Source organism: Brucella intermedia LMG 3301, from assembly GCF_000182645.1.
Taxonomy (GTDB): Bacteria; Pseudomonadota; Alphaproteobacteria; order Rhizobiales; family Rhizobiaceae; genus Brucella; species Brucella intermedia.
Genome location: NZ_ACQA01000002.1, coordinates 1350344 through 1404364, shown reverse-complemented (window position 1 = coordinate 1404364; position 54021 = coordinate 1350344). Strand labels below are relative to the sequence as shown.

Genomic DNA, 54021 nt, shown 5'->3' with positions numbered 1-54021 from the left:
CAGCGCCGGCAGACGACACGTGCCGATCTGCGCCTGTCGCTTCAAAACGTGCAGACCCTGCTCGCCTCGGAAGCTGCCCGCCGGGGCGTCAAGGTCGAGCTTGGGATGCCGGAGACACCGGTGATGGCAGCGGTCGATCCGGTGGAAATGGAACAGGTCATGTTCAATCTCCTCCGCAATGCGATCGAATCCTTTCATGAGGACGATCAGGACCGGCGCGTCAACGCGTCCCTGAAAGCCGATGGAGCGGTGGCGGTTCTGGAAATTGCGGATAATGGTCCCGGCGTCGCGCCGGACCTGTTGCCCCGCCTTTTTACCCCGTTTACCACAAGCCGTCCTGAAGGGACCGGCCTCGGCCTGGCCCTCAGTCAGCGGCTGGTGGAACGTTTTGCCGGAGAGATTTCCTATATCCCACGGGAGCGCGGCGCGCTGTTTCGCGTTGTGCTGCCAATCGCCGAAGAGACAGGAAGTTAAGAGAATGGTTCAGCCGGTCTATCTTGTCGATGACGATGAAGCAGTGCGAAAGTCGCTCAGCCTGCTTTTGTCGACCATAGACATGGAGGTCAGGAGTTTTGCCGATCCGTCTGCATTTCTGGCACAGCTGCCCCGGTTGAAGCCGGGCTGCATGATCTTCGACATTCGCATGCCGGTCATGACCGGCCTGAAACTCCAGGAACTTCTGGCCGGACAGGAAATCGACTGGCCGGTGATCATCATTTCGGGCCATGGCGACATCGAAGCCTGCCGCCGTGCCTTTCGAAACGGCGCGGTGGACTATCTTTCCAAGCCCGTCGATGAGCAGGATCTCATCGATGCAATCCAGAAGGCGCAGCAACTGCTGGATCAGCGGCTCGGCAGCAAGGCGCTGCGGGCCGAAACACTGGCGCTGCTGGACACGCTGACGGCGCGCGAGCGTGAAGTGCTTGGCCGTATCGCGCAGGGGTTCACGACCCGGCAGATTGCCGATGGGCTTGAACTGTCGCCGCGCACGATCGACAGCCATCGCGCGGCCATCGGGGCGAAACTGGGCACGACCTCGCAGGCGGAAATGACGCGCTTGTGGCTGGAAGGGCAGTCCACTCCGTAGAACTACCGAGAAGTTTGTAAGAGCTACGGATTTCGCCGCTCGCCGACGAAAACTAAATGTTCCTCATCACAACCGAGGAACGACCATGATCCGTAAACTTGCAATTGTCGCCCTGTCGATGTCTCCCGCTACCGCTTTCGCCCAGACCCTCCCCACCACGCCTTACCTGCCGCTCGATCTGGCAACCAAGGCCGCACAGGCTGCGCTGGATGCCTGCGTCGCCAAGGGCAGCAATGTGAGCGTCGCGGTCGTGGCGCGCGACGGGGCAACCAAGGTTCTGCTCAAGGCCGATCTTTCCGGCCCGCATACCGGCAACAGTGCCGAAGGAAAGGCATTTACGGCAGCCGCTCTGGGCCGCGACTCGGGCGAGCTTGCGGAGTTCATCGCTTCGAAGCCAGCCAATAACGGCATGCGCGACATGGATTCGCGCTTTGTTATCCAGGCGGGCGGCCTGCCGATCAAGATCGGCGACGCGCTGGTCGGCGGCATCGGGGTCGGCGGCGCACCGTCCGGCGCGATTGACGCGGAATGCGCCCTTGCCGGTCTTCAGGCTATCGAAGCCAAGTAAAATGACAGGCAGGACCGGACCTTGTCCGGCCCTGCCTTTATGTGCCCAACGGCACCTCCCCGACGCCCGCGCCCTGATCGCCGCAATCCCTGCAAAAGCCGTGCCGTTCAAGGAATATGGCTTGCATCGGGGCGCGGGGGCTGATTTTCTGCTCGCCAAAGCCGACGCATCGACGGCTTCGTGGCCGGCGGAACACCGCATCTGCGGATTTTCTGACACGCTTGTATCGCAGACGAAAATCGGCACCGTGACCTGCGGTGGGCGGTCCATCCCGCGCGAACCGGCCCGAAACGTCGCATGCTCGGGATAATGCGGAGGGGACAGAATGGCCGCGAGCCCGGCAAAGCGACTGATAACATTCGGTATGGTTATTCTGCGTGAAGCGGTCGGCGTCTACTGGACGCTGATCAAGATCATGCTGCCGGTGATGGTGCTGACACAACTGGCTATCGAAATGGGGTTGATCAAGGCCATCTCGCCCGCCTTCGCCCCGGTCATGCAGTTCGTGGGCCTGCCGCCGGAGGCAGGTTTCGTCTGGGCGATGAACCTTCTTGTCGGCATCTGGAGCGGGGCCGTGGTGATGTTCGCCGTCCTGCCGGTCGACACACTGACCACAGCACAGGTGACAATCCTCGGTTCGCTTTTCCTCTTTGCCCATGCTCTTCCCATCGAACAGCGTATTGTGCAGAAGGCGGGTCCGCGCCTGATCGTCTCGACGCTGATCCGGGTTGGCGGTGGGCTTTTCTTCGCCTGGGGAATTAACCTGATTTCCAGCCGCACCGGATGGCTCGCGGAACCGGCTGCCCCGAACTGGGTGCCGGGCCATTACGATGCGAGCTGGACCAGTTTCGTGGCGGATACGGCCTCCACGCTGGTCTGGATATTCATTGTCCTGCTCGGTCTGGTCGCGGTGCTGAGAACAATGGATGCCCTCGATGTAACGCGCTTCCTCAACCTGCTTCTTTCGCCATTGCTGCGCCTGCTCGGCATAGCGAAGGCCGCCGCTCCGCTAACGGTGGTCGGGCTGGTGTTGGGACTTTCCTATGGCGGGGGCCTCATCATTCGTGAAGCGCAGCGCGGCCATATCCAGCCTCGCGACGTCTTTCTGGCGTCGAGCTTCATGGGGCTCTGCCACAGCCTGATCGAAGATACGCTGATAGTCGTGGCTCTCGGTGCGGATATCTACGTGGTCCTGTTTGGCCGCCTGATTTTCTCGGTTCTGCTGGTTGCAGTCCTCGCAAGGCTTCTGCGCGGAACGGGCGATGCCTTCTTCTTCCGCTTTCTTTACCGGGACAGGATGCATGGCAAATCGCGGCTGCAATACGGGACGGCGGCAGAGGGCCCACTGGATTCGTAGGCGGAGATTTCGGAAGCTTCCAATGTGACAGCGCGCTTCAGTTCGCATTAAAAAATCCCCCACGCGAGGGCGTAGGGGTAAGGGATGCACAGTGATGGGTGGAAGCAACTGAGGGGAAGCGCTTCCATGAAAACCAATAATCAAAATAGTATTCTGAGGCTGAACGGAGTCCTAATCTGTTCGTGCTATCAATATGGATAGAAAGCACCTTTCTCACCTGCAAATCAATCGCAACAATTTGAGGGGGAAAAGTTGGGACCTTTAATCCGGAGCTGGAAGCAGGCGGGCAAAAGGAACCCCGGTGCTGTTGCTGCGCTGGGGTTGTGCGCAGCAAGGGACACTCTACCACCGGCTTTGCACGCAGGAAGTGTAAGGAAAGGCTGGAAGGTGGGAAATCCCATGGTTGCGGGAGGGCATTCTGGGTCGCATCTGGCTCGGAACAGGCGGGAATTTCCGTGACCTGAGCGCATCTGAAAAGTGTGACACGCTTTTCGGAACGAGTTGCGGGGAAAACCCCGGACAATCGATATTTGGAGGGGGCGTCAATGTTCCATGGCGGGTCTCAGGAACAATGCCTCGGCTATTGTCGAAAGATCCTTGTGGCGAGCGCTCAGCACGAAACCGGCGAAGCGCTGGCTGTCCAGTCTGGGATTTTCGGGCAGGGCGAATATGAAGGGGATGGCACCGCGTTCCAGCTGGTCGATGAGCGGGAGCACCGCGTCCGGTTCCAGCGCGACATCCATGACAACGGCGTCCACAACGCCGCCTTCCAGATAATTCAGCGCCTGGATGGCAGTGCTGACCGGACCAAGCACGATGGCTCCGGCATTTGTCAGCCTGGCTGCCGCTTCTTCCGATAGCAGGAACCCGTCTTCAAAAACCAGAATGCGTTTTCCCGAGAACAGACGCATAATATCATCATTAGACTTATTCATTACAAACAGTTGGCCATGTCTGGGACCAAATGACAAGATGCCTCGTGCTGAATTCACATCACGGGCCAAAACACGATAGCGCGGGACAATACGCCTGAAAAACACTATCTAGGCTCCCTCCATGATATCGTGCAGTTTGTGTCGCGCGCGGTGCAGGCGGCTTTTCACCGTGCCGATGGAGCAATCGCAAAGCTCTGCGGTGCGCTCATAGCTTTTGCCTTCCAACACCACCATCGCCAGTACCCGACGATATTTATGAGGCAGGGTCGCCATCGCGGTCTGCACATCATGCGCTTCAAGGGTCAGTTCCTGCGAGGCTTCCACCGAGACTATCGGAGAGACGCACTCGACGGCGCCTGGTGCTTCGCGTTTCTGAATCCGAATCCGGGTGCAGAACGTGTTGCGCATGATCGTAAAAAGCCACGATTTCAGCGGCGAATAAGGCGTGTACTTTTCCCGGTTGGCCAGGGCTTTCATCAGGGTTTCCTGAACGAGATCTTCCGCGTCTTCCTTCTGGCTGTAGAATGTGCGGGAAAAAGCGCGAAGCGCCGGTATCATCTCAACGAGATGTTCCGGCTCCAGCATGTAGTCGGGATCGGGGGTGAACGACATCGCAGTGGCCTTTCCGAACCAACGTCCGGTTAGAGGATGGGGCGGCACAAGGCCGCCCCTTTAATTTACGAATTCTTATGGCTCTGCTGGCCTGCCTTCACATGCTGTTCGTGGCTTCCGCCACGCGAAGATGACTGCTGCTTGTCGCCGCCGCCTCCGCTGCTTGCTTGCTTGCCATCGTTCTTGTGGCTCTGCTGGCCGGCTTTCACGTGTTGTTCGTGTGTGCCACCTTGCGTGTGATTCTGTGCCATTCTCTTTCCTTTCAGTGGTTCCAGACCAATGATTTTGGGAGTGGAGTTTGTCGCGCGTGACATAAGCCTAACCTTGAGGCCCGGAGGATGTTCCAAGAAAAAGCCTGTAACAAACTTCACGTTTCGGACGCGCGCCCGAACTCTGCAACCTGGCCAAGTTCCTTCAGGAACATCGCCCGTTCGCGGTCGTAACCGCTCCTGCCGCGCAGCCGCAGCAGATAGGAGGGGTGGATGGTCACAAAGACGTGGCGGTTTTCGTGCTGCAGGCAACGGCCGCGCACGGCGGCTATCTTCACAGGCTTATCAAAAACGGCGCGGGCGGCCACGGCTCCCAGCGCAACGATGATATGCGGCGACACTTGTTCGATTTCCTGCTCAAGCCACCAGCGGCAGGCTTCTATGTGGCTGGTCGACGGGCGCTGGTGGAGGCGTCTCTTGCCGCGCTGGATGTGGCGAAAATGTTTAACGGCGTTGGTGATGTAGCACCGTTCGCGCTTGATGCCGACTTCGGCGAGACAGGCGTCGAAGACCTGGCCCGCAGGACCGATCAGCGGGCGCCCTTCGATATCCTCCTTGTCGCCGGGTTGCTCGGCGACAAAGAAAATTCCGGCCCCGACAGGGCCTTCCCCGAAAACGGTCTGTGTCGCATCCTTGTAGAGCTCGCAACGCCGACAAGTCTGCGCTTCCGCGCAGACTTGCTCAAGGGTAGGCTGGCGATGTGAAATTGCCGGGGCGGGGCTTGTCATTGCCGCTCCGTGGCGGAAGGCGGCGGCTGCGATTCCGTGGATGTAGGCGGTGTGCTGTTGTCATCCATGAAACCGCGCCCCGGACGCATTTGTCCGTAAAGTTCCACCGCACCCCAGACAATCATCGCCAGTATCAGGCTGGAAACGAGGATTGTGAGGATACGCCCTCCATTCAAACCTTGACGGGCCTTGCGCGGATCCACCTCTTTCATCGGCCGATCCACCTAGCCCCAGCGCTGACGTTCGCGTTCGATCTCGTCTGCCGTGTAGGGCGCAGCCGACGCATTGAAGCTCTCCCATCCTTCCTCGAGATAAGCGTCGCGGCGCTGGCCGATATTGACACGTCCCCAGTCTTCCAGAATGGCTTCGACCTTCTCGCGCTCGCTTTCGTCGCAGCGGACCGCGACCAAAGCGCTGCCCCGGCGAATGGCTTCGCTATAGGCCTGCGCCTCTTCCTCGGGTATGCCCGTATCAACGAGGGCGCCCACGATACCGCCTGCGACGCCGCCGGCTGTCGCGCCGCCAACAAGCCCGACCAGCGTAGCGGTGAGCCAGCCACCTGCCACGACCGGGCCGACGCCGGGAATGGAAAGAAGGCCAAGCCCGGTCAGCAGTCCGGCACCGCCGCCTGCGACCGCGCCGAGACCGGCCCCGGTTTCGACGCCCGTCACGGTGCTCCCGTCCCCTTCCGCGGCATCGCCTGCATATCGACCATCGGTATTATTCGAAATCAGGCTGATATTGTCCGAAGAGATCCCCGCTTCCTCAAGGGAACGAACGGCGTCCATTGCTTCGTCATAATTGTCGAACAGACCTGTGATATAAGCCATTTTCATCTCCTTTAATTCGGTTGCCGGTTACAGCCGGATCACTGCGTGGTGATGTTTCCCTGGAAATCGAAAAGAACCTTCACGGGCTGCCCGTTACGCGCAGCATCGGCGCGCCAGACGCCATCCTCGCCAAGCTGAAGGTGCATGATGTTGGTATAGCCTTCTTCGGTCAGGCGTTCCTTCACCTGATCTTCGGTAAAGCTGTTCTGCCCCGGCACGGGCGCCTTGGGGTTTTTCTCTCCGGGTGTCGTCACAGCAGGTGTTTGCGGGTCACTGGAGGGGGCGGCGGTTTGGGCAAAAGCTGCCGGTGTGACCAGCAGGAAAACCGCGCTTGCGCAATATCGAATAGACTGTTTCATCGTAGGCTCCCTTGTTTCTGGGGACTGTCCCAACCAACGAGCCGATCGAATGTTCCCTTGGAATTTCAACGGGCACCGAGAACCATTTCCCTGATCCAGCGGGTCAGGAGCTGGTTGTAGGTCTTTTGATGGCGCTCTTCCGTGAGGGCATGGTCTGCGCCGTCCAGCATGCGAACGGTCAGCGAACGGGCATTGATGAAGGCGGTTTGATAGCTCGCCACTGTCGGATGCGGAACGATGACGTCATGCTCGGACTCGACCAGAAGCACATCGCCGCGAAATTCCCGTGCCTGCCGCAAGGCGCGGTTGTCGTCATAACTGACCAGTGCCGAGCGATAGGATTGCAGGTCCCTGCGATCGAGCCTTGCCTTGGGAACCTGCCAGAGCTCGTCACGATAAAGGGCAGGTGCTCTGAGCGCCAGCCAGCGAACGGGGCGCAATTCTGTCAGCAATGTCGCGAGATATCCGCCATAGCTGCTGCCTATGACGACAATGGAGTCGTCCTCGACCATCTTGAGGCTGGCCAGGCTGTCATAGGCGGCGATTGCGTCGTCGAGGTTTTCGCCGCGCGTCACGGTCTTGTTGCCGGAGAGCAAATCCCCGTGGCCGCGCATATCGAAGGTGAGGCAAACGCAGCCGAGCGAGGATATTGCATTCGCCCTTTCGATGTCGCGTTCCTGGCTGCCGGCCCAGCCATGAAGAAAAAGGACGCCGGGAATGGTAGTGTCTGGAGAGATTACTGTCGCGGCCAGTTCATACTGGTCGACACGGACGGCGGTATCGTTACGGATCATGATAGATTTTCTCGATTCTCGCATATTTATGCAGGGGCTGACCGAGATCGTCCTCACCGGAATAGACGATGAAATCATCGTCCCGGAACGTCGGCGCTTCGTCGCGGCTCTCGTGCAGAACGGCCTGCACGGCGGTCACGGTTTCATCCTGCATCAGTTTTTCCATTGCCAGCAGTTCAGCGGGGGAAGCGCCTCCCACGCGCCACGACTGTTCAAGCACTCCACAGCGCACGCCATTTTCGGTTATCGGCCCGACAAGCACGTCATAATTCCTGCGTGACGCGACCAGTCCAAGATGCTCGCGGGCCGCTTCATCGTAGCGCCGGGCATTCTCCACGACCTTGCGTGCAGTTGGCGATTGCAGAAGCTGAAGAAGCGCATCCCAGTCGCCGCGCACCACGCGCAACCGGCTGCCGGCATAAAATTCCTTACCGGCCTTGTCGCGGGAACTGTACTGACGGCCCAGATAGGTTCCGACATGGTTTCCAAGCTGGATCTGCCCGACGGAATAGGTCGTGGAATTGTCCACATCCTCTTCGAGAACCAGTCCGTTTGCGATATCGACCTCTGAAACCTCGGCGAGAAAACTGTCGAGCGAGCGGACGGTGTCGATGACGCTCTGGTCCTCGCCGCCGGACGCATAGGGATTCTTGAACCGAATTTTGTGCTTTTTCAGCAAGGCACTCGCCGCTTCCAGAGCGTGGCGGTGCGAGAACACCGAGAAGCCCGGCAGAACGCAATCCTGCAAACATGCCGCGAACTGTCCCGTCCATCCCTCGGGCAGGTCGTCGTGGTCGTGCCAATGTGGATGGGTAACGAGCTTTGTCGCCATGAAACCGCGATGAACGATGCCGCCATAGAAGCGATCCACGGTCATGTCGGGGTTCCCCTCCTGCCGGGCGAGGGCGTAGGTCGGGATAAAAAACGTTTCGCCATCTTCGTCGAAGTCTTGCCCAGTGGGAAGTAGTTGCCGGCCTGTGAGGGCCGAGAGACGCGTAGCCAGCGCTTCCGCGCTGGCTACGGTGTGGTGGCTGTCCGACGCCCGGCAGACGACGCGAATTTTCCCGCATGGGGTCTTCCCGCAAAAGGGCGCTTTCCATGTCGTCACCTCGCTGTCGATCCCGGGCTAGCGGTTGCGCACAGGCTGCGATCAGGCCGCTTCCGCACGGAGATTGGCGGAGGTTTCGGCAAGCTTGGTCAGGTCCTTGTCGGTCTGGCCTTCTTCCTGCAGGGTTTGATCGAGGATATTCGCCACGTCCTTGTATCCAAGGGTTTCGGCCCAGCGCTTCAACGTGCCGTAGCGGGTGATTTCATAGTGTTCCACGGCTTGGGCAGCGGAGATCAAACCCGCGTCGAGCGCAGGGCTGTTCGAAAATTCCTCCATGATCTCCTCGCCCTCGGCGATGATGCCTTCAATGGCGTCACAGGTCTTGCCCTGCGCACGCTTGCCGAGAATCTCGAAGCACTGCTGCAGACGTTCCACATGTCCTTCGGTCTGTTCCCGGTGTTTTTCGAACGCGCTCTTCAGCTTCTCATCATTGGCCGCGCGGGACATCTTCGGAAGCGTTTTCAGAATCTTGCGCTCCGCGTAATAAATGTCCTTGAGGGTATCGTAGAAAAGATCTTCGAGATTGCGTAGCTTGGTGCTGGCCATTTCAGGCTCCTCCTATGGTTCCGAAACTGTCATTGTCGTGCGGCTGAAAATCCCGACGACGGCACACCTAACTCCCCAGCGATCGTTTTGTTTCGCCCGTTGGACAAAAATCAAAACGTCAGGGCTGCGTGGGAGAGCGGGCCGGTTGGGTTGGGCTCTCCGGCGAGACGTCCCCCTTGTCGGAAGTGATGAACAGGCTGCCCAACCCCAGCAGCGCCACGGCGAACATCACGACGGCAAGCCATTTCAAAGTGGTCATCGTTACGTCCCGTCAGGATTTCGACTTGTGCTCGGGCTTGCCCTTCTGCTTGGTGGAGGCCATCTTCTCGAGCTCTTTTTCGCTCATGGATTTGGCCATTTCCTTGGACGCTCCACGCAGTTCGCTTTTTGCCTTGTCTCCGCGCTTCGCCGCCAAAGCCGCACCGGCAGCCTGTTGCTGCGCTTTGGATTTTGCAGGCATCTTCACCTCCTGTGATGGTCAGTTCTGTTCGGTTCCACGGCTTTCCCGCCGCAGTTCACGCGCGCTGGGGTTGGCCAGATCATTCGGACGCTTGCCGTTGGGGCTGTCGAAATCGAAATCCGTTTGCGGGTCGTCCGACTGCGGCTGGCGCGGGTTGCCCGGCGCGTTCGACTGCTCATGCGTCGGCCGCGCCTGATGATCGCGTGGTTCGTGCTCGGACGGTTCGCCCGCCCCGACGCGATCCTTGTCGAAGTAAGGAAATCGGATGCTTGCGGCATCGTAGAACATGACGGTTCCTCCAGTTGGGTGCCATGGAGTGCCCATGGGTGTCATGACGGCTGAACGTGCCTCCGAACCGGCTTGCGAGCAGTTTGTTCCATCGAGGCACCGAAACCGGTCGATGTCGCGGACAGGTAAAAGGAACATGGGCAGCCTTCGGCAGTTATCGAAACCCGCAAGAGAGGAGTTTTGATATGGCCCAGACAAGGAAATGGTCAGGCGAAGTAACAGAACACAGCGACGCCCTCGATCTGGAGCCGCATGTGTTCGAACAGGACGATCCGAAGAAAATTGCAGCTTCCCTGAAGCGCTCAGCCGACAAGAGCCATAAGCGCAAGGCGGAGCCGTTCCGCTCGGCAATGTCCATGCTGACTTTCTACATCAATCGCGCGGGCAAGAATCTACCGGAAAAACGCAGGCATGTGCTGGAAGCAGCCAAGGGCGAACTGCGCAAGGCCTACGGCAAGCCGGACCACGCTTGACACCCGCTGAAGGGAGAAATCGCATGAAAATTCATATCGAAGAAAGGGGAGCGGCATTGAGGTTCGTCCTGTCCGCAGACCCTGAGCTGCCTTCCGACCCACCGGAAATACCCGAAAAGGAGCCGGAAGGCATTCCCGTCGAGCCGCCTGAAACCATTCCGCAACCAGACAAGGGACCGTTCAGCCCCGACGAACCGGAACAGATACCGCCGCTTCCGATGCCCGAACATCCTTCGCGCGGTCCGGCAAGTCCGGACCAGCCGACAATGCAGCAAGAAGCATCGGGGTGAATGGAGCGACGGTCGTCATCCGTCGTCGTCATTCCGTCCCGCATGCTTCGGCTCACTCAGCGCATCGGAAAGGTTCTTGCGGTCGGGATCGGACAGGTTGTGTCCGGCGGCGTCGCGCTTTTTTGCCGGGTCATCAACGGCGGGTTCATAGCCGCGAGGCCTGTTTTCCGGCGGGCCTTCCCATTTCGGCTTCTGGTCCGTGGTGCCGGCTTTCGGGTCGTGTTTCATTGCAGCCTCCATTTGTTGAAACTCATCCCCAACCGAGCAAACGCCTGATTGTTTCGTTGAACGACGCGAACGCTGCGTGAAGGCAAGCGGCACAATTGCCGAGATAAAGTTCCGGAACAATTGGCCCGCCTCATGGTTGGAACCCAGAGGTCCACAGCGATGAAGACAGTTTCAGAAGACAAAAGCATTGGCGCCCGCACGCGAGGCGCGATCCAACGGGGCGAGACCGGCGACAAGGTTCCCGGTTTCGATCCTGCGGCAGCTCCTATGGAAACGGACGCCGAGGCAGGCGGCAGTTCCCAGCCTGCTGGCAAGCCCCAGCCGCAGCCCGCGAAGGCTGATGACAGCAACGCTTCCAGCCATGCATCCGGCCTGCGGGCGTGGTCGTCCGAAGGAAACCCGCAAACCGCAAGAGGAAAAGCCCCACTGAGGGAAGGCCCTGTCTATCTCGTCTGGTGGTTCATCATCGCGATGGTCGTCATCGGTTATTTCATAATCTCATGGGTGTGGCGATGAATATGCAATCGAAACCTGAGCAAGACAAAAGAGCCGAGCCTTCGCGAACGCTCGGATACTTTCCGCGCTTCGCCCTGGTCATATTGGCGGTTCTGCTGCTTCTGTTCCTTGGATGGAGCCTGACCGGCGGCGGATCGGTATCGCAGCAGCAGGGCATAGAGACGCCCCCCGCGACGGATTCCAGCGACCAGCCGGACAAGAATCCGCCGGTCGAAAACCAGCGGCCGCAGACGGGCACGGGAGGCGACCAGCCGACCAATCCGCCAGAAGGGCAGAAATGAAGGGCGGAAACGGAGATCAAAAAAGAGGTCGTCATGAACAAGCAACCAACCACCCCGCTTACGGATGATGAAGACGTAAAGTTTCTTGCCGAGAATTCCGATGTTTCACCGCTTCAGGCGCGCCAGCTGATCGAACGTTTCGGCAGGGACAGGGAAAAGCTGCTTGAAGAAGCGAAGAAGTTTAAAGCGGAAGGATAGAACAATGGCTGAGATCACACGCGATCACGACAAGATCCGCCGGTGGCGGGTGTCTCTGCGTGGCGGTCCTGATATCGCTTGTGGGCAAGTCGCGACGCCAGTTCGGCAATGTAGTTCAGGTCCCTCAGGCCGTTCTGGTAAAGCATTATGATGGCGGTAGAAAGATCTGTCGCAGCATATTCCCTGTCGCTTTCCTCAAGAATAATCGCGGCATGGGAAAAGCAACTGCGCATGAAGGTCACTTCTTCCGGCTTATAGATACGGCTCGCTTCGTTGAAGAGCGGCATACGATCCTCCTTCGGGACACATCAACAATACGCTTCTTAATTATTTAAGATAGGCACGATTGATCACTTCATATTTCGGTGCTGCCTGGGCTCACGGCAGGCGGCCGCTTCCTTGTTCGGGATGGCGCTCAAGGTTTTGGCGGTTGAGGCAATCGAAAACCCGCTGCGCCTCCTCTTCGTTCAAGGCGATCTGCAACCGCCCCTCGAACGTGATGGGGTTGCCCTTGAAGGCATCGATCACCGACCAGGTGCCATCGCCATTCTTTTGAAGTTTGTACCCGTTTTCTACCATGGTCGTCTCCCGTCGCGGCCTGTCTCCGGCAAACTCGATGGGCCCGAATTCAACGGGTACCCATGGTCGATCTGCTCGAGGCCGCCCGGCTCCAGATGAAGCCGAGCCACCATTGATGCAAATGCCGGAGAAAAGAAGTTAACGAAGCAATGGTTCGAATGGTTCCGTCGGACGCTGGTCAGCATGCATGCCGCCAGATGCAGCGCGCGATATCCCAAGTTTCGGCGACAGGGGGTGGGCGTCAATCCGGTAAGCGAACTGACGCCCACGGGAGTGTTTACAGATGATCGCGCGGAATGGTCTGGTTCCATTCGCGGGTCGTGACAATTTCGCCGTTTTCCTTTGCCGTCAGAACTCCGGAAATATAGAAGTTTTCGGCATCCGAATGCATTTTCGTGGTGCTGTCGATGTCGATCAGCCACCCTTCGCGGCCCATCTGATAGGCCTGTGTCAGCACGTAGGATGCGGACAGCGGGTCGTTATCATTGATGCGCAGTTCACGCTTGAGGCTGTGGCTCAACTGAGTGCCGATATCGTCAAAGCGCAGAATTCCCTCACCGAAAAGACCGCCGATGCCCTCCGTCACATAAAGCGTTTCGCCGGTGACGTGATCCTGCTCGGTCCAGCGGCGCACGCTGCCCGGATCAAGCTGGGTGATCGGCGTCGCAGGTCCATGAGCGGGTTTCTGGAAGGAAATCTTTGCATCGTCGGCGGAAGCCGGACGTAGCGGCAGATCGAGGACCGACGCTGCGGTATCGAGTGTCAGTGTCACACGTTTTGGCGATGGCCAGACCATCGGCCAATAGCCGGTGGCAACCGAAAGACGGATGCGATGTCCCTTCTTGAAGCTGTAGCCGCTGTCGTTGAGCTTGATCGCGATTTCATAGGTCTTGCCCGGCACCAGCATTTCCGGCTTGTCGTGGCCATTGATGTGATTGAGGTTGAAGACCTGATAGCTGACACGGGTGATACGGCCATCGGGTAGAATATCGCTCAAACGCAGCGAAACCTGCGCAACCGGCTGATCAACAGTAAACTTCAGACGCGCAACCGGTGCACCAAGAATTTCGAGATCTTCGATAAGAACAGCAGTGTCGAAGTTGAGCGAGCCGCCATCGTCGAGGCGCTGGTCGGTCGGGTGCTCACCAGGACAGCCCGTAGCCATCCATTCGCCACCTGCCTTGCCATGACTGTTCGGTGAAGAGATCGAAAGCACACCGTGCACGGCATCGGCCTCGCCGAGCGTGAAGTCTGCGCCAAGAGCAAAAGGCTTGAGGGCGATTTCGGACGATGGCCAGTTCTTTTCGCCAACCCAGCGACCATTGGTGAAGTCGCGCGAGCCGGTCGGTTCGATGGTGTCGCAGATATAGGCACGGAGCTTCGGCTCATCCATGATGCCGGTCTCTTCGCCCTTGAGCCACTGGTCCCACCAGCGCACTGCTTCCTGCAGGAAGCCGATAGCGGGCCCTGGCAAGCCGTCCTGCGGGTAGACATGACCCCAAGGGCCGATAATGCCACGCGCTGGAACCTGAAGGTTTTCGAGCAGGCGCGGAACGGCATTGGTGTAGCTGTCGGCCCATGCGCCGATGGCCAGAACCGGGCACTGGATCGCAGACCAGTCTTCGCAGACAGAGCCATGCTTCCAATATTCGTCGTAATGCTGGTGTTCGAGCCAAAGGGCAGGGAAGAACGGGAGGCGTTCCAGACGTTCGATCCAGGCATCGCGCCAGCCAGCGCCCACAATCGCCGGATCGAGCGGACGCGACTGATAGGCGAGCATGATCGTGCCCCACCACAGATTATCGTTGAGCAGCAGGCCACCCATGTAATGAATGTCGTCGCGGAAACGGTCATCGGTCGAATAGGCGGTAATGATCGCCTTCAGTGCCGGTGGACGGCAGGCGGCGACCTGAAGGCCGTTGAAGCCGCCCCAGCTTTTTCCCATCATGCCGACATTGCCGCTGCACCAGGGCTGGGCCGCAATCCAGGCAATGACTTCCAGCGCATCATCTTGTTCCTGCTGGATATATTCGTCCGCCATATGACCATCGGATTCGCCCGTACCGCGCATATCGACGCGGATTGCGGCATAGCCGTTCTGCGCGAAATAGCCGTGCATCGGCTCATCGCGGCCACGCGTACCGTCACGCTTGCGATACGGAATATATTCGAGCACGGCAGGAACGGGATTTTCCTCGGCGCCTTCAGGCAGCCACAGGCGCGCGCCAAGACGGGTGCCATCCTTGAGGGTGATCCACAGATGCTCGGTGACGTTTACGGTCATGATGGGTTCCACTTGTTCAATGAGAGTTTCGATGCGGCATTGGCGCCGCATCGACAGGTCGACTGGTGCTAGACGGCGGCGCGAGCCTTGAGGATGTCGTCCAGCCAGTCACGGCGCAGCTCCGGAACGGATGTGATGAGCTGCTCCGTATAGGGCTCGTAAGGCGGTTCGAAGATTGCCTTCGTGGTGCCGGTTTCGACCACCTTGCCCTTCTGCATCACCATGGTGCGGTCGGCGAGCCGACGGACGACGCCAAGGTCGTGGGTGATGAAGAGATAGGACACGTGCAATTCGTCCTGCAACTTGCGCAGAAGCTTCAGGATTTCCTCCGCGACCAGCGGGTCGAGCGCCGAAGTGACTTCATCGCAGATGATAAGATCCGGCTTTGCCGCCAGCGCCCGGGCGATGCACACGCGCTGTTTTTGCCCGCCCGAAAGCGCGCCGGGCAGGCGGCTTGCAAAATCGGAAGGCAGACCGATGAGTTCGAGCAGGCGCCTGACCTCGATCTCACGCTGATCCTCATTCATGCCGAAATAAAACTTCATCGGACGTCCAATGATTTCGCCAACAGTCTGGCGCGGATTCAGCGCCACGTCCGGAAGCTGATAGACGAGTTGGATGCGGCGCAGTTCTTCACGGCTGCGCTTTTTGTAACTTGCTTCCAGACGTTGTCCGGCGAGCGAAATGATGCCGCTCGAATGGGGTGGTAGGCCCGCAATAATCCGCGCGAGCGTGGATTTGCCCGACCCGGATTCACCAACGATGGCAAGCGTTTCGCCGCGACGGACATAACAATCTACATCGGTCAGAACGAGCTTCTTGCCATAATAGGCAGTCGCGGTCTTCACTTCGAGCAGGATTTCGCCCATCTTGTGCTCGGCCTGTTCGCCCGAAATGCTGGCTTCGCGTTCGGACACCAGACGCTGCGTGTAGTCCTGCTTTGGCGCTTCCAGGATTTCTTCCGCAGAACCAAGCTCAACCATTTTGCCATGACGCAGAACCATGATGCGGTCAGCGATCTGGGCCACCACAGCAAGATCGTGCGTGATGTAAAGTGCAGCGGTGTTGTAACGCTGGATCAGGCTGCGCAGGAGTGCCAGCACTTCGATCTGGGTTGTCACGTCCAGCGCTGTGGTAGGCTCGTCCAGAACCAGAATATCCGGGCGGCAGGACATAGCCATGGCCACCATGGCGCGCTGCAGCTGACCCCCGGAGACCTGATGCGGATAGCGGTCGCCGAAATTATCCGGGTCCGGAAGTTGCAGCGCGTGCAGCAGTTCCAGCATCCAGCTCTTGGCTTCCCCTTTGGTCATGAGGCCATGATAGAGCGGGCCTTCCATGATCTGGTCGCCGATGCGATGCGCGGGATTGAACGACGCTGCCGCGCTCTGCGCCACGTAGGCGATGCGTGCGCCGCGCACCTTTTCACGCGTTTCGCGGGTGCCATCCATCAGCGAAACATCGTCGACGACGATGGTGCCTTCAGCGATCCTGCAACCGCCGCGACCATAACCCATTGCAGCGAGCCCGATGGTGGACTTGCCCGCACCGGACTCGCCAATCAGGCCCAGCACTTCGCCACGCTTCAGCGTCACATCGACATGATCGACAAGCGTTGCGCCGTTGGGTGCCTGGACGACAAGATCGGAGATGGAAAGAACGATATCCTTGTTCATCGGTCCGCTCCCTGCGTGGTTGTGCGTCCGGCCAGAAGCCAGTCAACAACGAGGTTGACGCCAACAGTGAGGATAGCGATCGCAGCCGCCGGGAAAAGCGGTGCGTAGAGGCCGTAGAGAATAGCCTGCTGGTTGTCCTTCACCATGCCGCCCCAGTCCGCGAATGGCGGCTGGATGCCAAGCCCCAGGAACGACAGGCCGGCAACGAAAAGGAAGGTGAAGCAGAAACGCAGACCGAATTCCGCGATCAGCGGCGGCAATGTGTTCGGCAGGATTTCACGCCAGATCAGCCAGCCCAGACCTTCACCGCGAAGACGCGCGGTTTCTGCGTATTCCAACACATTGACGCCCTGCGCCACGATGCGCGCCAGACGGAACACGCGGGTGGAATCCAGCAATGCGATGGTGATAATCAGCACCGGCAATGACGAGCCGAGCGCCTGCAGGATGACGAGGGCCGAAATGAGCACCGGAATGCACATGACGGTATCGACAATGCGTGAGAGAACCGTATCGACCCAGCCACCGAAAATGGCGGCAAGGAAGCCGAGCGGGCATACCGACGCTGAACGACAGGAGCGATGCGGCAAGCGAAACGCCAATGGACATTTGCGCACCAAAGAGCAGCCGCGAAAGCATGTCGCGGCCGTTTTGGTCGAGCCCGAACCAGAACTGTGCCGACGGCGGATCGAATGGTGCGCCGACAATTTCTTCCTGACCATAGGGCGCGATCAGCGGGCCAAACAGGAACATCAGCAGGCAGATGGTGACGATGGCGAGACCGACCCATGCCGTCAGGGGAATAGATTTCTTCATAGTCTTCATCGTGGGTGCCTCAGGCGCGGATTGAGCGCGATGGCAGCGACATCGGCGATGATATTGAGAATGACATAGGCCGCACCGAAGACGAGGGCCGCTGCCTGCACGAGCGGAAGATCACGCTTGGAAACGGCATCAACCATGAAGCGGCCAAGGCCGTTATAGTTGAAGACAGCTTCGACAAGCACCACGCCAGTTATGAGGTAAGCAATGTTGAACGCCACCACATTGACGATTGGAGCCGCTGCATTCGGCAGTGCGTGCTTGGTCACAACGCGCTTGGTGCGAAGACCCTTGAGATATGCCGTTTCGACATAAGCCTGATCCATGACCGATAAAACGGCGGTGCGGGTCATGCGCATCATTTGGGCAACCGTCACGAGCACCAGCGTCAGTGCGGGCAGGGCGGTTGCCTGAACCCATTCGAGGAATGTCATGCCCTCATAGGTGTCGGCAAGGCTTGGCAGCAGGTTGAAGCGGATCGACAAAAACAGGATCAGCAGCAGGCCAAGGAAATATTCAGGCAGGGACACGAAAGCCAGCGCCACGATATTTATCACCCGGTCGAAAAGGCCGCCGCGCTTTACCGCAGTGACAAGACCGAGAAGAATGGCGACAGGAACACTGACGACGGCAGCAAAGGCTGCGAGCGCCATCGTATTCCAGAAACGTGGCCAGAGGAGATCAGCTACCGGTTGTTGGTTGGCAAGCGAGGTGCCCAGATCGCCGGTAACAAACCCGGCGAGCCACGAGAAATAGCGCGCAAGGACCGGTTGATTAAGCCCGAGGCTTTCGCGCAGCGTGGCGAGCGCTTCCGGGGTGGCATTCTGACCGAGAATGGCTGATGCGACATCGCCCGGCAGGATCTGCGTGCCGGCGAAAATCAACGCCGACACGAGGAACAGCGTGAGGAGCCCGAGCCCCACACGCTTGAGAATTAGAACGAACATTTATGCTTCCAGCCAGACTTTTTCGGCAAGGCGCGCACCCATCAGATTGAACATCGGATGCGTGGTCACGCCCTTGAGCTTCTTGGAGGTGGCGTCGAGATAGTCGCCGAACATTGGAATAAGCGCGCCGCCATCATTGCTGATCATGGCTTGCAGTTCAGCATAAATGTCCTTCCGCTTGGCCTGATCGAGCATTGCGCGGGCTTCGAGCAGCTTGGCGTCGAAATCAGCGCTCTTCCAATGCGTGTCGTTTTGCGATGCATTGGAGGCATAAGCGACCGACAGGGCCTGATCGGCGGTTGGACGACCACCACGATAAGACATGCAGAACGGTGCCTTCATCCAGACATTGTCCCAATATCCGTCAGCCGGTTCGCGCTTGATATCGATCTCGATGCCTGACTTGGCCGCGGCGGTGCGGAAGATCGCCGCTGCATCGACGGCACCGGTGAAGGCCGCATCGGAAGCCGAGAGCTGAATTTTCAGCGAATCCATGCCGGCCTGCTTCAAATAGAACTTGGCCTTTTCAGGATCATAGGCGCGCTGCGGCAGAGCGGTATCGAAGAACGGGTCAGTGCTCGGGATCGGGTTGTCGTTGCCCAGACGTCCGTAGCCGCGCAAGGCTGTCTTGAGTAGCTGTTCGCGGTCGATGGCATGCTTGACGGCGAGGCGGACATTGTTGTCGTTAAACGGTGCCTGCGTGCAATCCATCAGGAAGGAGAAATGCTGGCCACCGGAAGACTGCACGATGTTAAGGTTTGGGTTGCGCTTCAACAGATCGACGGTCTTGAAGTCGAGCTGGTTGATGGCGTGCACCTGACCGGACATCATGGCATTGGTTCGGGCGGAAACATCATTGATGACGATGACTTCCACCGCATCGACCCAGGCCGTGTTCGGCTTCCAATAGCTTTCATTGCGCGTGAAACGCGAACGCACGCCCGGCTGGAAACGCTCGAAGACGAAAGGTCCGGTGCCGACCGGCTTGTTGAAATCCGTCCAGTCCTTGGGAACCACGAGGAAGTGATAATCGGAGAGGATGTAAGGCAGATCGGCATTGCCGCTCTTCAGCGTAATCTTGACCGTCCCGGCATCAACCTTGATGACATCGGTGAATTCCGATGCGAGCGAGCGAGCACCCGAGGTGGTTTCGCCGCGATGCAGGTTAATGGAATAGATGATGTCATCGGCGTCCAGTGTCTTGCCGTTGTGGAAAGTCACGCCTTGCCGAACCTTGAAGGTCCATTCCTTGGCGTCGGCTGACGGTTCCCAGCTCTCGAACAGTTCGGGTACAGCCTTGTTGTTGGCGTCGATTTCCACGAGGCCGTTCATCAGCATGTAGGCCTGATTGACCGGAACCCAATCCTTCAAGAGACGCGGGTCGAAATTGTCGGTGGTGGAGCCGCCGCCGATGCCGAGCTTGAGCATTCCGCCTTTTTTGGGCGTGCCGTCGCCTGCTGCGGCAGCTGGCGAAGTAATCAGACCGCCCATGCCGCTGAGGCTGATCAGGCCGATGCCGGCTGCACCCGCCATGAAAGAGCGACGCGTCAATTGAAACTGGCTTTTTTGCTCAGGCATTTCGTACCCCTGTGTTTAAGTCATAGCCTATTGGCTTTTAGGGGTGGGTAACTTACCGCACCCCTTGTTTTCAAGGGTTGATGTCCGGTTGATGGGTATGACTTTTGTGCATACCCCCATGCGAAATGTGTGTGTTGGCATTTGCGCGAACAAGAATAAAGGAGCGTCCAACAGTGATGGCAGGGCGCTTTCTTTGAGGAACGTGGTCGCTGCCTTTTCGGATTTGGATGATCCTGGAGATCAAAAATGGGTTTGCCGGATATTATCGGCTTGGTGGGCGCGTTCTTCTACCTTTTGGGCTACGCGCTGATTCAATTGCGTATTTTTACCGTCGACGATCCGGTCATTCCCTTGCTGAATGTTCTGGGGGGGGTCGCCCTGATTTATTCACTCGCCTGGAATTTCAACCTCGGTTCCTTCATCTCGCAGGTCGCCTGGCTCATCATTACCGTTATCGGTTACATCCGTTTTCGCCTGGTTTCGCGTCGCCGCTCCGCACTTCCGCAGGAATGAAGCGAGCCGGAGATCCGATCATCTTTATGTGATCGGATCGGTTCCGTTGCTGGCGATCAGCCACTCCGAGACCTCGCGCACGATTTTCCGCTGGTGGCGATCAGCAGGCCGCATCAGATAGAAATAGGCGTCCGACCGCATCATATGGTCATGGGCGGCCACCAGTGTTCCGCTGGCGAGCTGTTCCCGGATCAGCCATGTCCAGCCGAGCGTAATGCCGATCCCCTGTGCTGCGGCGGCGACGCAAAGGCCATAATCCCCGAGCCGCCATTCCAGAGCACCGGGCGGCGGCGAGAGCCTGGCATCGTGCCACCATTCCGGCCAACCCTGCCATTCGCGCATTGTATCCTCGATCGCCAGCAGAACCGGTGCTTCCTGCTCCATGATGCCGGGAGCGCCGGGTGCCGAAACCGGCACCACTTCCTCCCGACCCAGCACCGTCAGATTGACTCCGATGGGCCGCTCCTTGCGGTAGAACAGGGCAAGATCGAACTCGTCCAGTCGCAGATGTGCGACGTCATCCGTTACGCGCAGCCGGATTTCGATGCCGGGGATATCGGCTTTCAGCTTGCCGATCCGCGACAGGAACCATTGGTCGGCGATCCCGCGCGAGCAGGCGATGGTGATCTGTCGGGGCCCGATCCATGCACGAAGGCCATCGGTGACGGCACTGAGGTCACCCAGGAGACGGCTCACTTCGGAAGCGTAGCTTTCGCCGATGGCAGTCAGCTGCACACCTGCGGGCAGGCGGTTGAACAGTTTAGAGCCGATGAACGCTTCCAGCTTGCCGATCTGGCGGCTGACGGCGCTCTGGGTGAGGCCGAGTTCCAGACCGGCGCGCGAAAAGCTGCCAAGCCGGGCGGCGCTGTCGAAGGCAACCAGCGCATTGAGGGGAGGCATGGATTGACGACCGACCGCCAAGTGATTTCTCCATTTTCCAGTGCATCGTTTCAACGGTTTGGTTTTACCGTAGCCGATCTCGGGGATCGTTGTTCGCGTCCCCACACCGTCGGTCCTGTGTCTCTATCCAAATAACGCGCTGAAATCCATGGGTGCGGCTCGCTCTTCATTAAATCGAATTGCTTCAGGAACAAACCCGGTCGAGTGCGGTTCGGAGTGCTGTCATCACGACTGTGAAGAGGAGCAATCTCATGCCAGGTCGATATCAGAACGAAGATCGTGACGATTACTACAACGAACCCTACCGGGATTATGAAGCGCGGGGAGGTGACTACCGAGGCTATGATGACCGCTACTCAAGCGATTATGCCCGGGGACGCTATTCCGACGACAATGACGAACGATATGCTTCCCGGCGAGAGCCAAACCGCGAGCGGGAAAGTGACCGGTACCGTCAGCGGACGGAAGGCCAATCCAGAAGCAGCTACGCGTCAGGCGGCCAGCATCGGGGAAAAGGACCGAAGGGATACACACGCTCCGATGACCGCATCAAGGAAGACGTATCGGACGCATTGATGGAAGATGCGGAACTCGATGCATCCGACATTGAGGTGACGGTCAAGAAGGGCGAAGTGATCCTGCAGGGGCAGGTTGGAAATCGTCAGGATAAGCGCAGAGCAGAAGAATGCGCAGAAATGTGCGCCGGCGTTGTTGATGTTCAGAACAACATCAAAATCCGTTCAGCAACATCGGCTTCGTCAAAGGGTACTGCCTGAAATTTGAAACTCGCGGCTGGAGAACGCAGCCGGAGATGAGCCCCTGGCGGGGCTCATGCGCCTTGGGGCGCGAAAACTCACAACAATTGGAGGATGAAATGCCACGCAATATGCCAGAACGTGACGATCAGGGCCGTTTCGTAAGCGATGACGACCGGGGTCGGGGCGGAGATGATCGCCGCAGATATGCCAGCAGCCGCCGGGATGACGATGACCGCCGTTCCAGCCGTTATGACGACGACGACCGCGGCCGCGGCCACGGAGGCTGGTTCGGGGATTCCCGCGGCCATGCTGAAGCTGCCCGTCGCGGATGGGACGAGCGTCGGGACGATCGTGACTATGATGACCGGCGCCGCTATTCCAGCCGCGAAGACGACTACGATGATCGCCGTTCCAGATATGATGACGATGACCGCGGACGGGGTTGGTATGGCGATTCCCGCGGCCACGCGGAAGCCGCACGGCGCGGATGGGACGAGCGACGCGACCAGGATTATGACGACCGTCGCAGATATTCCAGCCGCGACGATGACCGCGGATATTCGAGCCGGGACGATGATCGTCGCTCGGGCGGCGGTCGGGGTCATGGCGGTTGGTTCGGCGACTCTCGCGGCCATGCGGAAGCTGCCCGCAGGGGTTGGGAAGAGCGCCGGGACGATGATTACGACAACCGTCGCGGTCGCTAGAGCATGAGTTCCCCAAAGCGGAAACCCGGTTTTGGAACAGGAAATGCTCTGGACACCGGCAAACAGACAGGGCGGCCTTCGGGCCGCCTTGCACGCCTCTCCGCAGGAATGAGCGTTCTTTTCAAGGAATTTCACGATGGGTGCTAAAGCCACGCGCGAATTGGATATCATCGCCGAAAAGGCGCGCCTTCGCTACCTACGAGCCCGCAATATGCTGATACTGGAAGCAGCAATCAGCGCTCTGCTCGACACCGAAACGCCGCAGGACGCCGCAAAAACCCTGCGGGAACAGGCGGATTTGCTCGTTCGCTATCTTTGAGAACCCATGAAGCTTGTCCCTCCATTGCCTGCGCGCGATGGGCCGGAACATAATTCTCCGGCGTGGGTTCGAATTTCTTTCAAGGGAAAGGAAACAGGATCATGAAAACAGTATTGCTTGCCTTCTCGGCAATTCTTCTCATGTCGGCTCCGGTATATGCCCAGTCGACGAGCGAAAAGACAGGGATCAATTCTCTCGTCGGATCAGCGCCGTCCACCCAGGATTTCGTGACACTGAGCGGAAGCGGCGACATGTTCGAGATTGAATCGAGCAAACTCGCGCTCGCAAAGGCCGATCCCACCACGAAGAGCTTTGCTCAGCAGATGATCACCGATCATCAAAAGACCAGCGAGGAATTGAAAGCGCTCCTGAGCACGAAAGTGAACTCGGTGAAGGCCCCGACCGCGCTTTCCGATGATCATCAGGAAATGCTGGACAAGCTGAAGGGGCTCGAAGGCGAGGATTTCACGAAGCAGTATCGAAGCGATCAGGAAGAGGTGCACGAAGACGCTGTCGATCTGTTCAAGCGATATGGAGAAGGCGGCGAGAATGCCGACCTGCGGGCCTGGGCCAATGCAACCCGGCCCGCGCTGGAGCATCATCTCGAAATGGCGAAGAAACTCAACGAATAAGCGGGAAGGGCTCGCGATTGGCGGCGTGCGGCGCTCAATATGGCGATGCCGAATGCAATGCGGATCGCGAGCCCCCGCCCGGCAAAAGCAGCAATGCTGATTCAGTCATTGGAGCCGTTTCGTTCCATAGTGATGACGCCTCGTGGCGTGTCTATCGGCTCGTCACTGACGCGATGCACCTGATAGGATTTCTCGTTGCGAAATGCACTGAAATCGTTGGTCGTAAGGTCGGTATCCCCTATTGCTACCTGTCCCCGGAAGGCCTCCGTCTCTCCCTGGCTGGCGACTACTCTCGCATCGGCCTCGGAGCGGGCAGAAACCAGAGCCGTTCCATGCTTGGGAGCAAGCTCATTGTCGTCTCCCGGTGAGGGAATGAGCAGAAAGGCATAGCACTGGTAATCGGTCTGGACCTTTACGCCGCTGTCCGGCGTTTCTTTCCATTCGGTGAAAACATTTTTGTCCCGATATTCCATTTTTACCTCCATGGGCTGTAAGGGCTGTGCTCTTGCAGCCGGGCCCGAGCTGCCAGCCCGGTCGCCCTTGATAAGGATGTTGTTTCGTCGCGTACTCGCGGCAAATTCCTCTGCCGCGAGTGCCAAGAAAGAGCTGCTGACGATTGAGTTCCGGCATGCTTCTGCCGAACTGGCACTCACATGGAGTGCGCCGTTACGTTGCCGTCGGCATCGAGCGTTACCATGACGGTCTCGGTCCCCTTCATGGCTGACGCTTCCCACAATCCCTTGTCGTTCAGCTTGAGATTGGAAATTCCGGTATAGCCGGCTTTGGTAAAGCGTTCGGTGGCCTGCTCTTCGGTGAAGCTGTTCTGGCCTGCATCGGGCGCCTTGTCGTCATGTGTCGTCGGCGTAGCGGAAGTAGGCGCATTGGCGTTGGGCGCAGGCGCATTGGTGGATGGCGTGTTCGGCGTCGTCGTCGCATCCTGAGCGCTGCCGACAGTTGGAACAATTATGAGTGCGCTTGCCAATAGAATAGCTGGAATGTTCATCTATCTTCCTCCGTTTTCAGCCCCACCGCGTCGTAACAAAGGCAACTCGCGATTGTTCCGCTTTCTGAACTTGGAATTTTCGATCTCTATTCAGATAGCCCCTGCCGTTAATCCTCGAACGTCTTGTCGCTGTATTCGACAGGGCTTCGAAAAATAAAAAGTTTGGGGAACACCCTTCTGCGAACATTGTTCGAAAGGGGAAACCTCAAGCAAAGGAGAAGCCCAATGGCTAATCAGACGGCGAACTGCAGTTTTGCGTCCAGCGCTGAAAAGCAGCGCGAGATTGCTTCCAACGGAGGCCAGGCATCCGGCGGCAACGTCAAAACCGACCCGGCGCGCGCGGCCGATGTGGACCCGAGGGTGGAGAGCACCGGAGGCGCTTCATTGCGGTGATGTCGATGAGAACCGTTTTCATGATTGTTATTGGAATAGTGCTCCTGCTGGTGGCGGGGGCGCTTTGGCGTGGCATTGGTCCGGGTGCGGACAATGGGCAGAGCCCACCGCATTCCCTGCAGACCGATCCACCCGACTGAACCATCGGCGAGGGGCCTAATCGGAGTTCATAAATATGTCTACGTCAACGAAATCTCCAAACACGATCCGACAGGGCGGCCCCGGAGCCGCTCATGAAAATGCAAAAAACGATCTGAAGATTACCAAACCGCCAGCCGATGGGGAAACCAAAGGCCGCCGCAGCAAGGTTTCCGGCGGTGGCGGAGAAAGGGACATCCACCATACGCACAATCCCGCGACCAAGAAGTGAAGCCTCTGGCTGAACCGGCGAGCGTCTCCGTCCATTTCGCTTGGATATGCGGCGTATCTGCAAGAACGCGGCAGGCGGTTCAATCTCCTTTGAGGAACAAGATTTGATGCTCCGCAGTTAGGTCTATCAAAGGAGATAGACAATGAGCACAAAGCTTCCCCCTGTACCCAAAGGCAACCGCAGCGGAAAAGGCACCGGCGAACAGAAACATGTTCCGCTGAAAAGCAGCCTGTCGCCCCAGGATAATAAATCCGGAAAACAAGGCCAGCAGGCCAACACCAGGATCAATACGACACACCAGGGCTTGCAGCAGGACCGTTAGTCCAATGGAGGAATGGAATGCGTTCGTTTCTCAGAGACAACGGATTGACGATTGCGCTCGCCATTTTTTTCGGCATATCGATCCTCGGCATGGCAGCGGCAGGCTTTGCAAGCTACAACGAAGAGCTTGCAAAACACGGAGAGGCTCCTCTCCCCCTCCTGCAATATTTGATAAGCGGACAATTTCTTTCGGCCCTTTTTGAAAACTGGGAGAGCGAGTTTTTGCAGATGGGGGTCTATGTTGTGCTGACAGCATGGCTCTTTCAGCGCGGTTCGGCGGAATCGCGTGACCCGGACGAGGAAAAGCCGGAGAAGGAGCGGATCGGGCAGCCGTCTTTTCTTTATTCGCATTCGCTGGGGCTGACGCTGTTCGGGCTGTTTATTGCCAGCTTTTTACTGCACTGGTTCGGCAGTGCTCGTGCGTCGGAAATGGATATGGCTCGCCACGGTGCCGCTTCGACAGGTTACCTGCAATATTTGCTGGACGCCGAATTATGGTTTGAATCCTTCCAGAACTGGCAGTCGGAATTCCTATCCACGGCAGTCCTTGTAGTCCTCTCCATCTTCCTGCGCGAAAAAGGTTCGCCGGAATCCAAGCCCGTCAGCGCTCCTGACGAACAGACAGGGAGCTAGACATCTCCGGAAGGTATGTTTTCACCATTCGCGTATAATTGGTGCGGAGCGTGTCGAACGGTAATTTCGTTCGACACGCGCATCGCAGTCATGCCGCGTCTCTGAGATGTACGAACCGAGATCAGAAGCTGTTACGTTCGTGATAAGTGCGCAGGAAGCTCTGGATACGGGCGTCTTCAGGTTGATGCAGAATTTTGGCAGGAGCGTCCACGCCCACCAGTTCGCCCTTTTCCATGAAGGCCACCTGATCGGCGACATGGGCCGCAAATCCCATTTCATGGGTTACCACGACCATGGTCATGCCTTCGGCAGCAAGCGTCTTCATCACGCTCAGCACTTCACCAACCAGTTCAGGATCGAGCGCCGATGTAGGCTCATCGAATAACATCAGCCGCGGCTCCATGGCGATGGCGCGGGCGATGGCCACCCGTTGCTGCTGGCCGCCGGACAGGCGGGAAGGAAAGCTCGCTGTCTTGTCAGACAATCCCACTTTTCTCAATGCCTCGGCAGCGCGCGCCTCTGCTTCCGCCCTCGGCAGGCCACGCACGCGCAGCAGTCCCTCGGCGACATTCTGGAGCGCGGTCATGTGCGGCCACAGATTGAACTGCTGGAACACCATGCCGATGGAGCGGCGCATCTCCCGCAGCTTGCTGCCCGGCATCTTGCGGCCGCCGGGGCTGACATAGCCGATCATCTGCCCATCGATGCTGATCTCGCCGGAATCATATTCCTCCAGAAAATTGATGCAGCGCAGCAATGTGGACTTGCCCGAGCCGGACGGCCCGATCAGACAGGTGACCTTGCCGGGCAGGATAGACAGGTTCACATCTTTCAGCGCGTGAAAGGGGCCGTAGAATTTGTTGACCTTGCGGATCTCGACGGATGACGCGGCGAGCATCTTACGTCCTTTCAACCAGATGTTTCGTTATGCGCGCTTCCAGCCAACGGCCGGCGCGTGAGATTGTCTCGACCAGTGCCCAGAAAAACAGCGCCAGCACGAGATTTGCTTCGAGATAGCGGAAGGTTTCCGTGGACATGCGCTGCACTGAATACATGAGTTCAGGCACCGTGATGATCGACAGGATCACTGTTTCCTTGGTCAGAATGATCGAGAAATTGACCAGTGCGGGCAGGGCCGAAACGAGGCCGAGCGGCAGGAGAATCCGACGCACGATGGTTGGTTCCGACATGCCGATGGCTCGGGCGGCCTCCAGCTGTCCCGCCGGCACGGCGAGGAAGCCGGCGCGGAAGATTTCGGCGAAATAGGGGCTGCCGTAAACCGTCAGGCCTACAAGCCCGGCAGTCAGCGCCTCGAGCCGCAATCCGATCAGCGGGCCGCCATAATAGAGGACGAAGAGCTGCACCAGAAAGGGCGTGCCGCGAATGATCTCGATATAGGCCTGGATCAGCCAGGACACCGGGCGCGGCCCGTAGCGCTGCACGAGCGCAATGACAAGACCCAGCGCCATGCCAAAGAGAGTACCCAGCGCCCAGCACAGGATCGTCAGCGCAAAGCCGTTCGACAGGATAGGCCAATATTGTTCCAGGATCGTCAGGCTCATGTGGCGCTCATCCTGTGTTCGAGATAGCGCCCCACTGCGGCGAGGCAGAGATTGATGAGCAGATAGATGCACGCGGCTGCAACATACACTTCCAGAGGACGGAAAGTGGTTGCTGCCTGTGCCTGACTGGCGCGTGTGACTTCCAGTATGCCGACCACGGAAACCAGCGAAGAAGCCTTGACCAGCAGGATCATCTCATTGACAAGGGCTGGCAGTGAAAGCCTGGCCGCCTGCGGCAGGATGATCCGGGTCCAGATATCGCGCGGCCCCATGCCGATGGCGGTTGCGGCTTCTGCCTGTCCGGGCGGCAGGGCGATGATCGCACCGCGCCAGATTTCCGAAACATAGGCGCTGGAACAGATGCCGACCGTAACCACGGCGGCGACCAGCGCGGGAACATTGATGCCGATGACGGGCAGAAGATAATAGCAAAGCAGAAGCTGCACCAGCAGCGGCACACCGCGCAGGAAACTAACCCAGAGTGCAGCAAACCTGCGCAGCCAGACTCTGCGGGAAAGTGCCGCCGCGCAGATCAGCGCGCCGATCACCAGTCCCAGTCCGATACCCAGCAGGGATATCAGCAGCGTGAAACGCGCCGCCCAGAAGAGCGGCCCGAAACTGGCCAGGAAGGTCGAGGTGGAAAACATCGCTGCTCCGTTTGGTGGCGGGCAGGATTTCTCCTGCCCGCATGTCGTATCACTTGGTCGGAACTTCGCGAGGCAGTTCGGTATAGGTGCCCAGCCACTTCTCCTGAATGGTCTTGATGCGGCCGTCATCCGTCATCTTGAGGATCGCGTCATTCACGGCCTTGATGAAGCTTGCACTGTCGGCGTCCTTGCGAGCGACCCAGGCGAAGTAGGTCGGGTTGCCGAAGGTCGGCTTGTCGAACATCGCGAAGGTTTCCGGCCGTGTCTTCACCAGATAGGTGAGGTTGGGCAAGGAGCCGGCGACGGCATCCAGACGTCCGGCCGCCAGGTCGGCATAAGCCTCGTCGGTGGTGCCGTATTCCTTGACGTTGACGCCGCCCAGGCTTTCCCCGAAGGCCTGCAACTGCTTGAACTGTGCGGTGCCCTGCTGGACGCCGACGGTCTTGCCCTTGATATCCTCTGGCTTCTTCAGTTCGGTGTTGCTGGCAGCGTGCACCAGCGCCACCGTGGCGTCGGCGATCGGCAGGCTGAAGGCGTAGCGTTCGAGACGCTCGGGGGTGATGGTGACGGGCGCGATCACGATATCGAACTTCTTGACCTCGAGACCGGGAAGTTCCGCAGTCCACGGAATATCCTGGTAAACCGGCTCTGCGCCGAGTTCCTTGGCGACACCGTCGAAGAGATCCTTCGTCATGCCTTCATACGTGCCGTTGGTCAGCATGTCGAACGGCGCATAGTGCATATCGGTAGCTGTTTCGATCTTGCCCCTTAGCCTTGATATCCGACAGCTGGTCGGCCATTGCAGGCATGGTCAAGCCCAGCACTGCGATACCGAGGAGGGCGGATTTCAATGTTCCCGAAAACGTCATTTTATTTTCTCCCAGATAAACTGCGTGGCGATGTTCGCCCTACAGAACGTTATTAAGCACATTTCACGCGGCGCCGGATATGGCCGCTCACAGAAAAGTCGAGCGGGATGATAACCGAACCCGTCAGGCCAGCATATTGCCGGAGATGATCATGCGCTGGATTTCGCTGGACCCCTCATAGATACGCATGATGCGCAGGTCGCGATTGATCCGCTCTATGGGGAAATCACGCGTGTAACCGTAACCGCCGTGTATTTGCAGCGCTATATCGGCTATTTTCCCGGCTGCTTCGGAAGCGCCGAGCTTGGCCATGGATGCTGCCAGCGAGAAGCGTCCACCCTGGTGATGCGCCAGATCGCGCTGGCGCGAGGCTTCCTGCGACAGCAAAAGTGCAGAATGATATGCAAGGGCCATATCGGCGATCATCCATCGGATGCCCTGCCGCTCCGACAGCGGCATGCCGCCGATGATGCGTTCTTTCGCGTAGGCGATGGCGGCATTCATCGCCGCGCCAGCAAGGCCGAGACATTGGGCGGCCACTTCAATGCGGCCATTGTCGAGCACCTGCATGGCAGTTCGAAAGCCCTTGCCCTCTTCACCGAGCAAAGCATGTTCGGGAAGCGTGCAGTCCAGATTGAGCGTGAAGACATGGCCGCCTTTGAGCCCCATTGTCTTTTCCGCCGGACCCGCCTCGAAACCAGGCGTATCCTTCGGCAGAATGAAAGCAGAAATGCCACGATGCGCCTTTTCAGGATCAGTCACTGCGTAAACCACAATGAAGTCGGCCACACCGCCGTTCGAAATAAAGCACTTTGTGCCTTTGAGATGCCAGCCGCCTTCTATTCGCCTGGCACGTGTCTTCATGTCCGCAGGATCGGAGCCCGCCGTCGGCTCGGTGAGCGCGAAGGCGGCGAGCGCTTCGCCGCTGGCAGCTTTGGGCAACCACTCCTGTTTCTGAGCCTCCGTGCCGCCGATCAGGATGGAATCGGTTGCCAGATAATGCGCTGTCAGTGCCGAGGCCGTGGACCCGCAGGCGGCCGCCACGATCGACACGGCTCGCAGCAGGGCCGGCGCGGAAATGCCGCTGCCGCCATAGGCTTCCGGCAAGTTGGCTCCCATCATGCCCGCTTCGCCGAGTGTGGCGATCTGCCGGTCGACAAAGCGCGATGTCTCGTCGGTTTCTGCCGCCAGCGGCGCAATCTTGTCAGCACATATCCGCTCCAGCACATCGCAGAACATGCTCTCTTCTTCGGCCAGCATATGCCAGGGATCATTGATCTGCGTCATGCGCGCTCCTTCAGTCCGAATTCCTTCAACACCGTGGCGATGTCGCCGCCAAGCCGTGGTGCGGCGGTCGCAGCGACGGGCTTGTGTCCATCGAAACGAACTGGCTGTCCAACCACTGGCGCCTGGCCCAGAACCGAATGGGCAAGCTGGGTAACAAGGCCGCGCGCGGTCGCATGTTCGTTATCAGCTGCCTGTGCGATGTTCCAGATTGGCGCCGCGGGCAGGCCTTCCGCCGCCAGCGCCGTCACCGCATCTTCAGTGGTCATGCTGCCCGACCATTCCTCGATGAATGCCTTTAGAGCCGGTTCGTGTTCGGTACGGCTGCTGTCGCTGGCAAAACGCGGATCGTCCGCAATCTCCGGTTTGCCCATGAGTTTTGCCAGTTTTCCGAACTGCCCTCCGTTCAGCACTGCGATTACCACCTCTCCGTCACTTGTCTTGAAACAGCCGAAAGGCGTGGATATCGGATGTCGGTTGCCGACACGGCTTGGCAGAACGCCGCTGTAGAAATGCTGGGCGTGACTGGTGGTCAACATCGAAAACAGCGCGTCATACATGGCAACATCGAGCGTCGCGCCATGCCCCGTCGCGTTGCGCTGAACCAGTGCGGCCATAATCGACCAGCTGGCAAACAGGCCCGCGATCAGATCGGCGATGCTTTCGCCGGTTTTCAGTGGCGCGCCGCCTTCCTCGCCGGTCGCTGTCATCAGGCCGGACATGGCCTGCACCACGAGGTCATAGGCTGGAAGGTCCCTGAACGGCCCCTCCTGCCCGAAACCGGAAATGGAACAATAGATGAGCCGGGGATTGGCTTCGCGCAAGGCGGCTGCGCCAAGTCCAAGCCGGGCGGCAACGCCCGGGCGGAAATTTTCGACGACTACATCCACGCGGGCCGCAAGTGTCTGCGCCAGTTCAAGATCGGCCTGGTTTTTAAGATCGAGCGCTATGCTTTTCTTGCCGCGATTGTTGAGCGTGAACAAGGCACTTTCACCCTCCTTGAACGGCCCGACATGTCGATAGTCGTCGCCGGAAAGTGGCTCCAGCTTGATGATCTCCGCGCCCAGATCGGCGAGTAGTGCCGTGCAATACGGCCCCGCGAGAACGCGGGACAGATCGAGCACCCGGATTCCCGTCAGCGGGCCGCTCATATTTTCCACTCCCGGCCCGGGATTTCGGTCCGTTCGATTCGATCGTCTACGATAATGATGGAAGTACGTTCTGCAGGGAGACAGCTCCTCTGCTTTCCCTCCATACGCGCGGTGGCATGCGTCAATATCTGCATCTGGGCTTGCTCCCGAAAGCCTCGCTATTTTTTGTGAGCTAATCATAAAAAATTGTATATGTCTAAACTTATTTCTCTATATGTTTAAACTTATCGGTGCGGTAAACTGGCGGACGCGATGTGGGCGTTCGTATTGCGAAAGTCGGAATGGACATGTATCGTTCGGCGCTGAGCATGTTGAATTGCTGCTGCGTGTGCTGGGAATTGATGCAGGAGCGACGGCTGCAGGACGTAAATTCGATGCCAAACAGGCTAGCCAGCGACGTCCGGGCTGCGAGGCGTCATGGGGTGCGAAATGGCATGCATCTTGACCATGATCGTATGATCGCTGATTACCTGATTTCTATCGGCGGATTGCAGGAGTGCATGTGATCGACAAGCGATCTGGCGGCCATCTGGGCTCAACGTCTCCAAAAGCACAGAAAATTGCCAGCGAAGTGCGGCGCCGCATCGTTGAACTTGAATGGCGTCAGGGCGACCGAATTCCAGACGAGGCCGATCTTGCGATCGAGTTTGACGCCGCGCGAGCGACCGTCAACAAGGCATTGCAGCTTCTGGCTGACGAAGGATTGTTGGACCGCCGCCGCCGAGCGGGTACCCGTATCGCGATCGATCCGGTGCGCAAGGCGACAGTCTCAATCTCGATTGTGCGTGAACAGGTCGAACAGGCCGGCATGGTCTACAGTTATCGCGTCGTTGCGCAGCGGAAAAGTCCGATCCCGGCAGAGGTTGCGGCGCGGCTTGGTCTTCCGGAAGGGGAAATTCTCGTTCATATGCGGGCTGTGCATTACGGCAATGGCCAGCCCTTCCAGCTGGAGGACCGCTGGGTCAATCTGCGCGCGTCACCAGAACTTGAAAAGGCCGACTTCTGGCAACTGAATGCCAATGAATGGCTGGTGCGCAACGCGCCTTATTTGAGAGCTGACCTGACATTTTCAGCCGAAAATGCCAATCGCCGCGATGCCAGATTACTGCAGACCGAACCGGGACAGGCATTGCTGATCATGCACCGCACGACCTGGAACGCCCTGGGCCCGATCACGACCGCCCGGGTGGCGTTCCAGCCCGGCCATCTCGTAAGTACAGAAAAAGCTGCGAACCGAGGCTGAGTTTGATCGCGTCATGCTGCGGAAAACTGTGATTGCCACCTCGGCAAGGTAGACACATCGGCCGGGGACCGAACTCACTTATGGCGAGACAGCCATTACAGTTCACGGCAGCGCTCGGTTCAAGCGCGCCTTGTACCATAGAGATCAGGCTGCTTCTTTCAAAATAGCGCGGATAGGCTGGGGTGCGGTGCCGAGATAACCCGCAACCATCCGGGTGATATGTTCCACAATATCCGCTTCATCGGAAAGGGAGTGGCCGCAGTCATTGAGAACGATGGCATGGGTCAATGTCTCCACGGTCGTCACGCAAATGAATGCGGCCGTATCCAGGTCTTTGAGCTGAATGTCGTCCTTGCATTTTTCGAGATAATGCCGAACCAAATCCAGCGTATCCTTTCGGATGGCTTCCACCTCGGCGAGTTTTCCAATTCTGGGCACTTCTTCCTTGAAGATGCGGTGGAGATCCGGGTCGACCCGGTGTGCAGCAATCATCGCGCGAATGAGTTCCCGCATGGCACTGTTCAGGTCGTCTGAGGCGCATGCCTGCATCGCGTTTTCCAACAGAGCCAGAATTTCACGATTATGTCTGGCGACGAGCGCAGCCACAAGCGACTCCTTGTTGGGAAAATACTGATAGAGCGATCCAATACTCACGCCTGCCACGGCGGCGACACGATTTGTGCTGGTTCGAGCGTATCCTTCGCGCACCAAAACGCGAGCAGTGGCATCCAGTATCGCCTCGACAGTCATCCGTGACCTCTCTTGCGAGGCCGATTTTCTGGGGGTTGTGGCGCTGAACTTGCTCATATCCTCGATTTTCCTAATGCGAGTAGACAATGCGAGTAAACACTCACATATTTTGTATAAATCGTCAACAACAATGAACGTGAATAATATTTCTGCGATCAAGTGTCGAAATTGAACTTTCCTGTTCCGCGTTCAAAATAGATAACAAGAGTTTTACAATATGATGAAGGTCGTCCGAGGATTTTTACTTGTTTCTGTGGTGGTACTCGCAGCTGGCTGCGTCAGTTCCGGGCAAAAAGACGTTTCCGTTGCAGAATGTGCTCTTGCAGGGCATGGTGAAACATTCAAGGAAAAATGCAACGCGCCAAAACTGGGCTGGAAGGGCGCGAATGCGAGCGATTTCACCTTTAGCCACTAATCGACCGCTAATGGTCGAAAATCTCGGTACTCGGTCACCAGTCTCTGACAGCTTCACGAGGAAAGATGAAGCGAAGGGAGATCAGTTCAATCGGTCACGTCGAAAGGCTATGGCCGAAACCGAGAAATCGTCAAAGCCGGATTAGACGATGGGTGCGTTTCTGGCGTCGAAAGGTCTGGGACGCTCGGAAACCGTACGGGCGGCATTTTCAATCAAGGGGCCAAAATTGTCGCTGAAGCTTTCTACCGACCATTCCTGTAGATTGCCAGCGATATGGATTGCTCCGATGGGCACGCCCTTTGCATCGGTAACCGGCGCGCCGATTGCTATTTCGTGGGCCAGCAACTGACGGCAGAGAACGGAGTGTCCCCGTCTGCGCGTGGCATCGACCTGTTCCATTACGCCAGCAAGATCGGTGATGGTATAGGGCGTGAACGGGGTGAGGTCGGAACGGTTTACGATATCCGCAATTCGGTCGTCCGGCAGGCGCGACAGGACTGCGATGCCGCCCGCCGTGCAGTAAGTCGGAACCGCATTACCGACGATGGTTGCGCTGAAGACTTCGTGTTTTGACGGCATACGCAGGGCATAGACCAGCCGTATATCATCGAAAAGCGATAGATCCACACGTTCGCGCACCCTTCGGCGTAGTTCCAGCATAACCGGATTGGCTCGCTGGAGCATCGGGTTCAGCCGCAGAAAATCATGTGTCATATCCAGAATTCGCAAGCCGGGAAGATAGCCGCGATCCTCCGGGTCCCGCGCAACCATGCCGAGTTTCATAAGCGAATTGACGATGCGCTGCGTCGCGCTGCGATCGAGTCCCGATGCGGTCGCAATCTGCGTAAGGGATAGGGGGTGTCGAGCGCTCTGGAAGGCGGACAGTACAGCGACCGTGCGCGCAACCGAACGTAGAAACAAGGGGTCGTCTTTGAATTCATCCGCTTCGTCAGGGTCGAAAGTGGACAATCCGGTCAGGTCGCGAAATTGGTTCATGGGCGCAAGCTTTAGTCGCCATTCATAGATTGACAAGGAGCAAAATTGATTCCTATCATAAAAACAATATAGATGTATCGCTGACAGATACACACTTTCGCTCTGGGGATAAAATCGGTATATGGGAGTATGCTCGTGCTCAAGCGCGTGGCTGTGGCTGGCTTCTTGCATGAAACGAACACCTTCGCCTCGGCGCCAGCCGATATGGCGGCGTTTGTCCAGGGGGGCGGATATATTCCGCTCTCTCGCGGCGAGGCGGTTCTTCAAAATGCGCGGAATGTAAATCTTGGCATTGCCGGTGCGCTGGATTTCGCTCGCGAAGCCGGGTGGGAAGTCGTTCCCATTTTGTGGGCCGGTGCTATTCCGTCCGCCCCGGTCACCCGGGATGCCTATGAAACTATCGTTTCAGAAATTGTCGAAGGGCTCAGGGATTGCGGCCGCCTCGACGGGATATTCATCGACTTGCATGGTGCTATGGTCGCCGCGCATGTCGACGATGGCGAGGGGGAGCTGCTTGAGCGTGTGCGGGCGGTTCGCCCGACCGAACCGATAGCTGTCGCCCTCGACCTCCACGGAAATATCACGCGAAGGATGTTCGAACACTGCGACGTGATGGTAGGTTTTCGTACCTATCCTCATGTTGATATGGCCGAAACCGGCTACCGGGCGGCACAAGCGTTGCAAGCCTTGATGGACAAGCCGAAGGGCTGGCACAAGGCGATGCGGCAGGGTGATTACCTAATCCCGATTGCCTGGCAATGCACGGATGAGGAGCCGGCTAAAGGCCTTTATGCCCTGACGGCGGAGCTGCCTGAGAATGTGTTGACGGCATCCTTGTTCATGGGCTTTCCGGCAGCAGACTTTGCCGAATGCGGTCCGTCCGTTTTCGCCTATGGTTGGGATCGGACGGCCGTTGAGGCCCACGCAAACGCGATCATTGCCGCATTGGCCGCTGCCGAACCCTCCTTTGCGGGCACGGCTTATCAGCCAGAGGAGGGAGTGGCGAAGGCGATTGAGCTGGCGCGAGACGCACGCCGACCGATCATCATCGCAGATACTCAGGATAATCCGGGAGCAGGTGGCAGTTCCGATACGACCGGGATGCTTCGTGCACTCGTGGCCTGTGGTGCGGAGCGGGCTTCCATCGGGTGCATTCACGACCCGGAAGCGGCAAGGATTGCACATCAGGCCGGAGAGGGAGCGGCGGTGGAAATCGCGCTCGGCGGCAAGTCGGGGATTGAGGGCGACGCGCCGTTCAAGGCCCTGTTTACCGTGGAAAAGCTTTCGGACGGCAAGGCTCATGCGACAGGACCCTACTACGGTGGAACCTGGCTGAACATGGGGCCGTCAGCATGCCTGCGTGTGGGCGGCACACGGATCGTCGTCACCACCAATCTCGCCCAGATGGCGGATCGTGCGCTTTATCGCATGGTGGGTATCGAGCCGGAAAAGGAAGCCATTCTCGTCAATAAGAGCTCGGTACATTTTCGTGCAGACTTTGCACCCATTGCCGAACAACTCCTGGTCTGCACCGCACCGGGCGCGATGCCGCTCAGCCCGGCCAGACTATCATGGAAAAATTTGCGTTCGGGCATACGGCTGGAGCCGCTCGGACTGGAATTCAAATAAAAACAAAAACAACCTTCAGAGGAACCCAAGCAGATGCAGTTTTTCAAATCTCCTGAACCTGGCCCCGTTCTTCGCAGGCTTAAATTTGGCCTTGCCGCTTCCCTGTTTGCTCTGGGCGCTGGCAACGCATGGGCGGAAACCACACTCACTGCCGTAATGCATTCGGATTTGCGCATCCTCGATCCGATAATCACGACTGCGCATATCACCCGCGATCATGCCTATATGATCTATGACGTGTTGATCGCCGTAGACGAGAACTTCAAGCCTCAGCCGCAGATGGCCGACTGGACCGTTTCAGACGACAAGAAGGTCTATACTTTCACGCTGCGCGACGGTCTGAAATTCCACGATGGAGCGCCCGTCACGGCTGCTGATGCCGTGGCTTCACTGGAACGCTGGTCCAAGCGCGATGCTGGTGGCCAGCTTATCATGGACATCACAGATTCGCTTAAGGCGACCGATGACAAAACCCTTGTGTGGACCCTGAAAGAGCCGTTCGCGCCCTTCCTCGATACACTTGCCAAGCAGGCGGCACTGCCTCCTTTCATCATGCCCGCGCGTATCGCGGCGACGCCCGCCGATACAGCCATCACCGAACATATAGGTTCTGGGCCGTTCAAATTCGTGCCGGGTGAGTTCCAGCCCGGCGTCGGCGTGAGCTACGTCAAGAATGAGGATTATGTTCCGCGTAAGGAACCAGCAAACTGGATGGCTGGCGGCAAGGTCGTCAATGTCGACAAGGTTCGCTGGGTGACGATGACCGATGCGCAGACAGCCGTAAATGCCCTGACCAGCGGCGAGATCGACTATATCGAGCAGGTACCGGTTGATCTCGTTCCATTGCTCGAAGGTGACGATAGTGTTGTGCTGGAGCAGCGAGATCCGTTGGGATACCAAACGATGGGCCGTCTCAACTTCAAGCATCCGCCTTTCGACAATCCCGATATCCGCCGGGCAGCTTTTCTCGCCATGTCGCAGGAGCCGGTGCTTGCCGCTCTGATGGCTGATCCGAACTATTACAAGGTTTGTGGGGCGATTTTTGGTTGCGGAACGCCCAATGCCACTAATGTCGGCTCCGAGAGCATCACAGGGCAGGGCAATATCGAAGAAGCGAAGGCGCTGTTGCAGAAGGCGGGCTATGACGGCAAGCCGGTTGTGCTGATGCAGCCGACGGATGTTACCAGCCTGTCGCCGCAGCCCGTTGTTGCCGCACAACAGCTGAGAGCCGCCGGGTTTAACGTCGACATGCAGCCGATGGATTGGCAAACGCTGGTCGGCCGTCGTGCGTCCAAGGACGAACCGTCCAAGGGTGGATGGAATATCTTCTTCACGAACTGGCAGATACCGGAAATCTGGACGCCGCTGAACTCGGTCATGATGAATGGCCGTGGCGATCAAGGCTGGTTCGGCTGGCCGCAGGATGACAAGATCGAAGCGCTGAAGAAAGAATATATTTCAGCCCAGACGCCTGAAGATCAGAAAGCTGTGGTCGAGAAGATCCAGGCGCACACGCTTGAGAATGTGCTCTACATCCCGCTCGGCGAATACAACCCGCCTCAGGGACGTCGTGCCAATATCGTTGAGATGCTTGGTTCGCCCGTGCCGGTCTTCTGGAACGTGAAGAAGAACGAAGAGTAACTTTGCCCGCCGTTATCTTACCCATCTGTTTTGGGCGCGATAACTCCCAGTCCACCGCGGAGCCGGTTTTTTCAGCCGGTTCCGCATCACGCGGGGCGTGCATATGGCTGTCTATCTCATAAAACGCATTTTTGCGCTGGTGCCGGTGTTGTTGCTGGTATCGATTTTCGTATTCCTCCTCCTGAGACTGACGCCGGGCGATCCGGCTGCAATTCTCGCGGGGGATGCCGCGACGACGGAGCAATTGGAGCGTATTCGTGAGGCCATGGGCCTTAATGAACCGATTCTGACGCAATATTTCACATGGATGGGGAAGATCTTTCAGGGAGATCTTGGTGTTTCGTTGATTTCGGGCGTGCCTGTTCTTGATATGGTTTCACAGCGCATCGGACCGACGATTTCGATCGCTGTCCTGACCATCATCATTGCGATCCTTGTTGCGATACCGATGGGTGTACTTGCTGCATGGCGGCACCGCTCATGGATCGACTATCTGGTAATGAGCTTTTCCGTTCTCGGCTTCTCCGTCCCGGTTTTTCTGGTCGGCTATGTGCTGTTGCTGGTCTTTTCCGTCAATCTGGGCTGGCTGCCGGTACAGGGGTTCAAACCGATCTCGGCGGGTTTGGGCGCCTTCATGGAACGGGCCATCCTGCCTGCGCTGACACTGGCTTCCATCTATATCGCTCTTATCGCCCGCATGACCCGTGCGGGGATGCTGGACGTGCTGGGCGAGGATTATATCCGGACCGCGCGTGCCAAAGGTGTCAGTGATCGCCGTCTTCTGTTCGTGCATGCTTTGAAGAATGCGGCCGTGCCTGTCGTTACCATTGTGGGGACGGGCTTCGCGCTGCTGATCTCCGGCGTCGTGGTCACGGAAAGCATCTTCAACATACCCGGTATCGGCCGCCTGACGGTCGATGCGGTGCTTGCCCGCGATTATCCGGTAATTCAGGCCATGATCCTGCTGACGAGTGCACTCTATGTGTTCGTCAATCTGCTGATCGATCTCTCATACACATTGTTCGACCCGAGGATTCGTTATTGATGTGCACAGAATCGACATCGGCTGGCATGCACTGGATGCTTCGCCTGTTTTCGCTGCCGCGCGTCGCCCGCGTTGGCATCGGACCGCTGATTGCTGCCTTGCTTCTCGCCGCAATCATTATTCTCACCCTGATCTCTCCGTGGATCGCACCCCATGATCCGCTGGCCATGAACCCGATGATGCGTCTCAAGCCACCTTCAGACGAATATCTGCTTGGCACGGACAATTACGGTCGGGACCTTTTCTCGCGTATGATCCTCGGGGGGCGCATTTCCCTCCTCATCGGGCTTTTCGCGGCGGCTTCCTCGATAATGGTCGGTGTATTCATCGGTCTCATCGCCGGATTCTTCCGTACTGCTGATGCAATCATCATGCGTATGATGGATGCGCTGATGGCGATGCCCTCGATCCTGATCGCCATTGCGCTGGTCGCGCTTAATGGGCCCTCCATTGGTTCGGTGATCGTGGCGATCACCATTCCGGAAATTCCCCGGGTGGTGCGTTTGGTCCGTTCAGTCATTCTCAGTGCCAGAGAGGAGCCTTATGTCGAGGCCGCCTTGGCGCTCGGTTCCAGCACGCCGAAAATCCTGTTCCGACATCTTCTGCCGAACACAATGGCACCGCTGATCGTGCAGGGCACATATATCGTTGCATCGGCGATCCTTACCGAAGCAATCCTTTCCTTCCTTGGAGCTGGCATCAGCACCGAGATACCGACCTGGGGGAACATCATGGCGGAAGGGCGCCAGTTCTTTCGCATCAAGCCGTCGATCGTGCTCTGGCCGGGACTTTTGCTGACGCTATGCGTCCTTTCTATCAACCTTCTGGGCGATGCGGCACGCGACACACTCGATCCGCGCCTGAAAAAGCGGGAGGGCTGACATGGAACTGCGAAATCGTGACTTTTCGGCAGAACCTGTCGTTTTGGAAGTGGATAATCTTGCCGTGGCACTTCCCGCAGGCACGCCTGTACTTCGTGGCGTGAGCTTCGATATTCGAAAAGGCGAAACCGTCTGTCTGGTAGGTGAATCGGGTTCGGGAAAATCCGTCACATCCCTCACGGCCATGGGGCTTTTGCCGCAAAATGCACTGCGCGTGACGGGTGGTGTAATCCGCCTCGACGGGCGGGACCTGCTGCAACTATCGCCGGCTGATATGAAGCAGATGCGTGCCACGCGCATCTCGATGATCTTTCAGGAGCCGATGACCGCGCTCAATCCTGTGATGCGGGTCGGAGAGCAGATCACGGAAGTTCTGGATATCCATACCGGGCTTTCGGCTGCCGCCAAGCGTGCCAAAGTCATCAATATCATGGAGCAGGTCCATCTGCCGGACGTGGAACGCATCTACCAAAGCTATCCGCATCAGTTGTCGGGCGGCCAGCGCCAGCGCATCATGATTGCCATGGCGCTTATCCTGGAGCCCGTGGTTCTGATTGCAGATGAGCCGACCACAGCGCTCGACGTAACGACACAGAAGCAGATTCTGTCCCTGATCGCCGAACTACAGGAAAAGCACGGAACAGCGGTGCTGTTCATCACGCATGATATGGGCGTCGTTGCCGAAATCGCGGACCGGGTCTGCGTCATGCGCAGCGGCGAAATCGTGGAGCGTGGCACTATTCGTCAGGTTTTGTCTGAACCTCAACAGCAATACACGAAGGATCTGCTTGGCTCCGTTCCAAGTCTCATCCCTCGCCCTGCACGCGGACAGGAAGAGCGGGAAGCCGTCATCCGGGTGCGTGATCTCGGTATGACTTATCGAAGCGGCGGGCTTTTCAGCAGGAAGCCAGGCGTCGAGGCATCGCGCGCGGTCAGCTTCGATCTCCAGCCGGGGCGAACGCTGGGCATTGTTGGCGAATCGGGTTCAGGCAAAACCACCGTGGCGCGTTCGATCATGCGTCTGATCGAGCCGACGGAGGGAGAAATCGTCGTGGGCGGACGCGACATTGCCCACCTTGGAAAACGCGACATGAAGCCGTTCCGAAAAAAACTTCAGGTAGTCTTTCAGGACCCGTTTCGCTCGCTCAATCCTCGTTGGACCATCGAACAGAGCCTGACCGAAGGGCCGCTGAACTATGGCGTTCCCTATGAGGATGCGGTCACTGAAGCGAGGCGTCTGCTCAAGATCGTTTCATTGCCGGAAGATGCGCTGAAGAGATATCCGCATCAGTTTTCGGGCGGGCAGCGCCAGCGCATCGCGATTGCGCGCGCCGTCGCTCTTCGCCCGGACATTCTCGTCGCTGATGAAGCCGTGTCTGCGCTCGATGTGTCCGTGCAGGCGCAGGTTCTCGATCTTCTGGCTGAATTGCAGAAGGATACCGGTATCGCGATTATTTTCATCACGCATGACCTGCGTGTTGCGGCACAGATTTGCGATGAAGTGCTGGTAATGAAGCACGGTCAGGTTGTGGAGCAGGGTAACGCCGCGGACGTGCTCGGCAATCCTTCCCACGACTATACGCGCTCGTTGATCGAAGCCGCCCCGGGCCGCTTCTGGGATTTTGCCGCGGGACGTCCCGCAGCCTAATCGAAGGGCTGCAGGTGGCAGCCCTGGTCTTCAAAGTTTCAAACAGGAATGAAATCATGCCCATCATACCGTTTATTGAGGAGAAAGCCGGCGAGATGCGCGCGGTTTTCGAAGATCTCCATCGTCATCCCGAAATCGGCTTCGAGGAGAAGCACGCTTCCGGTGTTGTGGCCGCTCTGCTGGAAAGATGGGGTTTCGATGAAGTTCATATCGGCATCGCCGGGACCGGCGTCGTCGGCATATTGAAGGGGCGCAATGGTGGCAATCGCCGTATCGGCTTGCGCGCCGATATGGACGCATTGCCCATCGATGAGATTTCCGGCGTCCCCTACAGCTCGCAAAATCCGGGGCGCATGCATGCATGCGGCCATGACGGACACACGACGATGCTGCTTGGCGCCGCACAGTATCTTGCGGCAACGCGCAATTTCGAAGGCAGCGCGGTTTTTGTCTTCCAGCCAGCCGAAGAAGGCCTTGGTGGAGCGCGCAGGATGATTTCGGAAGGGCTTTTCGAGCGATTTCCCTGTGATGAAATCTATGGAATGCACAATCAGCCCCTCGGAACACTGGGCAAAGCCGCGATTCGCAAGGGCGCAGCCATGGCGGGCGCCAGCTTCTTCGACATCAAGCTGACCGGCAAGGGCAGCCATGCGGCCCAGCCGCATAATGCGCGTGACGTACTGGTGATTGGTGCCGATCTCGTGGGCCAACTGCAGACCATTGTTTCCCGCAATATTCCAGCTACGGAAGCCTGTGTCGTCTCCTGCACGCAATTCCATACCGGCAGCGCCTACAACATCGTGCCGGAAGTCGCGACGATCACCGGCACGATCCGTTATTTCGAAAAGCGGGTCTGCGATCTGGCCGAAACCCGCCTGCGCGAGATCTGTTCCGGTATCGCTGCAGGTTACGGCATTACTGTCGATGTCGATATCCGCAACGTGTTTGATGTTCTGCGCAACGATCATGAATTAACCGACGCTTATATCGCTGCAGCACGCGATGTGCTGGGCGAGGAAAACGTGACCGAGGATTGCCCCGCTTTCATGGGCAGCGAAGATTTCGCCGACATGCTAGCCCGCGTTCCCGGTGCTTACATCAATGTGCTGCACGGCGGCAAAGCCGCCCTCCACAATCCTGCCTTTACGCTCGATCCCGCGACGTTGCCCATCGGATCGTCGATCTATGCCCGGATCGTGGAAACCCGTTTGCCAGTGAATAAGGAACTTTCCGCATGAGTGCGCATGAATTGCCGTTCGATCTCAATGAGATGATTGCCCGCTTGCGTCCATGGATCGAAACAGAAAGTCCGACCTTCGACGCGGCCGCCGTGAACCGCTTGGTTGACACTGCGGCCTATGATTTTGCTGCTGCCGGTGCGAGCGTGGAATTCATACCCGGCCGCATGGGCTTTGGCGGGTCGTTGCGTGCCCGTTTTCCCCATGCGGATCAAGGCAGGCCGGGCATTCTGGTTTCCGGCCATCTCGATACGGTCCATCCGCTCGGCGTCATCAATGTGAACCCCTATCGCCGCGAGGACGGCAAGATTTACGGGCCGGGCATCCAGGATATGAAGGGCGGCAATTTCGTGGCCCTTGAGGCAATGCGCCAGATCGCCCGTTCCGGACTGACGACAAAGCTGCCTGTGACGTTCCTGCTGACCCCTGACGAGGAGGTCGGAACGCCCTCCACACGTGATCTGATTGAGCAGGAAGCACTCAAAAACAAATATGTGCTTGTCCCTGAGCCGGCGCGCCGCGACGGTGGTGCCGTCGTGGGACGTTACGCGATTGCGCGCTATAATCTCGAAACGATAGGACGTCCGAGCCATGCTGGCTGGTTGCTCAAGGAAGGTCGTTCTGCAATCCGCCGCATGTCGGAAAAGATACTGGAGATCGAAGCTCTGACGACAGACGACTGCACCTTCTCGGTCGGTGTCATTCATGCGGGACAATGGGTCAATTGCGTATCTTCGAGCTGCAAGGCGGAAGCACTCAGCATGGCCAAGACCCAGCGGGATCTGGAAGAGGGTGTTTCTCGCATCTTGGCGCTTGCCGGCGTGAAAGACGATGTGGAATTCATCGTGACGCGCGGCGTCACGCGCCCGGTTTGGGAACACGGACAGCCGCAAGATATGGAGCTCTTCAACTTCGCCAATGATATTGCGAAGGAGATCGGGTTCACGATGACGGCCCAGAGTTCGGGCGGTGGTTCGGACGGCAATTTCACAGGCGCGCTTGGCGTGCCGACGCTCGATTCCATCGGCGTTCGGGGGGAAGGTCTTCATACCCTGGGTGAACATATCTTCGAGGACAGCCTCATAGAACGGGCGCGTCTCCACGCGGGCTTGTTTCTGCGGCTCAACTGAACAAACGGATACAGCCATGCGCGACAAGAAGCGACTTGCAGCCCATGAGGTTCCAGGTCTTAAGGAAGACGTCACGATCAGGGTCGACCGGTGGGGCGTAGCCCATATTCAGGCGAACAATTTTCATGATCTTTTCTTCGCGCAAGGCTGGAATGCCGCACGTGATCGCCTCTGGCAGATCGATATCGCGCGCAAGCGCGGTCTCGGCCTGCTGGCACGTGATTTCGGCCCCGGCTATCTCGAACAGGACAGGGCGGCGCGGCTGTTTCTCTATCGCGGCGATATGGCACCCGAATGGAAAGCCTACGGGGCTCACGCGGAAGAAATCTGCTCCGCATTCGCCAATGGGATCAATACCTATATCGATGCCTGCGATGCAGGTTCGATACCACTTCCGCCGGAATTTACGCTGCTTGGCCATCGCCCCGACCGATGGAAGGCGGAAGATGTGGTGCGCGTGCGCACCCACTCGCTGACACGTAATGCATCTTCCGAACTATTGCGGTCAAAGGTGATGGCCGCTGTTGGAAGCGAGCTTGGCGCAAGGCTCGATGGATTGCGCAAGCAGTTGTCGCATGGCGTTGTGTCGAAGCCGGTCGATGGGTTTGATCCGGCGATCATGACGGATCGAGTTTTGCGTGATTTCAATCTTGCGGTCAGTCCGGCGACATACTCCCGTGACAGGCTTTCGGCCACGCTTGAGGATGCAGCACTCTGGACGACCGTTACACCATCCGGTGAGATCATCAGGGCTTCCTTCGAAGAAGGCTCAAACAATTGGGCAATCTCAGCCGAGAAAACCACTACAGCGCGCCCGATACTGGCGCTTGATCCGCATCGGACGCATGTCTTGCCGTCTATTCGTTACGTAGTGCATCTGTCGGCGCCGGGCCTTGATGTGATTGGCGCAGGCGAACCGATGGTGCCGGGAATATCGATGGGTCATAACGGGACTGCCGCTTTCGGGCTCACCATTTTCGGGGCGGATCAGGAAGACATCTATGTCTATCGGACCCGTGAAGATGATCCTGAACGATATGTGTATCGGGATGGTTGGGAAAAACTCACGACCATTACGGAAGCCATTCCAGTAAAAGGTTGTCCAGACCAGTCAGTGACACTGGAGTTTACCCGCCATGGCCCTGTCATCTATCGGGATGCTGTGAACAATAGGGCTTTTGGACTGCGAACCGTCTGGATGGATGCTGGTATGGCACCTTACATGGCCAGCCTCTCCGTCATGGAGGCAAGGAACTATGCGGAATATGTCAAAGCGTTGAATGGATGGGGCTGTCCGTCCGTCAATCACATTTACGCGGATACGACCAATAAGATTGCATGGAAACCCTCCGGTGCGTCGCCCATACGTCAGAATTGGGATGGGTTGCTACCCGTTCCCGGTGATGGGCGCTACGAATGGAACGGTTATCTGCTCCCGCAAGCAGGACCGTGTGAAGTCAATCCCGCGCGTGGTTTCATCGCGACCGCCAATGCGATGAACGTGCCGGATGACTGGGCTGCCGCAAGCCCGGCCATTGGCTATGAATGGCTCGACAGCAGCAGGCACGACACGCTGCATCGAGAACTGTCGCGTGAAACGCCGATTTCCCTTGAGGATTGCGTGAGATTGCAATGTTCGACCTTTTCGCCCATTGCTACGCGCGCTCTGAAATGCCTGAAAGCGATGGGTGTAACGGGCGAGCCCGCCGCATGGCAACTGCTTCGAAACTGGGATGGTAATCTGGCAGCAGATTCAGCTCCTGCCGCCTTGTTTGAAGTTTGGCTCAGCAAGCATCTCGGCCCGCTTGTCGCCCGAAGGGAAGGCGCGGAGCCTCATATCATTCCGATGCTCATGCCGTTCGATGCTCCCAGCATCGTGGAATGGCTGGAAGAAGCGGTGCCGGCAGGAGAGGTCCACAAGAATATTGCACAAAGTCTTGATGATGCCTGGGCAGAATGCGTGTCATTGATGGGAGAGAAGCCGGACGAGTGGTCGTGGGGCCGTGTTCATCGACTCAAGCTCTCTCATCCCCTGCAATCCCTGACGGACGAGGACTGGTCCCTCGCGACTTTGGAGTTGGGCGGTAGCAGCTCCACCCTCAATTATGCCAATTACCGCCTCAATGATTTTTCTGTTCTGGCTGGCCCATCGGTTCGGATGGTGATCGATGTGGGAGAATGGGACAACAGCCTGTTCGTCAACAATCCGGGACAGTCTGGCTTGCCCGGCTCGCCCCATTACAAGGACCTTCTTCCCCGCTGGCACGAGGGCGCCCATTGTCCCCTGGTCTATTCACCAAATGCCGTGCAGGCTGCGACTGTGCACACGATCATGCTGAAAGCATAACCCAACAAGGTTGCCGTCCCGCCTTCCGTCGTATCCGGGCCGGAGAGGGATCATTCGCTGACTGCTTCCTCATCCTCCATAATACACTTGTGGATGGCTGTGCAGGCTTCCTGTTCGAGGATCAAATGGATGATTAACGTCTCTATGGCTGAAAAGCCACGACGAAGCCGAAGTTTTGACCGAAATTCCGAAAACGATAAGGCCCTACGCTGATTCTTTTCTGAGGAGATCTACAGTGTTCCAACGCATCCATGTAGCCGGGGCTGCCGCACTGCTCCTTGGTACTGCACTTTCCGGTATCGCCGTAGCGGGTGATGGCGGTGGGATCGACGCGATCCGGCTGTCCTCTGGCGGATTGGCGGAAATTTCCAGAAAAGCCGTCCCAACGGCTGACGGAACGATACAGATCGAAGTGCCTTTCGACCAGGTCGACGACGTTCTGAAAAGCCTCGTCTTGAATGGCAACGCTGGAACGATCGATCGGGTATCGCTCGCCGGACCAAGGCCTCTCGAGGAAACTTTCAAGGGCCTGCCGTTCACGCCTGAAACTTTAGCGTCAGCGCCTGCACTTCTCGCGTCCATGCAAGGTACGGTGGTATCGGTCACGAGTGGCGGAAAAACAGTGACGGGCAAGGTTCTTGGCGTGGAAACGCGCGACAGCGAGAAAACGGCTGAACGTGCACTGCTGACAGTGCTTGGCAAGGACGACCGGATTGACACACTCAAACTTGGCGACGATGCCGCGTTGACAGTCGAAGATCCGGAAATGCGCCAGAAACTGGCCGACGCCGTTGCGGCGACGGGACGCGCAAAGAATGACGGTGCACGTGTCGTTAATGTGCATATTGCCGGAACTGGTGGACAAGAAGTCCGGCTTAACTATGTGATCGCCGCGCCGATCTGGAAGACAGCCTATCGGGTGGTTGTCGGCAAGGACGCCAAGGCTCGTCTTCAGGCGTGGGCCATACTTGAAAATGCCAGCGGAGTAGATTGGAAAGGTGTGAAGATCGCGCTGTCCTCGGCCGATCCCGTTACGTTGAAACAGCGCTTGCATCAGCTCTACTGGAAAGAGCGGTCAGAAGTCGTCGTCAACACGGCGTCGGATAATGTGGCGGCACCCGATACAGGCAACTTGTTAAATCGAGTTCGGACGCGCGCCGCTTCCGATAAAAAAGCCATGATGGCGCCAACCATGGAGACTGTAGCGGAGCAGGCGGCAGTAGCGCCGGCTCCCGCGGACTATGGGGGTGGGACAGGGGAGGCGGAGACTGGCGCAACTGCCACCGAAAGCGACACTTCAGCCACGTTCGATTTGCCCGGCAGCTATGATCTGGCAAATGGCGATACCCTCTCGGTTCCTATTGCGGATGCCTCAGTGGAGGCACAGATGGTTTCTGTCTATACCGCGGGAAGCAAGCTGCGCCATCCGATTGCGGCGATCAAGATCAGCAATTCGACGGGCGCAAGCATGCCGGGCGGTATCCTGACCGTTTATGATGCCAATGCAGGCTATATTGGTGATGCCGAACTCACGGGTTTGCCCAAGGGCGATATACGGATGGCAAGTTTTGCCACGGACCGGAAAGTGACCGTAACCGAGGATCGCAAGCCAACGCAGAAGATCGTGGATATCAAAGTCGTGGATGGGGCGATCCGCACGACAGAAAAACTGCTGGAAACCACGACCTATACGATTTCGGGTGCTCTGGATGGTGAACGGACAATAGTGATCGAACATCCGGTTCGTGAGGGCTGGTCGTTTGTGTCGCAGGCAGAGAACGGTCGGACTGCCACACATCACCGGTTGCAGACAAATGTCGAAGCGGGGGGCGAAGCTTCCGTCACTGCGGTAGACGAACTGCTCCTAAGTAACAGCTACACACTGGCTGATGCGGAACCGGACGTTCTGCTGGGCTGGTCGTCGTCCGCCAGCGACAAGGGAGTGGCGGAAAAGCTTGCACAGCTTGCCGAGGCACGCAGGAAGCAGGTCGATGCGCACAGGGAATTGGAAAAATCCAGTGAAGATATTCAGCGCCTTGCCGGAGAGCAGGAGCGCATTCGCGAAAACATCAGTGCCGTTCCTGAAAATAGCGACTTGAAAACCAAGTATCTGAAAATTCTTGAAGAGAGCGAAACGAGTATCGCTCGGGCTGTTGAAAAACGCGAAGCCGCCCAGAAAGTCGCGGATCTTATCGATGAACAGGTGCGTGAGACGATCCGCCAATTTTGATTGGCCTTGAAGCTCGAGGGGCGGCTTGGCGCCCCCAACACCCATTCGCGGTGCATACCGCGCGGTCCACAGCGTTCCCTGATGGAGGCGAACACATCATGCGGCATGGGTTGAAGCTATTGGGCGTGTGGATTTGGTCGAATAACCAATAGGTTCATTTCAGGCTCGACAAACCTGAAGTGCGCTACATATCAGCAACGCTACTTTTCCATAACCAATTGATTTGTTTGGAGTTCGAATGGTGGGCGTGACAGGGATTGAACCTGTGACCCCTACGATGTCAACGTAGTGCTCTCCCGCTGAGCTACACGCCCATTCGATGTGGCGCATACACCATATCGCGTTGCGCCCGTCAATGCCCTTTTATGAAGTTTTTTCGTCTTTTTGTTGATGACAAAACAAAGGGCCGCAAATCCGCCGGATCGCCTCAGGCGGCGATCAGCATTTTTTCGATTTCATTCACCAGATCGCGCAGGTGGAACGGCTTGGAGAGCACCTTTGCGTCACGCGGTGCGTCCGAATCGGGATTGAGCGCGACAGCGGCAAAGCCTGTAATGAACATGATCTTCAGGTCAGGATCGATTTCTGTCGCGCGACGCGCCAGTTCGATACCATCCATTTCCGGCATGACGATGTCGGTCAGCAGAAGCGAGAAGGGCTCTTCCTGCAATCTTTCATAGGCGCTCGCACCATTGTCGAAGTGCGTCACGTGATAACCGGCTTTTTCCAGCGCCTTGACGAGGAAGCGGCGCATATCATTGTCATCTTCAGCTAGAAGGATTCTCTTCATTGTTCCGTCCGAATTCTGTGTCGTGTTCATCGCTCAAAAGCTGACCCTTAACGACTCAATATCCACCGTAGAAAACGCTTCTTTGGTAAATATGGAATGAATGCTCGCACGAATGTTAATTGTTATGGCGCGTATTTGGCAACAAGCTGTTCAGTGTGACAGGATTGTCGCATATGGACACCGGGAAGGGTTCGAAAGATTCGTCTTCCGGCCATTTGCGCGCATGGGCTGTCTGACGTAATTTGTTACGTTATTAACGTGGATCGTTGGCGAATGGCCTGACTATTGCGGTCGAGAACGGGTGAAGAATGAGTTTGGAGCGCGATTTTAGTCTGATACCGCCCTTCGAGATATGCGCTCCGGCGGAACAGCGCATTCCGTTCGTCTTTAATTCCCCGCATAGCGGACGCTATTACCCGCATTCCTTCATCGAAGCGTCGCGTCTGGATGCCTTGAGCATTCGCCATTCGGAAGACTGTTACGTCGATGACTTGTTTGCTTCGGCGGTGCGGCTCGGGGCGCCCCTGCTCAAGGCGCATTTCCCGCGGGCTTTTCTGGATGTGAATCGTGAAGCCTACGAGCTCGATCCGCGCATGTTCGCCGAGCCGCTGCCGCCTTTCGTGAACAGCCAGTCGGCGCGCGTCGCTGGTGGGCTTGGCACGGTGCCCCGTCTGGTCGGCGAGGGCCAGTTGATTTATCCGGGCCGAATTTCCCTCGCGGAAGCATTTTACCGCATTGAAGATCTCTACAAGCCTTATCATCAGACGCTTGATGCTTTGCTTCAATCCACGCGCCAGCGTTTTGGCTATGCGGTGCTGATAGACTGCCACTCCATGCCGGGCGGCACACGTCCCGGTGAAGTCGGGTCACGGCCGGATTTTATCGTCGGCGACCGTTTCGGCCGTTCTTGCAGCGAAAGGCTGACGCAGGCTGCCATCGATCTCCTCCAGGACCTGGGTTACACGGTTGCGCACAACAAGCCCTATGCAGGTGGCTTTATCACCGAGCATTATGGACGACCAGCTACCGCTTGCCATGCTCTCCAGATCGAGATCAACAGAAGCCTCTATGTGAATGAACAGAGCCTGCATAAGCTTGCCGGTTTTGAAACGCTCTGCGCCGATCTCTATGGATTTCTGAGCGACCTGACATCCCTGCCGGATGATCTCTTTGTCGCGCCTCCTCTGGCGGCGGAATAAGCCGTTCCTTTAAGCTCCTCTCGCAGATAAAAAGAACCGCGCCCGAACGATACGAGCGCGGCCAAAGACTAGGGAGGAAATGCCCCGAAAGGCATAGACAGGAAAACCTGTCAGGAATTTAAGTTACGTCTGAATGGCGCTAACGTCAAGAAAACAAGCATATTTTTTGAGCTGATTTTGTCATGCTCATTATATAGGCAAAATTAGCAAGGTTTGCACAAGCGCGCGCCATGCATTGGAAACAGGAGTTCGAGGTTGCTGATCGACAAGGCATTTTTTTCCGAAGTGGCTGCTGCTGCGGCTGCTGAAACGCTTCCGCGTTTTCGTCAGCTGACGGAAATAGACAACAAATATAGCGTTGGTTTCGATCCGGTGACCGAAGCAGACCGCGCGGCGGAGCGTGCGATTCGGGCGGTGATTGGCGAGGCTTTTCCCGACCATGGCATTCTGGGTGAGGAATACGGACCAGAGAATATCGACCGCAGCCATGTCTGGGTTATCGATCCCATCGATGGAACCCGCGCCTTCATTTCCGGCCTGCCGGTGTGGGGCACGCTTCTGGGCCTCACCGTCGACGGCGATGCCAGGGCGGGAATGATGTCGCAGCCGTTTACCGGCGAACTTTTCTACAGCGACGGCAATGGGGCCTATCTCGCCCGCCACAGCGGTGAAGATGTGCCGCGCCGTTTGTCGGTGCGCAAGAACGCCGCCCTGGCCGATGCGACGATGTTCACGACGACGCCTGCTCTCTTCAAGGGAGACAACCGCAGAGGTTTCGACCGGCTGGAAAATGCTGTCCGTCTGTCGCGTTACGGGGTCGATTGTTATGCCTTCGCCATGCTGGCAAGCGGCTTTGCCGATATTGTGGTCGAGGCCGGTTTGCAGCCCTATGACATCGTTGCCCTCATCCCGCTGATTGAACAGGCGGGCGGTGTGGTGACGCAACGCGATGGTGGCCCGGCGGAAAAGGGCGGTGACATTGTCGCCGCCGCTTCTCCCGAACTGCACAGGGCAGCGCTCGATCTGCTCAACAGCTAGCTAAATACCGGAGGCTACGGGTTCAATGGTCTCCGGCATGGTCTCGACTTCCGACGATCCGGGAATGAAGGCATCGAAGGCAGCCCAGAGCTGCTCCCGATAAAAATCGGCTTCCTGCAGCATTTCATGACGTGCGCCGGCAATCGTCGTCAGTGAGACATTGCGCGTTCGCGCCACAAAACGTTCGATCACCGGCGTGGAAACCACACGATCCGCGCCGGCGGCGACGATAAGAACCGGCACCGTTGGTCCTTCGTAGAAATCCGGCTGGTTGATCCGCCGCGATGTTTCGAGCGCGCTCCAGAGCCAGCGGGCTGTGGGACCGCCAAGCGCAAGGTCGGGGTGAAGACGTGGAATTTCCATATTCCGCATGAAGCGCTCCGGGTCGCTGGTCAGCGGATTGCCTGCAAAGGGGCGGGAAGCAAGCCTGCGTCCGCCGGAGGCATAAACCCGCCCGAGGCCGAGCCATCGAAAGGCGGAGGCGATGCGGCGTACGTTGTCGTCGCTGAGTTTTTGACCATCGAGCCCCATGAAGGGCGCACAGAGCACCATGCGGCTGACACGGGATGTCAGCCTGCCCATTGAAGCGAGCGCCACGAGCGCGCCTGCGGAGTGACCGAGGACGTAGAAGGGCGGCGGACAGTCAGGCAAAGCGATCTGGCTCAAGATTAGATCGAGATCGTCGGAATAGTCATCGAAACTGCGGACATAGCCACGCTGGCGATCCTTCAGCAGTCGGGTCGAGCCGCCTTGTCCGCGCCAGTCGAAAGTCAGGACCGTGAAACCGCGAGCACTCAGGTCGGCCATGGTTTCAAAGTATTTTTCAATGAACTCGTTGCGCCCCTGCAGCAGGACCACCGTTCCCCGCATCGGCCTTGTCTCGGCTTTCAGGATGGCATAGCGCAACGTCCTGCCCCCATGTGCTTCAAGCAGTCCGGCTCTTATCCCATGCGGGACGGGGTTCGCATCGGTTTCGAAAAGCAGTTCCGACATCCGATTGCGAGCCTTTCTGTTCGGTTGGGATATGCGCTGCCAGCATAATGGAGCAATTGATGACAAAAAGTAACCGGAAGTTCGAGAGCGAACTTCCGGTTCAAAGAACAGCCGGTGCAAGGGACGTTACGCCAGCCGATCTGTTCAGAAACATGAAGAGAGATCAGTAACCGCCCGGACGACGTTCGCCGACGATGCGGCCTGAATAGGCGTCGACCATAACGATGACACGACGGCCATTTGGCCGTGTGGCGCGGACGAAATAAGTGTCGCGATTAAGGCGCATATCGCCGACATCATAGCCGCGGCGTTCCAGCGAGCGCGCGATACGGCGCGGGCTCATGATGTCGCGGCGACCGTAGTCATCGCCCCAGCCCGGGCGGCGGTCCGGGCCACCATCCCAACCGGGACGGGGACCCGGATAAGGACGCGGCGGGCGATAGCCGTCATCATCGTAATACTGAACCTGAACGCGCAGGCCGCTGTCGGCTGCGAGTGTGGGCGTCGCAAAACCGGTCGCGACGGTGGCAAGTGCGGCAAAAGCAAGAACAGCTTTTTTCATAACCGTGATCCTTTGATGAACCCGCTTTGCAGCAGGCATGGTGGGACATTAGCCCCAAGCGGCTGAACGCTCGCCAAAGATGATGTTCATTTTGGGTTCATTGTGCGGCGAATCCTCAAGAATGTAGCCCCCTATCGATCAGGAGTTATTACGCAGCGTGACAGCCCGTGTTTCATGAATCTTCGCGCGCTACTGGTCTTGAAATGAAAAAGAACCGTTCCCAAATGAGTTTTGCGGTCGCCTGGAAGGGGCCGCCGGCAACAAGGAATTCGCCATAAGGGAATTTCGCCGCCCTGCATGATCCCGGACAAGCCCCGGCGCTGTTTGGAAAAGATCATGCTGAACAAGCATCTTGTCGCTCTAAAGGAGGGCTA

The 54021-nt window shown here is 57.8% G+C and carries 66 protein-coding genes, 1 tRNA gene and 1 pseudogene (1 of these 68 running past the window's edge); 31 read left to right on the top strand and 37 right to left on the bottom strand.

What is annotated here, in order from left to right; translation table 11 throughout:
* The 5 genes from OINT_RS19115 to OINT_RS19095 form a co-directional block, all read left to right on the top strand.
* Positions 1-474, top strand: partial view of a sensor histidine kinase gene (locus tag OINT_RS19115; protein WP_036564797.1) — the end only. Its footprint begins 1077 nt before the window's first position; the window shows 474 of its 1551 coding nt (coding positions 1078-1551); its start codon lies off the left edge, out of view; its stop codon occupies positions 472-474.
* A gap of 4 nt (positions 475-478) precedes the next feature.
* On the top strand, positions 479-1087 hold the full coding sequence (locus OINT_RS19110) for a response regulator transcription factor (protein ID WP_006470794.1): 609 nt from the start codon (positions 479-481) through the stop codon (positions 1085-1087).
* Between the two features lie 85 nt (positions 1088-1172).
* Complete coding sequence (locus OINT_RS19105) at positions 1173-1655, top strand: GlcG/HbpS family heme-binding protein (RefSeq protein ID WP_006469547.1); 483 nt, start codon at positions 1173-1175, stop codon at positions 1653-1655.
* Between the two features lies 1 nt (position 1656).
* The gene (locus OINT_RS19100) at positions 1657-1965 is read left to right on the top strand and encodes a hypothetical protein (RefSeq protein ID WP_138920929.1); all 309 of its coding nucleotides are present in this window, start codon (positions 1657-1659) and stop codon (positions 1963-1965) included.
* 15 nt (positions 1966-1980) lie between these two features.
* Positions 1981-3012, top strand: coding sequence for a hypothetical protein (locus tag OINT_RS19095; protein WP_006469546.1), 1032 nt, complete (start codon positions 1981-1983; stop codon positions 3010-3012).
* A gap of 542 nt (positions 3013-3554) precedes the next feature.
* Here OINT_RS19095 and OINT_RS19090 read toward each other — a convergent pair.
* The 13 genes from OINT_RS19090 to OINT_RS19035 all read right to left on the bottom strand — a co-directional run bounded on the left by OINT_RS19090 (position 3555) and on the right by OINT_RS19035 (position 9941).
* Entirely contained in the window at positions 3555-3923 is a 369-nt protein-coding gene (locus OINT_RS19090; protein WP_006470796.1) for a response regulator, read from the bottom strand.
* A gap of 132 nt (positions 3924-4055) precedes the next feature.
* The gene (locus tag OINT_RS19085; RefSeq protein WP_006470797.1) at positions 4056-4559 is read right to left on the bottom strand and encodes a sigma-70 family RNA polymerase sigma factor; all 504 of its coding nucleotides are present in this window, start codon (positions 4557-4559) and stop codon (positions 4056-4058) included.
* Positions 4560-4624: 65 nt separating this feature from the next.
* Positions 4625-4810, bottom strand: coding sequence for a hypothetical protein (locus tag OINT_RS19080; RefSeq protein WP_006469543.1), 186 nt, complete (start codon positions 4808-4810; stop codon positions 4625-4627).
* 116 nt (positions 4811-4926) lie between these two features.
* Entirely contained in the window at positions 4927-5556 is a 630-nt protein-coding gene (locus tag OINT_RS19075) for a UdgX family uracil-DNA binding protein (protein ID WP_006469542.1), read from the bottom strand.
* Positions 5553-5768, bottom strand: coding sequence for a hypothetical protein (locus OINT_RS19070; RefSeq protein ID WP_006470798.1), 216 nt, complete (start codon positions 5766-5768; stop codon positions 5553-5555). Before OINT_RS19070 ends, OINT_RS19075 begins: the two co-directional genes overlap by 4 nt.
* 12 nt (positions 5769-5780) lie before the next feature.
* Positions 5781-6386, bottom strand: a complete 606-nt coding sequence (locus OINT_RS19065; protein ID WP_006470799.1) for a hypothetical protein — start codon at positions 6384-6386, stop codon at positions 5781-5783.
* 38 nt (positions 6387-6424) lie between these two features.
* Entirely contained in the window at positions 6425-6745 is a 321-nt protein-coding gene (locus tag OINT_RS19060) for an alpha/beta hydrolase family protein (RefSeq protein WP_036564767.1), read from the bottom strand.
* Between the two features lie 65 nt (positions 6746-6810).
* Positions 6811-7539, bottom strand: coding sequence for an alpha/beta hydrolase family protein (locus OINT_RS19055; protein WP_006473428.1), 729 nt, complete (start codon positions 7537-7539; stop codon positions 6811-6813).
* On the bottom strand, positions 7529-8647 hold the full coding sequence (locus tag OINT_RS19050) for a DUF3182 family protein (protein ID WP_198922959.1): 1119 nt from the start codon (positions 8645-8647) through the stop codon (positions 7529-7531). The genes OINT_RS19055 and OINT_RS19050 overlap by 11 nt, the downstream gene beginning before the upstream one ends.
* A 42-nt stretch (positions 8648-8689) precedes the next feature.
* Positions 8690-9193, bottom strand: a complete 504-nt coding sequence (locus OINT_RS19045) for a YciE/YciF ferroxidase family protein (protein WP_006469538.1) — start codon at positions 9191-9193, stop codon at positions 8690-8692.
* Between the two features lie 118 nt (positions 9194-9311).
* Positions 9312-9452, bottom strand: coding sequence for a hypothetical protein (locus OINT_RS23925; protein WP_006469537.1), 141 nt, complete (start codon positions 9450-9452; stop codon positions 9312-9314).
* 12 nt (positions 9453-9464) lie between these two features.
* Positions 9465-9653 (bottom strand): DUF3008 family protein, encoded by a 189-nt coding sequence (locus OINT_RS19040; protein ID WP_006471823.1) that lies wholly within the window; start codon positions 9651-9653, stop codon positions 9465-9467.
* Between the two features lie 18 nt (positions 9654-9671).
* Positions 9672-9941 (bottom strand): single stranded DNA-binding domain-containing protein, encoded by a 270-nt coding sequence (locus OINT_RS19035; protein ID WP_006471824.1) that lies wholly within the window; start codon positions 9939-9941, stop codon positions 9672-9674.
* A 185-nt stretch (positions 9942-10126) separates the two neighbouring features.
* Here OINT_RS19035 and OINT_RS19030 point away from each other — a divergent pair, with 185 nt between their 5' ends.
* Together OINT_RS19030 and OINT_RS19025 are read left to right on the top strand one after the other, a co-directional pair.
* Entirely contained in the window at positions 10127-10414 is a 288-nt protein-coding gene (locus OINT_RS19030) for a DUF3175 domain-containing protein (protein ID WP_006471825.1), read from the top strand.
* Between the two features lie 23 nt (positions 10415-10437).
* On the top strand, positions 10438-10704 hold the full coding sequence (locus tag OINT_RS19025) for a hypothetical protein (RefSeq protein ID WP_006471826.1): 267 nt from the start codon (positions 10438-10440) through the stop codon (positions 10702-10704).
* A gap of 15 nt (positions 10705-10719) precedes the next feature.
* Here OINT_RS19025 and OINT_RS19020 read toward each other — a convergent pair whose 3' ends face one another.
* Positions 10720-10932 (bottom strand): hypothetical protein, encoded by a 213-nt coding sequence (locus OINT_RS19020; RefSeq protein WP_025091822.1) that lies wholly within the window; start codon positions 10930-10932, stop codon positions 10720-10722.
* Positions 10933-11091: 159 nt separating this feature from the next.
* Between OINT_RS19020 and OINT_RS19015 the strand changes: the two genes are divergently transcribed.
* From OINT_RS19015 to OINT_RS23920, 3 genes are read left to right on the top strand one after another with little or no spacing between them, the layout of a single operon-like run.
* Positions 11092-11448, top strand: a complete 357-nt coding sequence (locus OINT_RS19015) for a hypothetical protein (protein ID WP_006471828.1) — start codon at positions 11092-11094, stop codon at positions 11446-11448.
* Positions 11449-11450: 2 nt separating this feature from the next.
* On the top strand, positions 11451-11729 hold the full coding sequence (locus OINT_RS19010; RefSeq protein WP_006471829.1) for a hypothetical protein: 279 nt from the start codon (positions 11451-11453) through the stop codon (positions 11727-11729).
* Positions 11730-11762: 33 nt separating this feature from the next.
* A complete protein-coding gene (locus OINT_RS23920) occupies positions 11763-11927 on the top strand; it encodes a hypothetical protein (protein WP_006469529.1) in 165 nt (54 codons plus the stop codon).
* 14 nt (positions 11928-11941) lie between these two features.
* Here the strand turns inward: OINT_RS23920 and OINT_RS19005 are convergent, their stop codons facing one another.
* The 7 genes and pseudogenes from OINT_RS19005 to OINT_RS18975 form a co-directional block, all read right to left on the bottom strand.
* Complete coding sequence (locus OINT_RS19005; RefSeq protein WP_006469528.1) at positions 11942-12214, bottom strand: hypothetical protein; 273 nt, start codon at positions 12212-12214, stop codon at positions 11942-11944.
* A 91-nt stretch (positions 12215-12305) separates the two neighbouring features.
* Complete coding sequence (locus tag OINT_RS19000) at positions 12306-12506, bottom strand: hypothetical protein (protein WP_006471830.1); 201 nt, start codon at positions 12504-12506, stop codon at positions 12306-12308.
* A gap of 277 nt (positions 12507-12783) precedes the next feature.
* Positions 12784-14790, bottom strand: coding sequence for a CocE/NonD family hydrolase (locus OINT_RS18995; RefSeq protein ID WP_036565251.1), 2007 nt, complete (start codon positions 14788-14790; stop codon positions 12784-12786).
* 68 nt (positions 14791-14858) lie between these two features.
* Entirely contained in the window at positions 14859-16466 is a 1608-nt protein-coding gene (locus tag OINT_RS18990) for an ABC transporter ATP-binding protein (RefSeq protein ID WP_006469526.1), read from the bottom strand.
* A pseudogene (locus OINT_RS18985) lies at positions 16463-17282 on the bottom strand (ABC transporter permease). The gene OINT_RS18990 and the pseudogene OINT_RS18985 overlap by 4 nt, the downstream one beginning before the upstream one ends.
* A gap of 5 nt (positions 17283-17287) precedes the next feature.
* A complete protein-coding gene (locus OINT_RS18980; RefSeq protein ID WP_006469524.1) occupies positions 17288-18235 on the bottom strand; it encodes an ABC transporter permease in 948 nt (315 codons plus the stop codon).
* Positions 18236-19813, bottom strand: a complete 1578-nt coding sequence (locus tag OINT_RS18975) for an ABC transporter substrate-binding protein (protein WP_006469523.1) — start codon at positions 19811-19813, stop codon at positions 18236-18238. It lies immediately after the preceding gene.
* A 246-nt stretch (positions 19814-20059) separates the two neighbouring features.
* Here OINT_RS18975 and OINT_RS18970 point away from each other — a divergent pair, with 246 nt between their 5' ends.
* Positions 20060-20326: a CBU_0592 family membrane protein gene (locus OINT_RS18970; RefSeq protein ID WP_006469522.1), complete on the top strand. Its 267-nt coding sequence runs from the start codon at positions 20060-20062 to the stop codon at positions 20324-20326.
* A gap of 24 nt (positions 20327-20350) precedes the next feature.
* Here the strand turns inward: OINT_RS18970 and OINT_RS18965 are convergent, their stop codons facing one another.
* Positions 20351-21247 (bottom strand): LysR substrate-binding domain-containing protein, encoded by an 897-nt coding sequence (locus tag OINT_RS18965; protein ID WP_006473213.1) that lies wholly within the window; start codon positions 21245-21247, stop codon positions 20351-20353.
* A gap of 230 nt (positions 21248-21477) precedes the next feature.
* Here OINT_RS18965 and OINT_RS23170 point away from each other — a divergent pair, with 230 nt between their 5' ends.
* A complete protein-coding gene (locus tag OINT_RS23170; RefSeq protein ID WP_006473212.1) occupies positions 21478-22002 on the top strand; it encodes a BON domain-containing protein in 525 nt (174 codons plus the stop codon).
* A 77-nt stretch (positions 22003-22079) separates the two neighbouring features.
* Here OINT_RS23170 and OINT_RS23915 read toward each other — a convergent pair whose 3' ends face one another.
* Positions 22080-22619 carry a hypothetical protein gene (locus tag OINT_RS23915; protein ID WP_155734105.1) on the bottom strand — a complete coding sequence of 180 codons (540 nt, stop codon included), beginning with the start codon at positions 22617-22619 and terminating at the stop codon, positions 22080-22082.
* Between the two features lie 205 nt (positions 22620-22824).
* Between OINT_RS23915 and OINT_RS18945 the strand changes: the two genes are divergently transcribed.
* Both OINT_RS18945 and OINT_RS18940 read left to right on the top strand, forming a co-directional pair.
* Positions 22825-23007, top strand: coding sequence for a hypothetical protein (locus OINT_RS18945; protein ID WP_006473209.1), 183 nt, complete (start codon positions 22825-22827; stop codon positions 23005-23007).
* A 101-nt stretch (positions 23008-23108) separates the two neighbouring features.
* A complete protein-coding gene (locus tag OINT_RS18940) occupies positions 23109-23639 on the top strand; it encodes a DUF4142 domain-containing protein (RefSeq protein ID WP_006473208.1) in 531 nt (176 codons plus the stop codon).
* Between the two features lie 101 nt (positions 23640-23740).
* On the opposite strand, the gene OINT_RS22550 is transcribed toward OINT_RS18940, so the two are convergent.
* Both OINT_RS22550 and OINT_RS18930 read right to left on the bottom strand, forming a co-directional pair.
* On the bottom strand, positions 23741-24112 hold the full coding sequence (locus OINT_RS22550; RefSeq protein ID WP_021585360.1) for a hypothetical protein: 372 nt from the start codon (positions 24110-24112) through the stop codon (positions 23741-23743).
* A gap of 176 nt (positions 24113-24288) precedes the next feature.
* Positions 24289-24642: a hypothetical protein gene (locus OINT_RS18930; protein ID WP_006469518.1), complete on the bottom strand. Its 354-nt coding sequence runs from the start codon at positions 24640-24642 to the stop codon at positions 24289-24291.
* Positions 24643-24867: 225 nt separating this feature from the next.
* Between OINT_RS18930 and OINT_RS23165 the strand changes: the two genes are divergently transcribed.
* The 4 genes from OINT_RS23165 (at position 24868) to OINT_RS18915 (ending at position 26359) form a co-directional block, all read left to right on the top strand.
* Entirely contained in the window at positions 24868-25035 is a 168-nt protein-coding gene (locus OINT_RS23165) for a con-10 family general stress protein (protein WP_006473206.1), read from the top strand.
* 175 nt (positions 25036-25210) lie between these two features.
* On the top strand, positions 25211-25405 hold the full coding sequence (locus OINT_RS18925; RefSeq protein WP_006473205.1) for a hypothetical protein: 195 nt from the start codon (positions 25211-25213) through the stop codon (positions 25403-25405).
* Between the two features lie 142 nt (positions 25406-25547).
* The gene (locus OINT_RS18920; RefSeq protein ID WP_006469515.1) at positions 25548-25727 is read left to right on the top strand and encodes a hypothetical protein; all 180 of its coding nucleotides are present in this window, start codon (positions 25548-25550) and stop codon (positions 25725-25727) included.
* A gap of 17 nt (positions 25728-25744) precedes the next feature.
* A complete protein-coding gene (locus OINT_RS18915) occupies positions 25745-26359 on the top strand; it encodes a DUF6766 family protein (RefSeq protein ID WP_006469514.1) in 615 nt (204 codons plus the stop codon).
* A 121-nt stretch (positions 26360-26480) separates the two neighbouring features.
* On the opposite strand, the gene OINT_RS18910 is transcribed toward OINT_RS18915, so the two are convergent.
* The 6 genes from OINT_RS18910 to OINT_RS18885 form a co-directional block, all read right to left on the bottom strand.
* Positions 26481-27257, bottom strand: coding sequence for an amino acid ABC transporter ATP-binding protein (locus tag OINT_RS18910; protein WP_006473204.1), 777 nt, complete (start codon positions 27255-27257; stop codon positions 26481-26483).
* A 1-nt stretch (position 27258) separates the two neighbouring features.
* The gene (locus OINT_RS18905) at positions 27259-27921 is read right to left on the bottom strand and encodes an amino acid ABC transporter permease (RefSeq protein ID WP_006469512.1); all 663 of its coding nucleotides are present in this window, start codon (positions 27919-27921) and stop codon (positions 27259-27261) included.
* Positions 27918-28568 carry an amino acid ABC transporter permease gene (locus OINT_RS18900; RefSeq protein ID WP_006469511.1) on the bottom strand — a complete coding sequence of 217 codons (651 nt, stop codon included), beginning with the start codon at positions 28566-28568 and terminating at the stop codon, positions 27918-27920. Before OINT_RS18900 ends, OINT_RS18905 begins: the two co-directional genes overlap by 4 nt.
* Positions 28569-28617: 49 nt before the next feature.
* Positions 28618-29289 carry a transporter substrate-binding domain-containing protein gene (locus OINT_RS18895; RefSeq protein WP_235691711.1) on the bottom strand — a complete coding sequence of 224 codons (672 nt, stop codon included), beginning with the start codon at positions 29287-29289 and terminating at the stop codon, positions 28618-28620.
* Between the two features lie 271 nt (positions 29290-29560).
* A complete protein-coding gene (locus tag OINT_RS18890) occupies positions 29561-30724 on the bottom strand; it encodes an acyl-CoA dehydrogenase family protein (RefSeq protein WP_006469509.1) in 1164 nt (387 codons plus the stop codon).
* Positions 30721-31872 carry a CaiB/BaiF CoA transferase family protein gene (locus OINT_RS18885; protein WP_006473202.1) on the bottom strand — a complete coding sequence of 384 codons (1152 nt, stop codon included), beginning with the start codon at positions 31870-31872 and terminating at the stop codon, positions 30721-30723. The genes OINT_RS18890 and OINT_RS18885 overlap by 4 nt, the downstream gene beginning before the upstream one ends.
* A gap of 502 nt (positions 31873-32374) precedes the next feature.
* Here OINT_RS18885 and OINT_RS18875 point away from each other — a divergent pair.
* Positions 32375-33115: a GntR family transcriptional regulator gene (locus tag OINT_RS18875; RefSeq protein ID WP_006469507.1), complete on the top strand. Its 741-nt coding sequence runs from the start codon at positions 32375-32377 to the stop codon at positions 33113-33115.
* Positions 33116-33259: 144 nt separating this feature from the next.
* Here the strand turns inward: OINT_RS18875 and OINT_RS18870 are convergent, their stop codons facing one another.
* On the bottom strand, positions 33260-33922 hold the full coding sequence (locus tag OINT_RS18870) for a TetR/AcrR family transcriptional regulator (RefSeq protein ID WP_025091796.1): 663 nt from the start codon (positions 33920-33922) through the stop codon (positions 33260-33262).
* A 160-nt stretch (positions 33923-34082) separates the two neighbouring features.
* Here OINT_RS18870 and OINT_RS23665 point away from each other — a divergent pair, with 160 nt between their 5' ends.
* Complete coding sequence (locus OINT_RS23665; RefSeq protein ID WP_006469505.1) at positions 34083-34280, top strand: hypothetical protein; 198 nt, start codon at positions 34083-34085, stop codon at positions 34278-34280.
* Positions 34281-34421: 141 nt separating this feature from the next.
* On the opposite strand, the gene OINT_RS18865 is transcribed toward OINT_RS23665, so the two are convergent.
* A complete protein-coding gene (locus tag OINT_RS18865) occupies positions 34422-35276 on the bottom strand; it encodes an IclR family transcriptional regulator (protein WP_006473198.1) in 855 nt (284 codons plus the stop codon).
* 129 nt (positions 35277-35405) lie between these two features.
* Between OINT_RS18865 and OINT_RS18860 the strand changes: the two genes are divergently transcribed.
* The 9 genes from OINT_RS18860 to OINT_RS18820 all read left to right on the top strand — a co-directional run bounded on the left by OINT_RS18860 (position 35406) and on the right by OINT_RS18820 (position 49065).
* Positions 35406-36905, top strand: a complete 1500-nt coding sequence (locus OINT_RS18860) for a M81 family metallopeptidase (RefSeq protein ID WP_006469504.1) — start codon at positions 35406-35408, stop codon at positions 36903-36905.
* Between the two features lie 33 nt (positions 36906-36938).
* On the top strand, positions 36939-38546 hold the full coding sequence (locus OINT_RS18855; protein ID WP_006469503.1) for an ABC transporter substrate-binding protein: 1608 nt from the start codon (positions 36939-36941) through the stop codon (positions 38544-38546).
* Positions 38547-38649: 103 nt separating this feature from the next.
* Complete coding sequence (locus tag OINT_RS18850) at positions 38650-39591, top strand: ABC transporter permease (protein ID WP_006473197.1); 942 nt, start codon at positions 38650-38652, stop codon at positions 39589-39591.
* Positions 39592-39626: 35 nt separating this feature from the next.
* On the top strand, positions 39627-40472 hold the full coding sequence (locus OINT_RS18845) for an ABC transporter permease (protein ID WP_376780813.1): 846 nt from the start codon (positions 39627-39629) through the stop codon (positions 40470-40472).
* 1 nt (position 40473) lies between these two features.
* On the top strand, positions 40474-42120 hold the full coding sequence (locus tag OINT_RS18840) for an ABC transporter ATP-binding protein (protein WP_006469500.1): 1647 nt from the start codon (positions 40474-40476) through the stop codon (positions 42118-42120).
* 56 nt (positions 42121-42176) lie between these two features.
* The gene (locus tag OINT_RS18835; RefSeq protein WP_036565989.1) at positions 42177-43358 is read left to right on the top strand and encodes a M20 aminoacylase family protein; all 1182 of its coding nucleotides are present in this window, start codon (positions 42177-42179) and stop codon (positions 43356-43358) included.
* Positions 43355-44488: a M20/M25/M40 family metallo-hydrolase gene (locus OINT_RS18830; protein WP_006469498.1), complete on the top strand. Its 1134-nt coding sequence runs from the start codon at positions 43355-43357 to the stop codon at positions 44486-44488. The genes OINT_RS18835 and OINT_RS18830 overlap by 4 nt, the downstream gene beginning before the upstream one ends.
* 16 nt (positions 44489-44504) lie before the next feature.
* A complete protein-coding gene (locus OINT_RS18825) occupies positions 44505-46835 on the top strand; it encodes a penicillin acylase family protein (RefSeq protein ID WP_006469497.1) in 2331 nt (776 codons plus the stop codon).
* 235 nt (positions 46836-47070) lie between these two features.
* Complete coding sequence (locus tag OINT_RS18820; protein WP_050791030.1) at positions 47071-49065, top strand: DUF4139 domain-containing protein; 1995 nt, start codon at positions 47071-47073, stop codon at positions 49063-49065.
* Between the two features lie 239 nt (positions 49066-49304).
* Here the strand turns inward: OINT_RS18820 and OINT_RS18815 are convergent.
* Together OINT_RS18815 and cpdR are read right to left on the bottom strand one after the other, a co-directional pair.
* Positions 49305-49379: transfer RNA gene (locus tag OINT_RS18815), tRNA-Val, on the bottom strand.
* Between the two features lie 113 nt (positions 49380-49492).
* Positions 49493-49855, bottom strand: a complete 363-nt coding sequence (gene cpdR / locus OINT_RS18810) for a cell cycle two-component system response regulator CpdR (protein ID WP_002966536.1) — start codon at positions 49853-49855, stop codon at positions 49493-49495.
* A 308-nt stretch (positions 49856-50163) separates the two neighbouring features.
* On the opposite strand from cpdR, the gene OINT_RS18805 reads away from it, so the two are divergent.
* Together OINT_RS18805 and hisN are read left to right on the top strand one after the other, a co-directional pair.
* Entirely contained in the window at positions 50164-51054 is an 891-nt protein-coding gene (locus OINT_RS18805) for an N-formylglutamate amidohydrolase (protein WP_006469494.1), read from the top strand.
* A 255-nt stretch (positions 51055-51309) separates the two neighbouring features.
* Positions 51310-52092, top strand: coding sequence for a histidinol-phosphatase (gene hisN / locus OINT_RS18800; RefSeq protein WP_006473195.1), 783 nt, complete (start codon positions 51310-51312; stop codon positions 52090-52092).
* On the opposite strand, the gene OINT_RS18795 is transcribed toward hisN, so the two are convergent.
* Both OINT_RS18795 and OINT_RS18790 read right to left on the bottom strand, forming a co-directional pair.
* Positions 52093-53085, bottom strand: a complete 993-nt coding sequence (locus tag OINT_RS18795; protein WP_006473194.1) for an alpha/beta fold hydrolase — start codon at positions 53083-53085, stop codon at positions 52093-52095.
* A 163-nt stretch (positions 53086-53248) separates the two neighbouring features.
* A complete protein-coding gene (locus OINT_RS18790) occupies positions 53249-53647 on the bottom strand; it encodes a hypothetical protein (protein ID WP_006473193.1) in 399 nt (132 codons plus the stop codon).
* Between the last annotated feature and the right edge of the window lie 374 nt (positions 53648-54021).

What these genes read in the sequence shown, in the direction of transcription:
- OINT_RS19110 (WP_006470794.1), top strand. Translation starts at nt 479, where the DNA reads ATGGTTCAGCCGGTCTATCTTGTCGATGACGATGAAGCAGTGCGAAAG.
- OINT_RS19105 (WP_006469547.1), top strand. Translation starts at nt 1,173, where the DNA reads ATGATCCGTAAACTTGCAATTGTCGCCCTGTCGATGTCTCCCGCTACC.
- OINT_RS19100 (WP_138920929.1), top strand. Translation starts at nt 1,657, where the DNA reads ATGACAGGCAGGACCGGACCTTGTCCGGCCCTGCCTTTATGTGCCCAA.
- OINT_RS19095 (WP_006469546.1), top strand. Translation starts at nt 1,981, where the DNA reads ATGGCCGCGAGCCCGGCAAAGCGACTGATAACATTCGGTATGGTTATT.
- OINT_RS19090 (WP_006470796.1), bottom strand. Translation starts at nt 3,923, where the DNA reads ATGCGTCTGTTCTCGGGAAAACGCATTCTGGTTTTTGAAGACGGGTTC.
- OINT_RS19085 (WP_006470797.1), bottom strand. Translation starts at nt 4,559, where the DNA reads ATGTCGTTCACCCCCGATCCCGACTACATGCTGGAGCCGGAACATCTC.
- OINT_RS19080 (WP_006469543.1), bottom strand. Translation starts at nt 4,810, where the DNA reads ATGGCACAGAATCACACGCAAGGTGGCACACACGAACAACACGTGAAA.
- OINT_RS19075 (WP_006469542.1), bottom strand. Translation starts at nt 5,556, where the DNA reads ATGACAAGCCCCGCCCCGGCAATTTCACATCGCCAGCCTACCCTTGAG.
- OINT_RS19070 (WP_006470798.1), bottom strand. Translation starts at nt 5,768, where the DNA reads ATGAAAGAGGTGGATCCGCGCAAGGCCCGTCAAGGTTTGAATGGAGGG.
- OINT_RS19065 (WP_006470799.1), bottom strand. Translation starts at nt 6,386, where the DNA reads ATGGCTTATATCACAGGTCTGTTCGACAATTATGACGAAGCAATGGAC.
- OINT_RS19060 (WP_036564767.1), bottom strand. Translation starts at nt 6,745, where the DNA reads ATGAAACAGTCTATTCGATATTGCGCAAGCGCGGTTTTCCTGCTGGTC.
- OINT_RS19055 (WP_006473428.1), bottom strand. Translation starts at nt 7,539, where the DNA reads ATGATCCGTAACGATACCGCCGTCCGTGTCGACCAGTATGAACTGGCC.
- OINT_RS19045 (WP_006469538.1), bottom strand. Translation starts at nt 9,193, where the DNA reads ATGGCCAGCACCAAGCTACGCAATCTCGAAGATCTTTTCTACGATACC.
- OINT_RS23925 (WP_006469537.1), bottom strand. Translation starts at nt 9,452, where the DNA reads ATGACCACTTTGAAATGGCTTGCCGTCGTGATGTTCGCCGTGGCGCTG.
- OINT_RS19040 (WP_006471823.1), bottom strand. Translation starts at nt 9,653, where the DNA reads ATGCCTGCAAAATCCAAAGCGCAGCAACAGGCTGCCGGTGCGGCTTTG.
- OINT_RS19035 (WP_006471824.1), bottom strand. Translation starts at nt 9,941, where the DNA reads ATGTTCTACGATGCCGCAAGCATCCGATTTCCTTACTTCGACAAGGAT.
- OINT_RS19030 (WP_006471825.1), top strand. Translation starts at nt 10,127, where the DNA reads ATGGCCCAGACAAGGAAATGGTCAGGCGAAGTAACAGAACACAGCGAC.
- OINT_RS19025 (WP_006471826.1), top strand. Translation starts at nt 10,438, where the DNA reads ATGAAAATTCATATCGAAGAAAGGGGAGCGGCATTGAGGTTCGTCCTG.
- OINT_RS19020 (WP_025091822.1), bottom strand. Translation starts at nt 10,932, where the DNA reads ATGAAACACGACCCGAAAGCCGGCACCACGGACCAGAAGCCGAAATGG.
- OINT_RS19015 (WP_006471828.1), top strand. Translation starts at nt 11,092, where the DNA reads ATGAAGACAGTTTCAGAAGACAAAAGCATTGGCGCCCGCACGCGAGGC.
- OINT_RS19010 (WP_006471829.1), top strand. Translation starts at nt 11,451, where the DNA reads ATGCAATCGAAACCTGAGCAAGACAAAAGAGCCGAGCCTTCGCGAACG.
- OINT_RS23920 (WP_006469529.1), top strand. Translation starts at nt 11,763, where the DNA reads ATGAACAAGCAACCAACCACCCCGCTTACGGATGATGAAGACGTAAAG.
- OINT_RS19005 (WP_006469528.1), bottom strand. Translation starts at nt 12,214, where the DNA reads ATGCCGCTCTTCAACGAAGCGAGCCGTATCTATAAGCCGGAAGAAGTG.
- OINT_RS19000 (WP_006471830.1), bottom strand. Translation starts at nt 12,506, where the DNA reads ATGGTAGAAAACGGGTACAAACTTCAAAAGAATGGCGATGGCACCTGG.
- OINT_RS18995 (WP_036565251.1), bottom strand. Translation starts at nt 14,790, where the DNA reads ATGACCGTAAACGTCACCGAGCATCTGTGGATCACCCTCAAGGATGGC.
- OINT_RS18990 (WP_006469526.1), bottom strand. Translation starts at nt 16,466, where the DNA reads ATGAACAAGGATATCGTTCTTTCCATCTCCGATCTTGTCGTCCAGGCA.
- OINT_RS18980 (WP_006469524.1), bottom strand. Translation starts at nt 18,235, where the DNA reads ATGTTCGTTCTAATTCTCAAGCGTGTGGGGCTCGGGCTCCTCACGCTG.
- OINT_RS18975 (WP_006469523.1), bottom strand. Translation starts at nt 19,813, where the DNA reads ATGCCTGAGCAAAAAAGCCAGTTTCAATTGACGCGTCGCTCTTTCATG.
- OINT_RS18970 (WP_006469522.1), top strand. Translation starts at nt 20,060, where the DNA reads ATGGGTTTGCCGGATATTATCGGCTTGGTGGGCGCGTTCTTCTACCTT.
- OINT_RS23170 (WP_006473212.1), top strand. Translation starts at nt 21,478, where the DNA reads ATGCCAGGTCGATATCAGAACGAAGATCGTGACGATTACTACAACGAA.
- OINT_RS23915 (WP_155734105.1), bottom strand. Translation starts at nt 22,619, where the DNA reads ATGGCCGCGAGAGTCGCCGAACCAACCGCCATGACCCCGACCGCCGCC.
- OINT_RS18945 (WP_006473209.1), top strand. Translation starts at nt 22,825, where the DNA reads ATGGGTGCTAAAGCCACGCGCGAATTGGATATCATCGCCGAAAAGGCG.
- OINT_RS18940 (WP_006473208.1), top strand. Translation starts at nt 23,109, where the DNA reads ATGAAAACAGTATTGCTTGCCTTCTCGGCAATTCTTCTCATGTCGGCT.
- OINT_RS22550 (WP_021585360.1), bottom strand. Translation starts at nt 24,112, where the DNA reads ATGGAATATCGGGACAAAAATGTTTTCACCGAATGGAAAGAAACGCCG.
- OINT_RS18930 (WP_006469518.1), bottom strand. Translation starts at nt 24,642, where the DNA reads ATGAACATTCCAGCTATTCTATTGGCAAGCGCACTCATAATTGTTCCA.
- OINT_RS23165 (WP_006473206.1), top strand. Translation starts at nt 24,868, where the DNA reads ATGGCTAATCAGACGGCGAACTGCAGTTTTGCGTCCAGCGCTGAAAAG.
- OINT_RS18925 (WP_006473205.1), top strand. Translation starts at nt 25,211, where the DNA reads ATGTCTACGTCAACGAAATCTCCAAACACGATCCGACAGGGCGGCCCC.
- OINT_RS18920 (WP_006469515.1), top strand. Translation starts at nt 25,548, where the DNA reads ATGAGCACAAAGCTTCCCCCTGTACCCAAAGGCAACCGCAGCGGAAAA.
- OINT_RS18915 (WP_006469514.1), top strand. Translation starts at nt 25,745, where the DNA reads ATGCGTTCGTTTCTCAGAGACAACGGATTGACGATTGCGCTCGCCATT.
- OINT_RS18910 (WP_006473204.1), bottom strand. Translation starts at nt 27,257, where the DNA reads ATGCTCGCCGCGTCATCCGTCGAGATCCGCAAGGTCAACAAATTCTAC.
- OINT_RS18905 (WP_006469512.1), bottom strand. Translation starts at nt 27,921, where the DNA reads ATGAGCCTGACGATCCTGGAACAATATTGGCCTATCCTGTCGAACGGC.
- OINT_RS18900 (WP_006469511.1), bottom strand. Translation starts at nt 28,568, where the DNA reads ATGTTTTCCACCTCGACCTTCCTGGCCAGTTTCGGGCCGCTCTTCTGG.
- OINT_RS18895 (WP_235691711.1), bottom strand. Translation starts at nt 29,289, where the DNA reads ATGCTGACCAACGGCACGTATGAAGGCATGACGAAGGATCTCTTCGAC.
- OINT_RS18890 (WP_006469509.1), bottom strand. Translation starts at nt 30,724, where the DNA reads ATGACGCAGATCAATGATCCCTGGCATATGCTGGCCGAAGAAGAGAGC.
- OINT_RS18885 (WP_006473202.1), bottom strand. Translation starts at nt 31,872, where the DNA reads ATGAGCGGCCCGCTGACGGGAATCCGGGTGCTCGATCTGTCCCGCGTT.
- OINT_RS18870 (WP_025091796.1), bottom strand. Translation starts at nt 33,922, where the DNA reads ATGAGCAAGTTCAGCGCCACAACCCCCAGAAAATCGGCCTCGCAAGAG.
- OINT_RS23665 (WP_006469505.1), top strand. Translation starts at nt 34,083, where the DNA reads ATGATGAAGGTCGTCCGAGGATTTTTACTTGTTTCTGTGGTGGTACTC.
- OINT_RS18865 (WP_006473198.1), bottom strand. Translation starts at nt 35,276, where the DNA reads ATGAACCAATTTCGCGACCTGACCGGATTGTCCACTTTCGACCCTGAC.
- OINT_RS18860 (WP_006469504.1), top strand. Translation starts at nt 35,406, where the DNA reads ATGCTCGTGCTCAAGCGCGTGGCTGTGGCTGGCTTCTTGCATGAAACG.
- OINT_RS18855 (WP_006469503.1), top strand. Translation starts at nt 36,939, where the DNA reads ATGCAGTTTTTCAAATCTCCTGAACCTGGCCCCGTTCTTCGCAGGCTT.
- OINT_RS18850 (WP_006473197.1), top strand. Translation starts at nt 38,650, where the DNA reads ATGGCTGTCTATCTCATAAAACGCATTTTTGCGCTGGTGCCGGTGTTG.
- OINT_RS18845 (WP_376780813.1), top strand. Translation starts at nt 39,627, where the DNA reads ATGCTTCGCCTGTTTTCGCTGCCGCGCGTCGCCCGCGTTGGCATCGGA.
- OINT_RS18840 (WP_006469500.1), top strand. Translation starts at nt 40,474, where the DNA reads ATGGAACTGCGAAATCGTGACTTTTCGGCAGAACCTGTCGTTTTGGAA.
- OINT_RS18835 (WP_036565989.1), top strand. Translation starts at nt 42,177, where the DNA reads ATGCCCATCATACCGTTTATTGAGGAGAAAGCCGGCGAGATGCGCGCG.
- OINT_RS18830 (WP_006469498.1), top strand. Translation starts at nt 43,355, where the DNA reads ATGAGTGCGCATGAATTGCCGTTCGATCTCAATGAGATGATTGCCCGC.
- OINT_RS18825 (WP_006469497.1), top strand. Translation starts at nt 44,505, where the DNA reads ATGCGCGACAAGAAGCGACTTGCAGCCCATGAGGTTCCAGGTCTTAAG.
- cpdR (WP_002966536.1), bottom strand. Translation starts at nt 49,855, where the DNA reads ATGAAGAGAATCCTTCTAGCTGAAGATGACAATGATATGCGCCGCTTC.
- OINT_RS18805 (WP_006469494.1), top strand. Translation starts at nt 50,164, where the DNA reads ATGAGTTTGGAGCGCGATTTTAGTCTGATACCGCCCTTCGAGATATGC.
- OINT_RS18795 (WP_006473194.1), bottom strand. Translation starts at nt 53,085, where the DNA reads ATGTCGGAACTGCTTTTCGAAACCGATGCGAACCCCGTCCCGCATGGG.
- OINT_RS18790 (WP_006473193.1), bottom strand. Translation starts at nt 53,647, where the DNA reads ATGAAAAAAGCTGTTCTTGCTTTTGCCGCACTTGCCACCGTCGCGACC.